Genomic DNA, 55314 nt, shown 5'->3' with positions numbered 1-55314 from the left:
GGCCAGCACCGACTCCCGCGAGCGTGGATAGCGCTCGGCGAAGAACGCGTGGGCCGGATGCTCGGGATCGCTGCCCGCCGCGGCCATCGACACGTAGAGCTCGATCAACCCGGCCGCGCGCGCTCCCGCGCGGACCATCTCCAGATGCGGATCGGGCCCGTCGTAGTCCTCCCACAACCGGCGGTTCTCCTCGTCGCGGGCACGGAGCACCTGCGTCAGCAGGTCCTCCTTCGACGCGAAGTAGTGCATCAGGCCCGGCAGGCTCAGGTTGCACCGCGCCGCGACCTTGCGCAGCGACGTACCCCGATAGCCCTCCTCGGCGAAGACCTCCAGGGCCACCCGCAGGATCTCCCGCCGTTTCGCCTCGCCCTTCTCGTACGGGCCGCGTTTCGCCATGTAACCCACCTTAGTCCGCGCCCACACCCCGGCCGCCGGGCCCGGTGGGAGTGACACAAAGGCAGTCGATCGGATGGTGTGCCGGCACACGCCGTTGCGGCCGGCGGCGGGGACTCGTTGATCCGTCATGACCACATCCACGTCGCTCGACGAGGCATTGGGCACACTCGCCGGCGCGATCGAGGAGATTCTCGACCTCCTCGACCCCACCCCCACCCCCGAGGGCGAGCGGCTACCCGCTCGCCCTCGACCGATCCCCGACGGCCCCGATCAGGCCGTACCGATACTGCACCTGGATCCCACCATCGACCCGGACGCCCTCGTCCACGCCCTGCGGCACGCCCTGCACCACTGACCGCCGGCCGGGCAGGTCGCGAAATCGCCTCGCCGAGGCGAGCCGCGAGAACCGCCGTCGCGCCCGCCCTCCTCGCCGATGGGCGACGAACAACCCACCTCTATGCGCGAGTTCACGAGACCCCGACGGCGGATGCCGGTACCGCGGCCCTCGCCGGTTCCGGACCGAACCGCGCTGTCACGCACAGGAAGGCCACCCCGAAGGCCACGTCACAGGACGAACGCAACAGCTCGAAGCCGTCGGCAGCGGTGGGCGACCACGGCGCAGAGCGTGCCCAGCACACCCACAATGACGATGGTCAACGTCCCGCCGATCCCGGGATCGAACAAGCCGGTCACTCGGGTGGGCAACCCGCGCACCGACTGATTCGCGGCGTTCTCCACCCGGCCGACCCGCTCGGGGGTGACGACCCGGTCGGTCCGGAACCGCCGGGCGGCCCCGGGCAGCACCAGTGCCGACAGCGCCACCGTCGCACCCGCGGTGGTGATCGCGGTGACGCCTACGCGGCGGCGTCCGGTGCGCAGGAGGTAGACGATGAACACGGCCTGAGCGACGTCGCCGGGAGCGGGCCCGGGCCCGGACGGCGGGTGCGCGAACCCGCTCTGACACGCCGCCATGCGGCAAACGAGTGAGGGTCGACGTCCGAGGGGCGGTCGTGTTGTTCCCTGGTAGGGCACCCACCGTGCACGTCGCGCGGAACGTACGCGCGCCGTTCGTCGGTTCGTCCCCCGTTCGTCCGCCCGTTCAGGAGATCCCCGTGGCCATCGCTCCCGGCAAGCTGTCCGACCCGGCCGTAGGCGCCTTCGTCGCCGCCGTCAACGCGCACGACCGGGACGCCTTCGCCGCGCTCCTCACCGCCGACGCGACGATGTCCGACGACGGTTCGGACCGCGACCTGCACGACTGGGTGGATCGGGAGATCTTCTCCTCCAACGGCCACATGGACGTGGTGACCGAGTCCGCCGGCGGCCACGCCCTGATCGTGGGCTACCGCAACGACACCTGGGGCGAGATGCGCACCGCGTGGCGCTTCACCGTGACCCCCGACGGCCGCATCAGCCGCTTCGAAACGGGCCAGGCGTAGCCCCACCGGGTCCGCACCCGTCGCGGACCGTCCCGCGGACCGATCACGCGTCGAGGAACAGGCCACAACCGCCCGCCCGACACCGCTCGATCCACGCCGCCGGATCCCACGACTCGAAGGACTCCAGTGCCGAGCCGACGAACCGCTCGAAGGTCGACGGCCGGGGGAGATGCGCCTTCGCACCGCTGGGAACACGACGGTTCCACTTCCGGGCCGGTGCCACATGCTCCTCGTCGGGCCCACCCGTCGGCGCCGCCCGGAGCGCGCACTGGTACGGACTCGGGCTGCCGGGCGAGCCCGCACCATTGCGCCGCCTGCCGCTGCTCGCGCTGCCGGATCCGCCCGGCCCCCGGTCGTGGGGGCACCGGCACCCCTTCCCTCCTCATCCGCGCGGGGCCTCCGGAATTCAGGACTCGCAATTCGGATTCGGATTCGAGGCCCGGGCGGCCCTCTGCCCGGCCCCGGGCCCGAGCCCCACGGCCGGGGCTCCGCGTCGTCAGGCCCGCGCGGTGGGCAGCACGAGCAACTCGGCGAGGTTGACGTGTGCCGGAGCGGTGACGGCGTACACTGCGCCGCCTGACCCGCCCGACCGCGCACCGCCGGCCCCGCGCTCGGCGGGCCGGCAGCCTGTCCGCCGCACCCCCGGCCCGGCCCTGACGTCGACCACGGTCCGCGCGGGTCAACCCAGTTCGCGGAACCAACGGACGACGGCGGCGGTGCCCAGGCGGTTGGAGTCCGAGTGCGTCACCTCGGGGCCGAAGCGGGTGACCCGAACGTCCGCCCCGGCCGCGCGCAACGCGGCCCGGCAGTGCGCCGTGTTCGCGGGTGCGGCCTCCTGGTCGTCGACCGCCACGTACAGCCGTACCGGCACCCCCGGGCGCCAATTCGTGCACACCGAGTCGGTCTCCCGCAGCGCGGCGGCGAACGCGCCGGTGGGTCGCTCCAACAGGGCCCGCCCGGGTCCGGTGAGCAGGGCGTCGATGTTCTCCGGGGTCCCCCGCAAGACCTCGGTGGGGGTGTGCGAGCCGTCCAACAGGCCCTCGATGGTGTCCGCGTACAGCGGCTGGAAGACGTCGGCCGGTCGGTCGTAGACGTGGTGCAGGCGGTTGTAGGAGACCAGTAGCAGGCTCGCGTAGATCACGCTCGCCTTCTCGTCCAGGTCGCCGCGCAGCAGCGCGGGCAGTTCGGCGCGGCGGAAGTCGTAGGCACCGCTGATCGGCGCGATCGCGCCGACCCGGAAGAACGCGTCCGCGCCGGACCGGAGCGCACGGGCCAGTCCGAGTGCGGCGGAGGCGCCCTGGGAAAACCCGCTGACGTACACCTCCCGTTCCAGACTTCGTCCGCGCGAGTCGGCGAACGACCTTGCCGCGCGCAGCAGATCGAGCGAGGCGGTGGTCTCCGACGGGATGTCCATCCACGGGTGCGGGCCCGGGCCCTCGCCCTGACCGAGGTAGTCGGGCATGGTGGCGGCGAATCCGGCCGAGGCGAAGGTCAGCGCGGGCGCGATGCCCCACGTGTCCTCGGCGGTGGACGGCGCGTCGCGCCGGTACAACTCGGTGCCGTGCGTGAACGACACCACGCGCAGTCGTCGATCCGCGCTCGCCGGAAGCGCGAACAGACCGGTCGCGGTGGTGGGTCGGCCGGTCGCGTCCACGGTGCGGTAGACCAGCCGGTACAACGTGACGTCGTCGCGGACGGTGCCCGGATCCCAGCGGTCGTCGCGCAGTTCCTGCCGGGCCTGCCCGGCGGTCACGGTCCGCAACTCGACGAAGTCCACGAGCGTGCCGCGCCCGAGCCGGTCGACGGCCGCCTGCGACGCGGCAGGCGTGGCGGGCGAGGCAGGCGCCGCGGCCCCCGCGGTCGCGGTGACCGTCGCGCTGAGCAGGCCGGCCAGGACGAGCGCCGCCGTGAGCCGGCGAGTGGCAGAGCGGGCGGTGGAGGTCGGGGCACCGGCGCGCGGTGCCGTACGGGAGTTCCTGCCTGGTGTGTCGAACCCTCGATTTCCCATGCCTCGACGCTAGGCATTCGGCGAGCGGGCGAACATCCGGACAGCAGGGAGGGCGGGATCCGGGCACGCCCGGGCCGAACCCGGGGGCATACCCGATGGACGCGCGGGTCGAAGTGTGCTCGGGCCGGGCCCGGCCGCCCGCGACGACACACGCCGGTGTCGGAAACGTCCCCCCGCGCCCGGTCCGGCGCTGCTGGAATGGAAGCGGACACCGCGCTGCGCGGTGGCGGCGCCCGAGCACCGCCGTCCGGCACACGAGGGAGCGACCCATGACGACCCGACACCCGCCCCGGCGGACCACGTCCACCGCGCGCACCGGCCGGGCGCCCGGGGCCTGGCCCGTACTCGGGCACCTCCCGCACCTGCTGCACGCCCCGCTGCGCTTCCTGGGCTCGCTGCCCGCGCACGGTGAACTGGTCGAGATCCGGCTCGGCCCACGCCCCGCGTTCGTGTTGTGCCATCCCGAACTCGCCCGGCAGGTAATGAGCGACGGCCGCACCTTCGATCGGGTCGGGCCGCTGTACGAGGGTTCGCGCGCGGCCCTGGGCAACGGTCTGGCCACCTGCCCGCACGCCGACCACCGGCGGCAACGCATGCTGATGCAACCCGCGTTCCGGTCCGAACACCTGTCCGGCTACGCCGACGCGATGCGGCGGGAGATCGGCGTGGCGCTGGAGCACTGGCGACCGGGCCGGGTGCTCGACATGGTCGACGAGATGTTCGCGCTCACCACGACCGTGGCGGTCCGCACCCTGTTCGGCGGCGGCATCACCGATCGCGACATCGCCGAACTGCGGGACAGTCTGGACACCTTCCTCAAGGGCGTCTACCTGCGCGCGCTGCTGCCCGCCGTCGACATCCTGCCCACCCCGGGCGCCCGGCGCTACACCCGGGGCCTGGCCACATGGCGGACCCACGTAACGCGGATCGTCGGCGAGCGCCGTGCGGACGACGCCGACGGCGGGGATCTGCTGGGTCGTCTGATCGCCGCCCGGGACGAGGCGGGCGGAGCGCTCACCGAGCGGGAACTGCACGATCAGGTCGCGGTGTTGATCCTGGCCGGCGCCGAGACCACGTCGTCCGCACTGTCCTGGGCGCTGCATCTGGTCGCCGCGCATCCCGAGGCGGAGGCGGCGCTGCACGCCGAGGTCGACGCCGTCCTCGACGGGCGCGTGGCCGGTCCCGACGACCTGCCCCGACTGGAGTGGACCGGCCGGGTGATCCGCGAAGTGCTGCGGCTGTACCCACCGGCCTGGGTGCTCCCGCGCACCAGCACGCGCGAGATCGAGGTGGCCGGCCGCGGGCTGCGCGCCGGCAGCAAGCTCGTGTTCAGCCCGTACATCCTGCATCGTCTCCCGGAGTTCCACCCCGAGCCGGAGCGCTTTTGCCCGGAACGCGACCAGGCCGACGGCTTCGCCTCGGGGGCCTGGTCGCGCGCTTCCTTCGTGCCCTTCGGTACGGGTCCGCACAAGTGCATCGGCGACACGTTCGCGTTGACCGAGGCCACGCTCGCGCTGGCCTCCATCGCGGGCCGCTGGCGCCTGCGCCCGGCCTCGGGTACCCCGGTCCGGGCCACCCCGCGCAGCGTGTTGACCCCCAGCGCCCTCCCGATGCATCTGATCCGCCGCTGAGCCGCACCGCCCGACTCCCGTAGCCGGCAGGGTCGTTCGTTCAACCGTGGGCGGCCACGCACTCCCCCACGGCATCGAACAGCAGCGTCCAGTTGGCCGGCACGCGCCGTACCGCGAAGGTCAACTGGAAGCGGACCACCGCCCACTCGTCGGGGTGCGCGCCGGCGCCGTGGGCACGCACCACCTCGAGGGCGTGGTCGAGGCACTCGACCGGGTCGTCCTCGTCGAACCCCAGTCGCGCGTAGGCCCGACGCACGTGGTCCGGCATGGACAGCGACTCGTCCCACCCGGCCACCGCGTCGAGCAGGTAGAGCAGGTGACTTCCCGGAGCGGGGAGTTCGCCACGCAGTCGAGCCGTGTCGAATTCCCGGTCCGCGTCCTGCGCCACCAGGTCCGAACCCTGTACGGCCCAGGCGACCAGGTCCATCCAGTAGGCCGGTTCGTGCAGGCCGTCGGTCTGCCGGATGTGTTCGCTCGCGAACACCGCCATCGCGTCCGGGTCGTCGATCAACGGCGAGACGACCATGTCGCTCGTGCCGTCGAAGCCGAAGTAGTGGCGCCGCCCGTCGAGGACGAGCGACTCGATGCCGGCCACATGGCCGGTTCGTCCGGGCAGCGGGTCGAAGCGCCTGGCGGGCTCGGGGTTCATGTCGACGACGGTAGCGACGATCACCGACGCCGCCGCCCCCGACCCGCGCCACCGCGGCCCCGCGACCCGGCGTGCGCGGCCGGTCGACGCACGCGGCTCGGCCGCCGGCCGCCTCGCTCACGCCTCGCGTCGGTGCAGGTCCCCCAGTACGGCCAAGTCGGCCTCGGTCAGCCGCAGCGCGCCGGCGGCCACGTTGGCGACCAGGTGGTCCGGGTTGCCGGTGCCGGGTATGGCCAGCATGTGCGGCCCCTGGTGCAGCGTCCAGGCGATCCGGACCTGCGCCGCGCTCACCCCGTGCGCTCGCGCCACCTCCAGCACCTCGGCCGCCTCGGTGTTGACTGCTCCGACCTGGCGCCCGGTACCGGCGATGGCGTAGAACGGTACGAACGCGATGCCCTGTTCACCGCAGGTGCGGACGAACTCGCCCTGGTCGGCCCGCATTCCGATGCCGTACGGGTTCTGTACACACACCACCGGCGCGATCGCGCGTGCCTCGGCCAGTTGCTCGGGGTGGATGTTGGAAACGCCCAGGTGTCGGATCAGACCGGCCGCACGCAGGTCGGCCAGTGCGCCGAAGCGCTCCGCGATCGAGTCGGTGCCCAGGACACGCAGGTTCACCACGTCGAGGTGATCACGGCCGAGTTGGCGCAGGTTCTCCTCGACCTGGCCGCGCAGTTGCGCCGGCGTCCTCGCGTGCGGCGCCCAGTGACCCGCCGCGTCCCGGCCGGGTCCGACCTTGGTGGTGATCACCAGGTCGTCCGGGTAGGGGGCGAGCGCCCGGTTGATCAGTTCGTTGGCGGAGCGCAGCGGCGAGAAGTAGAAGGCGGCGGTGTCGATGTGGTTCACCCCGAGTTCGACGGCGCGGCGGAGCACGCCGATCGCCCGCTCCCGATCGCTGGGCACCGCGTCGGCCGCGAGCGCCTCGCCGTCCTGCGTCAGGCGCATCGCGCCGAATCCGATCCGGTTGATCGTCAGGTCGCCGAGCGTCCAGGTGCCCGATTCCGTCGCGGTGATCGTCTGTGTGGTCATGGCGGCATGATCCTCGGGGGCTAGGCTGATCACCATCGATTAAGGTATATCCGAATCCTCAGGGGTGGAGATGTCGGCGAAGCTGGCGTTCTCGGCGGGTGATCTGGCCCGGATGCGGTTCGCCGTCTCGCCGATGTGGGAGGTCGGCCCCAGCTTCCGGCTGCTGTGCTCCGGCGCCGCCCACGCGATCCACCGGCCCTGGATCGAGCAGGTCCGCCCTCGCGTGGCGGCCGCCGGGCTGGACCGGGGCCGACTCGCCGAGCTGATCCCGCCGTCGGGCTACGTGCCCGACTTCCTCAACCCGGCGCCCACCGGGCCGACCTCCACCCTGGCGGCGGAACTGGCCGAGATCGTGGCCACTCCCGTCGCCTCGGTACGCCGCGACCTGGATCGGCTGCGCCACGAGCGCGGCGGGCTGGGCCCCAGGACCGAGGCCCTGTACGCCGATCCGCGTGCCCGGCTGGCCCGGGTCGCGGAGGAGATCGAGACCTATTGGGAGTTGGCGCTCGCGCCCTACTGGGCGCGGATCCGGGCGGTACTCGACGCCGATGTCTTCCACCGGGCCCGGCAGGTCGCCGAACGCGGGGCCGGTCGGCTCCTCAACGAGCTGCACCCGTCGGTCAGTTGGGACGACGACACGTTGCGGCTGGGTCGGCGGGAGCGGGCGCTGTCCCGGCGCACGGCGGGCGCGGGACTGCTGCTGATCCCGTCGGTGTTCACCGGACCGGACCCGTTCACCCGGGTCACCCCGCCCGAGCCACCGCAACTGGCCTATCCGGCCCGGGGCATCGGCGGGTTGTGGACCCCGCGTCCGGTCACCGGCACCGAGGCCCTGGCCGCCGTCCTGGGCCGCTCGCGCACCCTGTTGCTGAGCGAACTGGACACTCCGGCCTCGACCACCGAACTGGCCCGGCGAACCGGGCTCTCCGCGGCGGCGGTGTCCCAGCAGTTGACCGCGCTGCGCGACGCGGGCCTGGTCACCGCGCACCGGGCCGGCCGCGCGGTCCTGTACGCCCGCACGACGATCGCCGAATCCTTCCTGACCGCCACGTCCCGGTGACCGACCGGGGCGGGCGTCCACTCGGGCGCCCTCGGTCAGCGTTCGGCTTCGTCGTCCGCGTCGCCGCGCGGCCAGACCGCGATCGCGATCAGAACCGCGGCCCACACGCCCAGCGGCACGATCGGCCAGTAGCCGATCAGCTCCCCCTTGAGCACGCAGCGTGTTCCCCACACACCGGTGAGGATCACCGCGCCGCCCAGCCAGTAGCGCCACTCCTGAAGCCACTCGCGCAGGTCCCGGCGATCCCGCTCGGCCCGCGTGGTCGCGACCGTGGCCGCGCGTGGCCGCGCGGCGGGCAGGTCCGCGGTGAGTTCCGCGAGTTCACCGAGCACGGAGGCGGCCGCGGCGCGCGTCGCGCGCTCGTCGTACTCGCTCCGGTCCAGTCGACCCTCGGCGTAGCCGGCGGCGAGCCGGGCCAGTGTGGTGTCGCGATCGTGATCGGACGCGCGCATGGCGTGATCGAGTCGAGCATCCACGACAATCTCCTTCCGGGCGGACACCGAGTCTTTAGAATACAGTCGTATCCAAAACTTGTCAGGGGGGATCGATGCCCAAGATCGTGGACCGCGACGCGCAACGGCGGGCGATCGGGGCCGCGCTGCTGGAGTTGGTGTCCCGCAACGGCCTCGACGAGGTCAGTGTGCGCACGGTGGCCGCCGCCGCCGGGCGCTCCGCCGGCGCGGTCCAGAAGTACTTCCGCACCAAGGACGAAATGCTGGGCTTCGCCGCCGAGTTGGCCGGCGAGGCGGTGGAGCGGCGGTGGGCCGAGGTGGATCCCACCGGGCCGCCGCATGAGGTGTTGCGCCGCCTGGTGCTGACCACCCTCCCGCTGGACGCCGCCCGGCGCGCCGAGGCGACCGTGCGCTTCGCCTTCGTCACCCGCGCCGTCCACCACCCCGGTCTGGCCGCGACCCAGCGCGAGATCGACACCGACATCCGCGCGGCGCTGGCCGACTGGCTCGGTTCCGCCGCGCTGCCCGCGCACGGCCGGGACGCGTGCGAACGCATCGCCGACGCGGTCATCGCGTTGTCCGACGGCCTGGCCATGCGCATGCTCTACACGCCGGACGCGGAGGCCGAATTGCTCCCCGCCCTGGACAACGCCCTGCGCGCCCTGCTCGGCGACCACTGCTCGCCGACCCCGCCCGCAGGGTGACCGGCACCACCGGAATCGTGCGCCCGAAGGGTGGCCGAATCCCGGATTTTGTGCGCCGAGTGCCGCGTGCGAGAGTGGTTCACGGAGCCCGAACCGGCTCCCGGACGAGGCACGCCGTACCCGGTTGAGACAAGACGGTGTCAGGGAGCGTGCCTGTCATGGCTTGGATCGTCCTGATCATCTCCGGTGTCCTGGAAGCCGTCTGGGCGACGGCACTCGGCAAGTCCGCCGGATTCAGCAAACTCTTCCCGACCATGGTGTTCGGCATCGGCCTGACCGCGAGCATGGCGGGCCTGGCGTACGCCCTGCGCGAGCTGCCGGTCGGCACCGGCTACGCGGTGTGGGTGGGCATCGGCGCGGTGTTGACCGTCACCTACGCGATGCTCTTCGACGGCGAGGCGTTCTCCGTCGTCAAGGTCCTGCTGCTGGCCGGCATCGTCGGCTGCGTGATCGGCCTGAAGGTCCTGCACTAGGCCCTGTCCGGCATCGGTGGGTCGGGCCTCGCCCACGCGAGGCCCCACCCACCGGCCCGGTGTCCCGGTCAGTCGATCCGCAACTCACCCATCGCGCTCCACCCGTTCGCGTCCGGGATCACCGTGCTCACGATCTCCGGCGTGTGCCGGATCAGCGGACGGATCTGCTCCAGGGCCGCCTTGAAGTGGTCGGAGTTCACGTGCGCCGCGGCAGCGTCGTCACGGAACGCCTCGACCAACACGTACGTGTTGGGGTCCTCGACGCTGCGCGACCACTCGAACCACAGGTTGCCCGGCTCGCCCCGGGTGGCCCGGGTGAACGCCTCGACGTGCTGCGGCCACTCGTCGGCGTGTTCGGGCTTCACCGGAAACTTCACCACGATGAAAATCATTGGGTAACTCTAGGTCATCGCGCCTGCGCACAGGGGCGTACACCACCACCCCGGCGGCGACCCGCGGAACGCGTCGCGAACGGCCGACCCATTCGGCCGCACCGACCCGCGCGGGCGTACCGGCGCTCACCGGTCGACCGCCGGCACCGACACCGGGACCGCGACGAGCCGGCCGGTGCGCGGACCCTCCGTCGCGTCGGCCATGCCGTGCCATTCGGTGGCGACGACGAACAGCGTCCTCCCGTCGGGACCGCCGAGAGCGCACGAGAAGCAACCCCGGTCCAGTTCGACCGTCCGCAGCACCTCGCCCCCTTCCCGAACCCGCACACACCGCTCGTTGGGCACGTCCGCGTACCAGACCGCGCCCTCGGCATCGACGCAGATCCCGTCCGGAACGCCGTCGCCGAGGTCTGCCCACACCCGGCGATTCGACAACCCGCCGTCGACCGCGATGTCGAACGCGGTGAGGCGGTTGCCGTACGACTCGGCGACGATCAGCGTCGAGCCGTCCGGGGTCACCGCCATGCCGTTGGGAAAGGCGACGTCGTCGGCCACCCGCCGGACCGATCCGTCCGTGGCGATCACCGCGATGAACCCCGGCCGGAACGCCTGCCCCGCCGACAGGTCGAACCCGATCCCGTTGACGTACGCGTTGCCCCGTCCGTCCACCACGATCTCGTTGAAACCGTCCCCGACCGCGCCCAGATCGGCGTACTCCAGCAACGACCCGTCCGCCTCGAGGGTCACCACGCGTGCCTCGCTGGACGAGACGATCAGCAGCCGCCCGTCCGGCAGCCGATCGATGCACATCGGCATCGACGGAAACGGCACCCGCACCACCACCTCGCCCACACCGTCGGGCGCGACCGCGAGCACCTCCTGGGCACCCCAGTCGGAGAACCACAACCGGCCCTCGAACCACCGCGCCGACTCACCGAAAGCAATGTTCTCCCACAGGACGGTCCACTCGGACATGCGTCACGACTCCTAGGTCGACCCGAGGCGGGCCGCCGTCGGTGTCGACGGCGGATACCCGCTCTCCCGGGGTAGACCCCGACACACCCGAGAACTCATCGCCGAGCAAGCGCCCCGCGCGTCGTACCCGAAGCCACCTCCGGGAAGGCCGCCGAGGACCGTCGAAGAGCCTGCCGCCGCGACCGCGCGGGGGCGGATCGGCGAACGCCGCCGCGTACCGACCGCCCGAGGAACCGATTGTCCCGGCATGGAGAGCACGGCGGAAAACCGCCGCTCGCCGACATCGACGAATCCCGGGACCGATGACGCGCGACCGACGTCCCGGCAGTCCCGGCACAATGCCCGGCCGCAGCGCCCTTCCGGGCCGGCCGGGAGGACGAGGTCGTCAGGCCAGGCGCTTGGCGAAGATGTACTCGGTGCTGCCCGGCGGGTAGTCCGGCACCGTGCCGACGAGTTCGTAGCCCTGTTTCCGGTAGAAGTCCGGCGCCTGGAACTCCCAGGTCTCCAACCGCACATGCCGGCAGTCGCGCTCGGTCAGCGCGATCTTCTCGGCCCGGGCCAGCAGTTCCCCGCCGAGCCCGGTGCCGCGCCGGGTGGAATCGACCCACAGGAGGTCCACGTGCAGCCAGTAGGCCCACGTGTATCCGGCCAAACCGCCGATGATCGTGCCGTCGTCGTCGAGGGCGAACAGGTGCAATGCCACCTCGTCCTCGGCATCGGTCCCCTGGAGCCTCGCCAAGTGCGGCGACGCCGCGACATTGGTGTCGCCGAGCTGCTGCCCGAGCCAGGCTCGGCGTTCCGCGTCCACATTCGCTTCGAACTGCACCACGCACTCACCTTAGCCGGACGCGCGGCCCACGACGACAGTGCGCCGTCCGACGGCGTCGCGAGTGCGGGTCCGACGGCGTCGCGTGCGCACGACACAGCAACACGCCCACCCCGCCCGGCACATGGCCGCCGGTCGGGGCCTCGCACGGAACCGCCGACCGAACGCACCCTCAGCGGCCGTCCACCGCGTACCAGACCGCCGTGTCGCCCGGCAGGATCCCGCCCCCGGGCAACGCGCCGCCGGCCGGCAACACCGCGCCGTACTCGGGCAGCCGGACCGGCTCCGCGCCCGAATTCACCGCGCACACCAGCGCGTCGCCGCGCCCGAACACCAACGTGCCCTCGGGCGAATCGAGCCTGCCGAACGGGTGCGGCGGATCCTCGAACAGCTCCCGGTGGTGCGTCCCAGTGGTGTCCGAAAACACCTCGTTGGACCCGGTCAGCGTCTCGCTCGGATTCAGCGACGCGGGACGGCGGCGTCGAGGGTGGCCGCGTCGTGCGCGCCACCTCGGCGTTGCGGTCCTGCGCCATCCAGGCCGAAGTCGCGCGGGTAGCGGGCAACCACCGAATCGGGTCCGTCGTACAACCGCGCGCGCAGTTCGGCGGACGCGTGGTCGAACCTGGGCAGTGTGTCGACACGGCGGAACGACGCGTATCGGCCCCGGTTCTCGGCGTCGAAGTAGTAGAAGCCCGCCTCGGCGGAGTCCGGTTCGGCCCGGCCCCGGCGGAACCACTCGCTCGGCGTGGTCTCGGCCGCGCGCGAGGCCGGCCGGCGGGTCCCGCACGACGTCTCGGTGGTGGGTTACGACGACTCCTACCTCGCGGCGCACAGCGACCCGCCGCTGACCACCGTGCAACAGCCCATCGAGCAGATGTCCACCGCGATCGCGACCGCGATGTGGCAACGGCTCCAGGGCTACCACACCCCGCACGTCGACCACCGCTTCGCGCCCCGTCCGGTCGCGCGCGACTCCACGGCCGCCGCCCCGCCGCACCGGGACTGACCCCCGAGCGCGAGCACCGACGTACTACACGATCCGCCGCGGCCGGGCTTCCAGGCCCGGCCGCGGCGGATCGCGCGTCAGGAGCCCCGCACCCGGCCCAGCGTGTGGAGCATGTATCGATCCCGGTCGTAGGGATCGGGCCCGGTCCGGGCCCGGATCGGGATCGGATGGCCGGTGAAGGCGCGATATCCCTCGAACTCACTGACCAGGACCCCCTCCCCCCGGCTCGACTCGGGCAGCCGCCGGGTGACCCCGTGCAGCTCGGCGGCCGGGATCGTGCCCCGTACCAGGCAGCGGTCGCCCCGCGTGGACTGCTCCTCGGGCACCGCCCGCGCACCCGCCGGCAGCGCCGAGACCGCCCCGACGCTCGTCACGGGTGCCTCCAGCTCGAACCGGTGCGTCGGTTCGAACACCCGCGTGCCCGCGCGTTTGAGCGCGTCGCCGACGACCAGCGGTGTGACGTTCCGGAAGTCGCCCGCCGCGCTGAGCGGGCTCGCGAACCCGGTCCGGGTCAGCGTCACCGCGCAGTCCAACACCTCCCAGCCCCGGATGCCCTGACGCAGCGTGCCGTGCACGGATTCCTCGATCGCCCGATGGAAGGCGAGCGGCAGCCCACCCAGCTGCACCCCCAGCCGAAAGACGATCCCGGCCCCGGGGTCCGCCGGTTCGACCCGCAGACCCACGGTCGCCCAGAAGAAGTTCACCCCGTCACCGGCGATCTCCTGAACCGCCTCGCCGACCCCGACCGGCTTCTCGAAGTACAGCGGGCGCGACTCCTCGAACACGACCCGGAGGTCGTACGTGTCGGCCAGCGTCGCGGCGATCACCTCCTTCTGCACCTCGCCGTACAGGCGCACCGAGATCGCCCCGGTCGCCTCGTCGCCACGCACGTCGATCATCGGATCCTGCTCGGCGATCCGCAGCAACGCGGCGTAGAGCGCGGGCCGTTGCGCCGGTCTCGCGCCGATAGAAGGCGACCGCCGCACGCGGGCGGAGCGTGCCGGTTCGGGTGCGGACGTACGCGATCTTCTCCCCCGCGCGGCCCCGCTCGATCTTGAGCACCACCGCGCGCAAGGGTTGCTCGGCCGCCTCCTCGCCGACCCTGGGCAGGAGTTCGGCGATGCCCCGGACCAGGTGGTCGATTCCCTCGCCGGTGATCGCGGAGCCGAAGAACACCGGATACACCCGGGCGTGCTCGACATGGCGCGCGAGCGCGCGCCGAAAGTCCGCCTCGGTGAGGGTGACCCGGTCGTCCAGGTACGCGTCCACGAACGCGTCGTCGTGGTCGGCGAAGGCCTCCGCGAGCCGGGCGGCGAACCGCGCGTCCGTGCCGCCGAAGGCCGTGAATCGTGCGTCAGGGGTGCCCGCGTCGGCGACCGATCCCATCGCGACGCAGTTCGGGCCCAGTTCGGCGGCGACCTCGTCGAGCAGGTCGGCGTAGCGCGCCCCGCGGCGATCGATCTTGTTGACGAACACCAGTACGGGGATGCGGAGTCGGGCCGGCGAGCGGATCAGTACCCGCGTTCGGGCCTGCACACCCTCGACCGCGGACACCACGAGTACGGCGCCGTCGAGTACCCGCAGCGCGCGTTCGACCTCGGCGACGAAGTCGGAGTGGCCCGGGGTGTCGATCACGTTGACCCGGAGGTCGCCGATCCGAAACGCCACCACGGCGGACTGGATGGTGATGCCGCGCTTGCGTTCGAGGGCCAGCGAGTCGGTCTGTGTGCTTCCCTCGTCGACGCTGCCGATCCGGGTGATCACACCCGCGTCGAACAGCAGGCGTTCGGTCAGACTGGTCTTGCCGGCGTCAACATGCGCGACGATCCCGATGTTCAAGTGGTTCATGACGGCCAGTGGCTCCCGCAGCGGATGAGTTGATCGGACGAACTCCGTTGAGACCGCTGGTCTTTCCGCGCATGAGGGGTGCCCTTTCCAGGAGGTTGATTCGGTGCCTCGGGTTGCGCCCCGACCCTAACATCGCGGGTCGGACCCGCCCGGTCTCCACTTCGAGGTCGAGCGGCACTTCTTGGCGGCATCACCTGCCGCCCCTCCTCCGCTCCACCTAGCGTTCCCGGCCCCGTGCCCGGTCCGGCGTTCCGTCCCGTCCGCTGCTCCGTTGCAGGTCCCGTCGCGGATTCCGTTGCAGATTTCGTTGTGGATTCCGTTGCGACTCGCGTTGCAGCTCGCGTTGCAGGAGTCGTCCACCGCTCACCCGCGAGGCGGCCTCCGGTCCCCGGAAAAGCCCAGGAGGGTCGCCGAACAGGCCGCCGGCGGGAGCTCGCCACGGCGGCCGTCCCCGAGGTCTGCGCACCGGCCGGCACCGACCACGTCCCGCGCACGCTGTGCGCGCTCGCCACCCTCGACCACGTCGGCTCGCGAACCGGCCCGGCCCGAACGGAATTCACCGCCACGGAGAACATCGACCCGGACGGCCGCCCCGGCCTCCGCTTCACCCAAGGCCCGCACCCCGAACCCGCGCGCGGAACCCGCGCCCGGAACCCGCGCCCGAACCACGATCCGGCCCGGAGGCCGGGCGCTCACCCCGTGGCCCGCTCCCCGATCACGATCCGCGCGATCAACTCGCGGCGACTGGTCACCCCGGCCTTGGTGAACACGGCCTTCAGATGGTCCTGGACGGTGTACGGCGTCATCGCCAGGGCACGGGCGATCTCCTTGGTGTCGCAGCCGCGAACGGCCAGCAGCGCCACCTCCTGCTCGCGACCGGTCAACCCGTAGGCGGCCAGATACAGCGGCATCGTCTCGGCCGGCGAAGCCGGCGAGGCCACGACTCCGACGTGGCCGTCGGCGAGGCCGTCCAGGAGCGAGGCGTGCAGCACGAACCAGCGTCCGTCACGGGTGCGCACCCGGACCTTGGCCGACGAGACGGGCACCCCGGACGCGGCCAACCGAGCGTGCTCGGAGACCACCGCGAACGCGGTCGGCACCGAGAGCGCGCCGACCGCGTCGTCGGCGAGCTCGGCGAGCAGGCACTGCGCCCGCTCGTCGGCGGCCACCAGACCGTTCCCGGGCCCGAGCACGACCATCGCGGGCGCCTGATCGCCCGACGCCGCCGGCGCGGCGACCCGGTGGCACGCGCGCAGCGCGTTGCCGATGTGCCGGGCCGCGACGTCCGCCAGATCCCGCTGCCGGCCCAGGTACGGACCACGATCCGCCGCCCGCATGAACGCCGCACAGCCCCACATGCCGCCCCGCGTGTCGAAGACGGTGCGCATCTCGTCCCCGAAGCCGGCCGGTGCGATCTGTTCCCGGAATCGAAGGCTGCGCTCGGGCCGGCCCCGGGTCGCCCGGTCCAACGTCTCGGCCCGAAGCCCGCTGTGCCGGATCTTGGGAAAGGTGCTCACGTCGTCGTGCCAGACCTCCAACCGCACCGCGGCGTGGAAGCCCTCCAGGCTCAGATCGTCACTCAGCACCGAGGTGACCAATCCGGTCGCCGGGTCCGCGGTATGCCAACACACCGCGTCGAACTCCAGTACGTCGCGCAGCAGTTCGTCGGACCGGCGAAAGATCGCGTCGGCCTCCAGGCCCGCCCCGGCCAGTTCACGCAGGCCCTCGATCGCCCGCCGCGCACTCACGCCACGTGATGCCATGGCGCGAACGTAACACGCAGGCAACGACCGCGTCCGCAGAGCGACCGTCGGGGCGGACGCCGGGGGTCGACACGCGGTCTCCCGCAAACCTCCCAGGGATCTGGGATATCGCCGTACCGATGACGATCGCGAGGATGTCCACACGTGTTCCGCGACACCGTGTCCGGTTCGGACCGGACCGCGCGCTCCCCCCGGGACGCCGAGCCGCCCTGTGGATCCCCGCCCCGGACCGGGATCCGCAGGGCCTTCGTCGTACGGCGACACCCGGCCGCGCCCGTGTCCCCGACCGCGGCATCGCCCGATCACACTCGCCGCCACCCGCGACCCCCTGAGGCGATCCTCGAGCGCCACGCGACCCGCGCGGCGGCCTGGCCCACCCATGCCCGGTCGGTCGGTCGACCCCGGCCACCGGAACGAGGAGTCGGAGGTCCCCCATCACTCGCGAGCACACCACCCCCCGCGTCGGGTGCGCATCCGCACGGTCGACACGACCGCGCTGCCGATCTTCCTCACCATGCTCGACCGCGCGGCGGCCTGGCCGGCCGCCTCCGGTCGCGAGGGCCAATGGGGCACCGAACCGTGGTCCACCCGTCCCGAGGCCGTGCGACGCGTGGACAAGGTCCTGCGCCACGGCCACGCCCGACTGGCCGAGATCGACGGTGAACCGGCCGGCGGCTGCGTCGCTCCGACACACCCTCCGAGTACATCCCGGCGGCCGACGAACCCGAGTGGTTCGTCAACCTCCTGGTCACCGACCGGCGCTTCTCCGGAGCGGGCGTCGGCGCCGCGCTGATCGAGGACGTACGCCGTGAGGCGACCCGTCGCGCCGTCGACCTGATCCGGGTCGACTGCTACGCAGGCGGCGACGCTGCGCTCGTCGAGCAGTACAAGGCGCTCGGCTTCACTCCTCTCTCGCAGTTCGAGGTCGACCGCCCCGGATAGCCCCCCTGGTCCGGCCGGTTGCTCGGGCTGTGCCTGAACTCCCGGCAGCCGTAACGCTCCACGATCGCGACTCGCGATCCGCGACCGCGACCGCGAACACACCCTGAGCGCGGGGGACGACCTCCGGCCGGACTCCCCCGCGCCCGACTCGACCGTCCGCCCGACCGCGTGCCCGCCACTCGCGCAACCGGGCGCCCCGCCGCTCGCACGGCCGCCCGTGCGGCCGCTTGCGTAACCACCGATCGACGCTGCGCGACCCGTGGGCAAGTACCGGTAACCACGCGGAAGTTACTCACGAGTATGCCGTGACTTGTCACGCGATCACGCCTAGAACTTGTTCCCACTCCGTCCCAGAGTGAGGAACGTCACATGAGCGATTCCGCCATGCGCAGCAACAGTTCCAAGGGTTTCTCGCGCCGCACTTTCGTTACTGGAACCGGTTCCATCCTCGGCGTCGCGGCCCTCGCCGGCCGCGCCGGCGCGGCCCAGTCGACGGCGGCTGCCTCCGCCGCCTCGATCCCCTCCGGGGCACGCGTCCCGGCCCTGGTGATCGGCACCGGGTACGGCGGCTGTGTCGCCGCACTGCGTCTGGCCCAGGCAGGCGTCGACGTGCACATGATCGAGATGGGAATGTCCTGGGACACCCCCGGCCCGGACGGCAAGATCTTCGCCAACACCACCTCCCCCGACGCCCGTTCCTTCTGGCTCCGCACCAAGACCAAGCAACCGCTGAGCAACTTCCTCGGCTTCCCGATCGACCGGGACATCCCCAGGTACACCGGCATCCTGGACGCCGAGGAGTTCGCCGGCATCACCGTCTACCAGGGCCGAGGCGTCGGCGGCGGTTCGCTGGTCAACGGCGGCATGGCGGTGACCCCCAAGCGGGAGAACTTCGGCGCCATCCTGCCCTCGGTGAACGCCGACGAGATGTACAACACCTACTACCCGCGCGCCAACGCCGGTCTGGGCGTGGCCACCATCGACCCGGCCTGGTTCGACACCACCGCCTGCTACCAGTACGCCCGGGTCGGCCGCAAACACGCCCAGCGCTCCGGCTTCCCGTTCGTGTTCGTGCCCACCGTGTACGACTGGGACTACATGAAGCAGGAGGCCGCCGGCGTCGTCCCCAAGTCCGCGCTGGCCGGTGAGATCCTCTACGGCAACAACTACGGCAAGAAGTCCCTGCAGAAGACCTACCTCGCCCGGATCCGGGACACCGGCCGGGTCACCATCTCCTCACTGCACAAGGTCACTTCGGTCTCCCCGGCGGCCGGCGGCGGCTACACCGTGGTGATCGACCGGATCGACACCGGCGGTGCCACCACGGTCACCAAGACCGTCGTCGCCGACAAGGTCTTCTTCGCCGCGGGCAGCGTCGGCACCAGCAAGCTGCTGGTCCGGCTCAAGGCCACCGGAGCACTGCCCGCCCTGAACGGCGAGATCGGCCAGGGTTGGGGCGACAACGGCAACGTCATGTGCGGCCGGGCCAACCACCTGTGGGATCCCACCGGTTCCCTCCAGTCCTCCATCCCCACCGGCGGCATCGACAACTGGAACGCCGGCGGCGCGTTCGCCGAGGTGGCCCCGCTGCCCACCGGCATCGAGACCTACGCCTCGTTCTACCTGTCGATCACCAAGAACCCGAACCGCGCCCGGTTCTCCTGGAACGCGGCGACGGGCAAGGTCGACCTGAACTGGCAGTCCTCCTGGAAACAGCCGTCCATCGACATGGCCAAGACCATCTTCGACAAGATCAACGCGAAGGAGGGGACGATCTACCGGACCGACCTCTTCGGCACGTACAAGATCTGGGGCGACCACCTCACCTACCACCCACTCGGCGGCGCGGTGTTGACCAAGGCCACCGACAACTACGGTCGCCTGCACGGCTATTCCGGGCTGTACGTGATCGACGGCGCGCTGATCCCCGGCAACACCAGCGTCAACCCGTTCGTCACCATCACCGCCCTCGCCGAACGCAACATCGAGAAGATCATCGCCACCGACCTGTGACGCCGGCCTGACCGCGCGCCCCGGTGAGCCCTCACCCCCCGGTGCGAGCACACTCCCGGGGCCGTCCGGAGCACTCCGGCCGGCCCCGGACCACACACCGCGCGGCCGACGTCGCGGCGCCCCGCGGCACGCGGCATCATGTGCGCGTGATCACCATTCATCTGAAGTACGAGATCGACGCCGACAAACTGGCGGACTTCGAGGAGTACGGCCGGCGCTGGGTCGGCCTGGTCAACCGCTTCGGCGGCACCCACCACGGCTACTTCCTGCCGAGCGAAGGCGACAGCGACATCGCCTACGCGCTCTTCTCCTTCCCCGGCTTCGCCGCCTACGAGCGGTACCGCGTCGACAGCGCGACCGACCCCGAGTGCCAGGACGCGATCCGACTCGCCCGCGAGACCGGTTGCATCAAGCGCTACGAACGCCGCTTCCTGCGCCCGCTCGACGCCGGCTCCTGACCCGGCGATCGCGGCGTCGACCGACCACCGTCGGGAAGCTCCCGTGCCACACCGGGCCGGCCCCGCGACGAGATGCGGCGTCACGCCGGGGACCGACGGCGCCCGATCTCAGCACCGGTGGGACATCGCCTCTCAGTGCCGGTGGGACATCGTCGACTCGGAGACCAGCAACCGCAGCAACTCGTCCCGTCCCCCGCGCCGGAAGGCCTCCCGCTGCCGATCGGCCGCGGTCCCCTCCCGCATCAGCCGGTGCACCAGCGCGTCGACCTGACGGGCGTCCCCGGTATCCGCCAAAGCCGGGGTGACGTACTCGATCAACCGACCGACCAGCTCACCGGCCTTGAGGCGGTGCGGCGTGTACGGGTCGACCAGCACGTCGGTCAGACCGTGCCGCGCGGCGTACCACTGCGCCGCCGCGACGAGCTCGGGGGCGGGTCGAGGCGACGGCTGCCCGGCCGTCGCCTCCCGCAGCACGGTGGTCACCAGAGCCCGGACGATGCCGGCGAGCATCACCGCGTCGTCCACCCTGAGCTGCACGTCCATCGCCCGGACCTCGACCGTGGGATAGCGGTCGGAGAGCCGGATCTGCCAGTAGACCCGGGCCCGGTCGCGCAGCACGCCCGCGTTCAGCAGGTCGTCGATCCTGGCGTCGTAGTCGTTCGCGTCGACGAAGGCGGGCGGGACCCCACTGACCGACCAGCGGCCGAAGACGATCGTGCGCCAACTCGCGAAGCCGGTGTCGCCCCCCTCCCACAGCGGAGAGTTCGCGGACATCGCCACCAGCAGCGGCAGCCACGGGCGCAGCCGATTGAGCACGGTCACGCCGGCGTCCCGATCGGGGACCGCGACATGGACGTGCATCCCGTTGATGAACATCTCGTCGACCAGGCGCGGGGCGTCCGAATGCAGCGACCGGTAGCGGATCCGGTCGGTGACCTCGGCCGGGGGGCCGGGGCCGAAGGGCGAGGACCCGGACGCGACCAGGACGCATCCCGCCTGTTCGGCCGCGGCGGCCACCGAGTGACGCAGCCGCAGCAGGTGGCCGCCGACCTCGTCGAGCGTCTCGCACACCGGTGTGGCGACCTCGACCTGCATCTGCAACAACTCGGGCTGGATCTCGCCGCCGGCCACCGCCGGTTGCAGGTCCGCCGCCGCCCGAACCGTCTCGGCCATCGGCACCGGCAGGCCGTCGACGGGATCCACGAGCAGGTACTCCTCCTCGACGCCGAGCGTGATCACGGCCGCCCCCCGACCACGACGGGCACGGCTCCGCGAGCGAGCGCGCGGCGTACGGGGGCCACCCGTTGCCCCGAGGTCGAGCACACCATCGTGGACTCCTTCCAACCGTGACCACCGACGACGCCCCGCCGCCCCCGTCGGCCGAGCGGCGTCCACCCGACGCCCATCCGCCGCGTCCCCGCCTCGACGCGTGGATCCGCGACTCGCACGCCAAGGGCGCCGCAGGCGCGGCGCCCTTGGTCGGACTCGTGACTCAGACCGGCGTCCCCTCGTCGGCACAGTCGTCGGAGAGTTTCGCGACGGGGTTTATGGTCCGCTCGACCTCGCTCATGCACGGGCCGCAGAACGTCTCCCGTCGCCGGGCGCCGTCCACATCCCGGCTGGGGGGCAACGTCACCCCGCACATCGCGACGTCCTCGCTCTCCATCGCGTGCCACACCACGCTTTGTGCGTCCTGGACCGCTCTCATCACGTGCATGTCCGCTCCCGTGTCGTGAGATCCATCGACCTCACCATGTAATCCGCTGTGGGCTCGGCCCGCACGCCCAGCGCTTCCCGGACGGCGGGTGATCCGGGGCTCCGGGCACCCGATCAGGCACAATCCCGGTCGACGGCTTGGGCCGCGCGGGTGAACGCCACCCCCGGTCTCACGCCCGGCTCACCCTCGGTGACGCGCGACACGTATCGACGCGGCACGGCGTGGCCGAGAGCGAGGACCTGCGGCTGATCTCGGTGGGTGACCCGGCGGCGTACCGGGAGGCGATCGAGGTGGGGTCGACTCTCGGGCCAGACACACCCCGGCCGGGCGCGGCGCCTCCGCGTCCCGGCCGGAGCTCCCACTCCCCGCCGGGTCCCGGTTCGCGCGCTCGAAGCGGACCGGTCGGGCTGCGTCCGGGGCGTCGGTGTCGGGGCCCACGCGATCGTTGAGCGTGGGTCAACGAAGGCGCGGCGGATCGACGTTGATCGGGAGGGTGCGCCGGTGGAGAGTTGAGGACGTCGGCGGCGCGGCCCGGTCGGGATCGGTGACTGGCCCGCCCCCACCCCATTCGAGCATCGGAGCAGCATGCCCTCCCCCACCCACCGTCGCGACGGCCTCGAAGTACGCCTGGCGAGTCGTCCCGTGGGCGAACCCCGGGCGGAGGACTTCGAGTTCGCCCGGATCGAGGTTCGCGAGCGGGAAGCCGGCGAGGTCCTCGTGCGCAACACCTGGATGTCGGTGGATCCGTTCACCCGCGAATGGATGCACGCCGACGCGTACGTGCCGCCGTTCGTCATCGGCGAGCCGCTCGCCGACGGCGCCGTCGGCGAAGTGGTCGCCTCGCGCGCGGAGGGCCTCCCGGTCGGCACGACCGTGTCGCACTTCGCCGGATGGCGCGAGTACGCCGTGCTGGGCGCCGACGCGGTCGCCGCGCTGGACACCGCGCTCGCCCCAGTCGAGACGCACCTGGGTGCGCTGGGCAGTACCGGCCTGACCGCCTACGCGACGCTGACCCGGGTACTGCCCGTGCAACCCGGCGACGTGGTCTACGTTTCGGCCGCCGCCGGCGCCACCGGCAGCGTCGCGGGACAACCGGCCCGCCGACTGGGCGCGGCCACGGTGATCGGCTCGACCGAGGGGGCGGAGAAGACCCGACTCCTCACCGAGGAGTTCGGCTTCGACGTCGGCATCGACCACACCCGGGGCCGACTGCGCGAGGACCTCGCCCGGGCCGCCCCCGACGGCGTCGACCTGACCGTGGAACTCGTCGGCGGCGCGCACCTGGAGGCCGCCATCGACGCCGCCCGGGTCGGCGGCCGGATCGCCGTGGTCGGAGCGATCTCCGGGTACAACGCCACCGGACCACTGCCCGGACCCACCAACATCTTCGCCACCGCCACCAAGGAGCTCACCCTGCGCGGCATGGCCGTCACCTCGTACTTCGGGCTCGCCGAGGAATGGACGAAGTTGGCCGCGCCCCTCCTGGCCGACGGTACCCTGCGCACCCGGCACACCGTGCTCCCCGGCCTGCGGCAGGCCCCGGAGGCGCTGATCGCACTGCTGCGCGGCGAGAACATCGGCAAGATGCTGGTACGGCTGGAGCACTGACGCCGGCACGGTCGCGCGCCGACCCGCGACGGCCCGGAGCGTGCCCGCGATCCCCGCCGGGCGATCGCGGACACGCCCTGACGACCGCCCGCCGAGCCCACCTGAGATCATGCTCGGGCCCTGCACGACGATCTGGACGAGGATCCGTGGAACGCTACGAAATCGAGGCCTTTCTCACCCTCGTCGAGGAATTGCACTTCGGCCGTGCCGCCGAGCGGCTGCGCATCTCCACCGGCCGGATGAGTCAGACCATCGCGAAGCTGGAACGCGGAATCGGCGCCCGGCTGTTCGAGCGCACCAGCCGCCGGGTCGCGCTCACCCCGATCGGCTGCCGGTTCCACGACGACCTGCGGCCCGGCCACGAGCAGATCGAGCGGGCCGTGGGGAAGGCGATCATGGCCGCCCGAGGCTTCGACGGCCCGCTGCACGTCGGCTTCCTGGGCGCCGCCGGGGGCCAATTCCTGTTGGAGGTGATCCGTGCCTTCCGCGCCGAGCACCCGACCTCCGAGGTGGACCTCCAGGAGTTCCAGATGAACACCTCGATCGCCGGGCTGCGCGCGCACAACTCCGATCTGGTGCTGGTCACCCGCCCGTTCGCCGATCCCGATCTGGTGATCGGACCCACCCTGTGGGCCGAGACCCGCTACCTGGCGCTCCCGTGCGAGCATCCGTTGGCCTCCCGCGCCGAGATCGGGCAGGAGGATCTGGCCGATGTCACGCTGCTGCGCATGCCGGCCAACTGCCCGTCCTCGGTCGCCGAGGACCGGGTCCCCTCCCGCACCCCCGCCGGCCGGCCGATCGCCCACGGCCGGCCCGCCACCACCTTCCTGGAGGCACTCGCCCTGGTGGGTGCCGGCGAGGGCGCGTTCACCGTGGGCGACCAGGTGAACCGCTTCTACGTCCGTCCCGACGTCAGCTACGTCCGGATCGCCGACGCCCCGCCGATCGAATGGGGGCTGATCTGGCGCAAGGCCCACGAGACGGAACGGGTGCGCGCGTTCAACGACCGGGCCGTCGCGCTGAGCCGCACCCGTACCGCGTCATGACCCGGCGTCCCGCACTCCCCGCTGCTGCGCCGCCCACTGCCCGGTGATCGGGACGTCCAGCACCGCTTTGCCCCGGACTTGGCGGGACAACAGCGCGTCGGCGGCGAGTTCGGCCTGCTGCCACGGGCCCCGCCAGCCGATCTGCGGCCTCAGTCGACCCGATTCCAGCAACCCGAGCAGCACCGCGAGGTCGTCCGCGAAGGGGGTCGCGACGTTGAAGTTCTCCAGTCGGCCGCGCGCGGAGTTGGTACCGGCCACCTCGAAGTCGATGGTGGTCGGCTGCCGGGCCGCCCGGCCGATCGCCTGCACCACCCCGTCCGCCTCCAGCCGGTAGAACGCCTCGGCCAGTTGCGGCCCGCCGACGTTGTCGAGCACGCCGTACACGGGAGTCGACAACGCGCCGGGTCCGGGCACGATCTCGGCGGCGCCCAACTCCCGCAGTCCTTCGGCCCGTTCGGGCGAACCGACCGAGGCGATCACGTGCGCGCCGGCGAGCGCGGCCAATTGTACGGCGAACCGGCCGACGCCGCCGGAGGCGCCGGTGACCAGGACTCGGCGGCCGAGCACGGAGCCCAGTCGGCGGACGGCCTGGAGAGCGGTGACGCCGGCGACCGGAAGGGCGGCGGCGACGCCCAGGTCGACCGCCTCGGGGACGACGGCCAGGTTCGTGGTGTCGGCGGCGCGCAGTTCGGCCCACGCGCCGTCCCAGCCGAAGGTGACCACGCGGGTGCCCACCTCGGGTCCCGAGCCGTCGGCCGCGGCGCGCACGACGATCCCGGCGGCGTCCCAGCCGGGGACGTGTCCGGTCGGTTCGCCGCTCGGCCGATAGGCGATCTCACCGAAGTTGAGCGAGAAGGCGGCGACCGCGACCAGTACCTGGTGCTCTCGCGGGCGCGGGTCCGGCGCGTCGGCCGCGTGCAGGCCCTGCGGGCCGTGGATGAGTGCTCGCATGTGTGCTTCCCGTGTGCTTCCCGGTCGGTCCCCGGCGCGCGGGGAGCGCGCGCCGGGGACGGGGTGGACGCCGATCACCGGTGGGTGTCGGCGAGGTGCGGTCGGTTGCCCGCGGCGACGGCCGGGGAGATCACCCCCGCGTCATTCGCGCGGTTGCGCGTCATCGGTGCCATCACCAGTCGATGGGGCAGTTCCAGTTTGCCGACGGTGAGGGGTTCGAAGAATCCGGGCATGAGGACGCTCCTGTGCGGAAAGACACCCCCGTCGCGGTCGTGACGGAGGCACCCCTCAACCCTCGTCGGCCGACGCGAACCGAACAACGCCGGATCCGACAAGGAACGGCGCGTCGCGCTAAACGATCCGCGCCCGGTCAGCGGCGCGCACGCGCTCCGGGCATCGGGCCCTCGCGTTTGAGCGTCTCGACGATCGGCGTGGTCTCCACGCTCGTGATGCCCTCGACCGAGCCCAGCGATTCCGCGATGAAGTCGTACAGGTCCGCCGTGTCGCGACACAGCACGCTCGCCAGGAAGTTCGCGCGTCCGGTCGCGGCGGCCCCGAACACCACCCGGGGGTCGGCCGCGACGACCTCGGCGACGGCGTCGAGGGCGGACGGGCGCACATTCATCCACAGGAACGCGCACAGGCCGTAGCCCAGGTTCGCCGCGTCCGTCTCCACCTCGAAGAACAGCACGCCCGTGCCGCGCAGCAGTTCCACCCGCCGGCGCACCGCCGACTCCGAGGTTCCGCAGGCTCGGGCGAGTTCCGCGTACGAGGTGCGGCCGTCCCGGGCCAGTGCCGCGAACAGTTCGCGGTCGCCGTCCACCCACGCGGGCACCGGCGTGTCCCACGACGGCTGCGGAGCGGCCCGGGTCAACGCGTCGACCTGGGCCGGGGTGAGGCCGATGTTCTGCCCCTGCCACGTCGTCGGCCCACCGACGACCACGCGCAGCAGGCAGTACATCTCCAACCCGATCACCCCGGCCGCGCGGCCCAGTTGCCGGGACAGTTCGCCCCCCGGGGCCTCGGGCCCCTTCGCTCGGGTCACGCACATCACCTCGGTGCCGGCCGCCAGCACTTGCAACCAGGACACGTCCGGTCGCCGGCCCAGACCCTGGGCCACCGCGTCCACCGCGTCCGGCACGCACCGCACCCGCAGGACCCACGACGTCTGACCGGTGCGTCGGGTATCGGTGATCGGTACCACCCGGATCGCGCCGCTCGCGCGCATGCGGCGATAGTGCCGCAGCACGGTCGCGTCGGAGACGCCCAGCACTTCGGCGATCCGCGCGAAGGGTGCACGACCGTCGATGTCGAGCGCGTGCAGGATGGCCAGGTCGACGGCGTCGAATTCGATGGATCCCATCACCCGAAGCCTAGCAATGATGGGAATCCGCCGTATCGAAGCTTCACACTCGACCGGGTCACGCGAATACGCGACTGTTTCCGTCAGCGGCGCCGAGCGGACGACGGCCCGCGCCGCCCGCGTCTCGCCCGACCCCGTCCGGTCGGGATCCGACGCGACCCTCAGCAAAGCCATGCAGCCCATCCGACCCATCGGGTCGCCTCGGCTCGTTCCGCCAAGGAGTCATCGTGCGCAAATGGGGACCGCTCGTCGCGGTCTGTCTCGGATCGTTCATGCTGCTCGTCGACGTCACCATCGTCATCGTCGCCCTGCCGGACATGGGCGCCGACCTGGGTTCCTCGTACACCGACCTGCAGTGGGTGTTGGACGCCTACTCCCTCGCCCTGGCCGCGCTCATGCTCGGCGCCGGGTCGCTCGCCGACCGGGTCGGCCGACGGCGGGTCTTCGTCCTCGGCACGATGTTGTTCACCGCCGCGTCGCTGCTGTGCGCGCTGTCCTTGGACACGGCGACGCTGATCGCGGCGCGGGCACTGCAGGGCGTCGGCGGCGCGGCGATGTTCGCCACCACGATCGCCCTGCTCGGGCACGCCTACCAGGGCCGCGACCGAGGCGTCGCGTTCGGCGTGTGGGGATCGATCAGCGGGGCCGCCGCCGCGATGGGGCCCATTCTGGGCGGCCTGCTGACGCAACATCTCGGCTGGGAGGCGATCTTCCTGATCAACGTGCCCATCGGGGTGGCGACCGCGCTGATGGCCTGGCGGGTGCTCGGCGAGTCGCACGGGAACCGCTCGGCGCGACTGGACCCGATCGGCATGCTCACCTTCACCCTCGGCGCGGCACTGCTCACCTACGGGTTCGTCCGCGCGGGCGGAGCCGGCTGGACCGAGGGCGGGACCCTCGCCGTGTTCGCCGGCGCCGCGCTCGCGTTCGTGGTCTTCGTGGTGACCGAGGTCCGGGTCGCCGAGCCGATGATCGACCTGGCGCTGTTCCGCCGCGCGTCGTTCGGCGCGATCATGGCCGCCGGCCTGCTGATCCAGTTCGCCGCGTTCTCCGGTTTCCCGCAGATGTCGGTGTGGCTCCAGTCGGTGCTCGGGTACGGCCCGGTGGGGGCCGGACTGGCACTGTTGCCGCTGGCCGCGACCTCGTTCGTGGTGTCCGCGCTGGCGGGCCGGTTCCTGCTCGGGGTGGCGCCCACATGGTCGATCGGGATCGGCGCGGTGTTCATCGGCGTCGGCAGCCTCGCGCTGACCCTGGTCGACGCCGGATCGGGCTGGGCGGCTCTGACTCCCGGCCTGGTGCTGGGCGGGGTCGGAGTGGGCCTGGTCATGCCGCAGTTGGCCGGCGCGGCGCTGGCCGCCGTCCCGCCCGCGCGCGCCGGGATGGCCGGCGGCGCGCTGAACACCTTCCGACAGTTGGGCTTCGCGCTCGGCATCGCCGTGGTGGGTGTGCTCTTCCGCGACGGCGCGGCCCACACGCTGCGCGAGGCCGGGTCGGTCGGCGGCGACCCGCACGCCACCGCCGAGGCGCTCGGCGGCGGCCGGGCCCAGGAGATCGCGGCGGCGGCGCCCGCGGACTCCCGGGATGTCGTACTGGGCACCCTGCGCGAGGCGTTCGCGGCGGGAATGGACCGCACGTTCGTGCTCTGCGGGGTACTCGGGATCGCGGCGGGCGCACTGGTCCTGCTGACCGGTCGGGCCGCACCCGCCACCGCGGCCGCGCCCCCGGACCGGCGGCCGGCACCCGACTCCGAGACCGCACCCGCATCCGCGTCGCGGTGACGTCACACCGGCACGCGCCGTCCGGGAAGTGCCCCGGGCGGCGCGTGTTCGCGGCCGTCCGCGGGCGTCAGGCGTGGGCCATTTCAACCACCTTGGCGGTGGGCGCGTTGCGCTTGACCGAGTCGATCCCGTTCATGCACGCCGCGCGGGTCTCGTAGGCCTCACCGACGGCGATGATCTGCCCGTTCCCGGCCTTCAGCCTGAACCGGAACTTGCCTGCCTTGTCGGTGTACATCTCGAACTTGGCGGCCATCACACACACCTCCGTGATCGCGTCGCCCCTACCATGGTCTCGCTACGCGCGCCCGCCGGCATCCGCACCGGCCCGTCGAGGCCCCGGTCGTGGCAGCCGCCTCGGGCGGTCGCGGGTCCTCGATCGGGAGTGTCATCTCGGGGTCACGGTGCGTTGCCCAGCGCCTGGCGCAGCGGCAGCGCGCCGGTGGCGATGTGGATTCCGCGCGAGACGATCCGCGCGTTGGTCGAGTCGAGCATGGACAGTCGGGACAGCGGCGCTGGACCGTCGTCGTGCAGCGAACAGCACAGGAGCAGCATCGTGCGCAACGCCCCCGGCGGGAACTGCGCGTCGGAGGCGGTGACCACCTCGCGCAGCGTCCGCCAGCGCACCGCCGCGTAGCGGCCGTCGTCGGACCAGTCCAGGCATACCGCGTACAACTCGGGGCGGCGCACGAACGAGCCTTCCTCGGTGAGGATGTACGTGGTCGCCTGGTCCGCGTGGCTGCCCTCGGCCGCGCGGTAGAGCGCGGCCTCGATCACTTCCGAGGACATCGCCGGGACGGAGGCCCCGTCGGTGTGGCGGGCGGGGCGCGCCGTGACCCGGTCGCCGCGGTGCTTGGCGTCGTTCCGGTTGCGCCGGCTGCTCGGGCGACGATCGGTGCTCATGAGACAACCCTTCGGGCCGGGTCCGGTGCCCACGTGTGGGCGGGGGCGAGCAGGTGCGCGGGTTCCACCTTGAACAGTTGGGCCAAACGCTCCACATCGTTGAGGTCGAAGGGGAGTTCACCGGTGAAGCGACGCCACGCCCAGGACCGGCCGTGTCCCAGTGCCTCGCCGATCGCACCGTCCGTGTAGCCGTCGCGCCGTGCGAGCATCCGCACGTTGCGCACCACGATCATCCGGATCGGTTCGTTCGAATCCGAGTCCCGGGTGGATATCGGCTCCGCCGTTCTCGTCCCACGCACCCCAGGCGCAACATCTCTCATCTCCGCAGAGTAGATCGCCACTTGCGGGAGCGGTAGAGCACAAGGAGGACAATCATCCCTCTGTGCGGGAAAGTTGCCGCGTCACACGAACGCGTCGAACCTCGGAACCGGGTCCGGTACGGGCTTGCGGATCTTCAGGGGTGGGTCCGGTACGGGCTTGCGGATCTTCAGGGGTGGGTCCGGAACGGGCTTGCGGGTCTTCGGGAGCCGGTGGGGAGCCCGCCTGCGGATCTTCGGAACCGGGTGCGGACCCGGTCGAAGGGTCGTCGGGGCCCGGCGCGGAACCGGCCTGCGGGTCTATGGCCGCACCTCCGTGTCCGCCAGCGGGTCGGACCAGATGTCCAGGGGCACGAAACCGGTGGCGTGCCCGTTCGGGCCGACCACGCGGCCCATCTGCTTGATCACCTGGATGGTGACCGCGCTGTCCACCACCTCCACCCGGGGGAAACGCCCGGACCACTCGGCCTCCAGGGTCGGTACGTCCGCCGCCCGGCGCAACCACACCACGACGACCAGGTTGGCGGTGCCGGTGACCACGGCGCACATGCGCACGTCGGCCGACGCGGTCAACCGGGCGGCGTTCTCGTCCAGTTCGGCTGCCGGCACCCGCAGCCACCAGGTCGCGCAGACCGGCCAGCCGGTGAGCGAGCGGGCCACCTCACCACGGAATCCGGCCTGCCCGCCGGCGGTCAGCCGGGCCAGCCGGCGGGCCACCGTGACGCCGCTTGTGCCCAGTCGGCGGGCCAGTTCCGCGGTACCCAGTCGCCCGTCGGGGCCCAGTTCGAGCAGCAACGCCCGGTCCGCGTCGTCCAGTGCCCGGGTGGGCCGGCTCGACATGCGCGGCGGGCCGCTCAGCAGGTCGCGCTGCTCGCGGTCCAGAGCGCGCAGCCGCCACGCGCCCGAGTCCTTGTACAGGCGCAGCGGGAGCTGGACCCGGATGCCGGTGATGCCCGGGACGGACGGCAGCCGGATCCGCAGGTATTGCGCCAGCGCGTCGGCGTCGGCCGCGGCGGCGGTGATCAGCAGGTCGCGGTTGCCGGTGAGGTACTCGACGTTGAGGGCGTGTCGATGCCGGGCCAGGCGCGCGGAGACCTCCGGGATCCGGCCCGGAGCCACCCGGATCTCGACCAGCGCGACGCTCGTGCCGCCGAGTGCCCCGGGACCGCCGCCCGGGTGGCAGGTGATCCACGCGGCGCCGCTGCGCTCCAGGCGGCGCCAACGGCGGGCCAGGGTGACCGGGTCGACGCCGAGCACCGGTCCCAGCTCGGTCCAGGTCGCGCGCGGCGACAGTTGCAGCGCGTGGACGAGCGCGAGGTCGAGTTCGTCCAGCGCTTCCGGGCCGAGCGCCGCTTTCGATTCCTGCATCAGCCGGGCCTCTCGGGATCACTTTCGGCATCCACGATGCCGGCACGCGTACGGCGGCAACCCTGGTGGGGGTCCGTGGCGGTGCCATGGACGGCCCACGACTGCAGTGAGGACGTACGGTGAAACCGCTCCGACGGCACGACGGCACCCTGTTCCGGGACCTGAACCACAACGGCACGATGGAGCCGTACGAGAACCCGGGCCTGCCGATCGAGGAGCGGGTCGCCGACCTGCTGGCCCGGATGACGTTGGCCGAGAAGGCCGCGCTGATGTGCCACGGGCGGATCGCCGGCAGGCGGGCGGACGCCTTCCCGACCGACTGCGAGGCACTCACCGGGCTCGGCGTCAGCCACTTCCTGGTGATGTCCGCCCCGACCGCCCCGGTGATGGCGCGGTGGAACAACCACCTCCAGGATCTGGCCGCCGGCACCCGGTTGGGCATCCCGGTCACGTTGTCCTCGGACCCCCGGCACGGGTTCGGCGACAACCCGGCGGCGGCGCACACCGGTGGCGGGTTCTCGCGCGGGCCGGAGCCGATCGGTCTGGCCGCCACGAACGATCCCGGGCTGGTTCGCGAGTTCGCCGCCGCCGCGGCGCGCGAGCTGCGCGCGGTGGGCATCCGGGTCGCGGTGCATCCGATGGCCGACCTGGCCACCGAGCCGCGCTGGGCGCGGATCGCGGGCACCTTCGGCGAGGACGCGGAGAGGGTGTCACGGATGCTGGCCGCGTACATCGGCGGCATGCAGGGCGCGGCCCTGGGCGCCGAGAGCGTGGCGTGCATGGTCAAGCACTTTCCCGGCGGCGGCCCGGTGGCCGGCGGCGAGGACCCGCACTTCGCGTACGGCCGGCTCCAGGTCTATCCGGGTGGCCGATTCGAGCACCACCTGCGGCCGTTCGAGGCCGCGCTCGCGGCGGGCGTCGCCCAGGTGATGCCGGCGTACGGGATCCCGGTCGGCGTCGGGCTCGCCGAGGTCGGCTCGGGCTTCAACCGGGACGTGATCGCCGGGCTGCTGCGCGGCCGGTACGGCTTCGACGGCGTGGTGTGCACCGACTTCAATCTGTTGCGGGGTATGCCGGTTCCCGGTGTCGGCGACTTGCCCGCGCGCAACTGGGGGGTGGAGCACCTGCCGCTCGCCGAGCAGGTGCGGCTGCTCCTGGACGCGGACGTGGACCAGTTCGGCGGCGAGACCCGGCCCGGGTTGATCGTCGACGCGGTGCGCTCCGGTGCGGTCGCCGAGGCCCGGATCGACGCGTCGGCCCGGCGGATCCTGCGCGACAAGTTCCGCCTGGGCCTGTTCGAGGACCCCTACGTCGACCCGGACGCGGCGGAGGAACTGGTCGGCCGGCCGCGGACCCGTGCGCTGGGTCGTCGCGCGCAGCGGCGCTCCCTGGTCCGGTTGCACGGCGAGGTGCCGGCGCACGGCCCGGACCGCAAGGTGTACGTGGAGAACATCGATCCGGAGTCGGCATCGCGCTACGGCACGGTCGTGGACCGGCCGGCGGACGCGGACCTCGCGGTGCTGCGCCTGAACGCCCCGTACGAGCCGCGCGAGGGACTGCTGGAGCGGTACTTCCACGCCGGTTCGCTGGAGTTCCCGGCGCCGGAGTCGGCCCGCCTGCGCGAGTTGGCCGCGCTCGTCCCGCTCGCCGTCTGCGTGTTCCTGGACCGGCCCGCCGTGCTCACCGAACTCGCGGACGTGGCATCCGTGTTGCTCGCCGATTTCGGCGCGGACGACGACCTGGTGTTGGATGCGGTGTTCGGCCGCGCCCCGGTCGACGGGCGGTTGCCGTTCGACCTGCCGTCGTCGATGCGCGCGGTCGAGGAGTCCCGCGAGGACGTGCCCTTCGACACCCGCGACCCCCTGTTCCGCTGCGGCCACCCGGGGCCGCCGCCGGCCGGGACGAGCGAGCCGAGCACGGGCCCGGTGCGCTGACCCTGCCGCATGCCGCTCCGGCTGTCGCTTCGGTGTTCACGACCCGGCCGATTCCGCCCACGCCGAGGTCAGTCGGTCCACGATGCGGTGCAGCACGTCGTCCGCGAAGCCGAACGGGACGCGCAGGCACCGTGCTGCGCCGTTCGACGGCGGTGCCCGAGGAGGGTCGCGGGCCCGCGCGGTCGTTGCGGCGGGTCTTCCTGGACGGCGTGCTCGTGAACGTGCCGAATCCCAAGGTCGTGCTCTTCTTCCTCGCGTTCCTTCCGCAGTTCGTGCCCTCGGGGGCGTCGCCGACCCGGGCCAGGGTGTGGATGGTGGGCCTGGGTGCGAGCGTGTCCGCGATCGGCCTGCTCCTCGGGCTCGGCTACACGTTCGCCGCGGACGCCGCCCGGCACCTGGTGGGCGGCGGGCGTCCCGGGCGGGACCTGGCCGGGTACCTGGTGGGCGGCGTCTACCTCGCGCTGGGACTGTTGGTCGCGCGGTGACCGGGGCGCCGTTCAGCGCGGGCGCCGACCCTCGCCGGTCGCGGGTGGCGGTGCGTTGCTCGGTGGTTGGTTGTCCACGGGCGAACCCCGGCGCCCGCCCGGCGCGATGCCGGGCGGGGTATCGGGCGAGGTATCGGGCGGCGCGGTGCGGGGCGGGACACTGGGCGGCGCGGTGCCGCCGTGCGGGACACTGGGCGGCACGGTCGAGACGGCACTCGGGTTCGGCGCGGGCACGCCCGCCGGGGACTCCGGCGTCGAGGCGGGCGCGGTCGTGGTCGGCCCGCCGGTCTCCGGCGCGGGCCCGGCCGGCGGTACGGTCACCGGGCGCGGGACGTCCGGGGCGGAGATCGCGCCGGTCACCGCCCACCCGGCCGCGGCCAGCGCGAACGCCGCCACCGGCACCGCCAGTCGGAGCGGGACGCGCCGCGTCCGCGCCGGTGCGATCGGCAACGGCACCTCGCGCGGGCGCACCGTCGCGGGGGTCACCGCGTCGGCCCGTCGGCCCAGCCAGTCGCGCAGTTCGGCCTCCAGGGCCGTGTGCTCGGGCGTCCCCGACCGCAGGGGTTCACCGCCGTGTCGAGTCACGCCTCGTCCTCCATCAGCAGCCGGTGCAGTGCGGTCAGCCCGCGACTCGCGGTGGATTTCACGGTGCCGGACGGTATGCCCAGCGTGCCGGCGATCTCGCTTTCGCTGAGGTTCTCCCAGTAGCGCAGCACCAGCACCTCGCGTTGCCGTCGGGTCAGCCGTCCCAGCGCGTGGCGCAGTCGCCGGTCGCGTTCGGCGCGCAGCGCGTCGTCCTCGGGCGAGGCCACCGGCGGCGGCACCGGCGGTATCCAGGCCCGCGCGGTCCGCCGTCGACGCAGCACCGACCGGGCGCCGTTGACCACGCAGCGCCGCAGGTAGGCGGGTGGGTCGTCGAGTTCGCCCAGGCGCGCGCCGTGCCGACGGAAGGCCGCCGTGAAGGCCTCCTGTACGACGTCCTCCGCGGTCTCCTGGTCGTCCACCAGCAGCGTGGCCAGGCGCACCAGGCGCATCCGGTGCGCGTGGTAGAGCTGCGTCATGGTCGGCGGCGGCTCGCCGGCCTCCCGAGTCCGCCGGCGGAACAGGCCGAAGGCACGCCGGCGGGGCGCCGCGTCCGGGGTGGGCGGCGTCCGGGGGGCCGGGATCGGGTCGCGGTGGACCCGGACGTGGGATTCCTGGATGGCCGTGAACTCCTCGGATGCGTACCGATGGACTGCCGATGCCGTGGGTCGGCGCCGCGGCCGGCCGGTGGCCCGGGGGCGTCGACGTCCCAGGGCCACCGGCCGGTTCCACGCACCGATCAGCTCGCGGTACCGCCGCGACGCCGGCCGAGCACGACGGCACCGCCGCCGAGCAGGAGTAGTCCCGCGGCGCCGCCGATGTACAGCGCGGTCTTGTCGTCACCGCCGGTCTCGGCGAGGCGGCGTTCCGCCGGCGCCGGGGTGGCCGCCGGGTTGCCGGCCCGCCCGGGCGCCTCGGCGGGCGGCGGCGTGGTGGCGACACCGGGGCGCGCGGCCGGGGGCACGGTGCCGACGCCGGGACGCGCGGTCGGGGGCACGCTGGGGGTGCGGGCCTCGGGCGCCGCGTCCCGAGGCGGCTGCGTGGCCGGGACCGCCCGGGAGTCCGAAACGCGCGCCGGGCTCGCCGGCGAGGTGTCGTCGGCCATCGCCGGGCTCTGCGTCAGCAGCACGGCCGAGGCCGCCAGAACGAAACCGGCGCCGAGCACGCGACCGGCGCGAACCCGGGCCCGGCCGGCGGGCGGCGACGCGGTCGTGCGGGGAGGGACACGCGGGGAGGGAATGAACACCGTTCTCCTTGTCGAGCATCGAACGGACCGCCGTGCGCACACGCCGGCCGCCACCACTCGGTGACGGACATCCAGACGCGCGGACCCTCGCCGGGTTCCCGATTGCGCCGAACTTTTTTCACCCGCCGCCGAGCCGCCCGTCGCGGTTCGCCCTCCTCGGCACGTATCCGTTCGGTGGATCGAGGCGTGGACCATCGACGACTGCGCGAACAGACGGGCGCCACATACCCGAACGGATATGGCTGACCTCGGATTCGGCATTTGTATGTCATGTCCGCCGGGGTCAGGATCCATGTGACGCACTGTGAACACCGGCCGCCGCAGCGGCTTTGCGGAGTGAACGCCCGCCCCCGAGTGGATAGGTCACCCATGAGTAATTCGGCTCCGAAAGAGGGCATCGACGGCGGTGGAAAGACGGCGGGAAGAACCGCCGTCGCGACTTTGGCCGGAACCACCCTGGAGTGGTACGACTTCTTTCTCTACGGCACCGCCGCCGCACTCATCTTCGACAAGCAGTTCTTCCCGTCGCTGAGCCCCGCGGCGGGTACTCTCGCCTCGTTCGCCACCCTGGCCGTCGGATTCGTCGCCCGACCGCTGGGCGGACTGGTCTTCGGTCATTTCGGCGACCGTATCGGCCGCAAGGCGACCCTGGTGGTGTCGCTGGTGATGATGGGAATCGGCTCGACCCTCATCGGCGCCATTCCCAACTACGACGCGATCGGCTACTGGGCGCCCGTGCTGCTCGTCGTGCTGCGCGTGGTGCAAGGCATCGGTCTGGGCGGCGAGGGCGCGGGCGCGACACTGATGTCGATGGAGCACGCCCCGGCCGGCAAGCGGAACCTGTACGCGGGATTCCCCCAGATGGGAACACCCGCCGGCCTGGTCCTGGCGAACATGATCTTCCTCGCCACCAGCACGGTGATGAGCGATCACGCATTCACCTCGTGGGGCTGGCGCGTCCCGTTCCTGATGAGTTTCGTCCTGGTCGCGGTGGGCCTGGTGATCCGGCTACGGGTCACCGAATCCCCATCCTTCGATCATGCTCTGGAACAGGGCGAGGTGGTCCGCTTTCCGCTCGCCGAGGCATTCAAGGTCGGCTTCCCACGCCTGGGCCTCACGCTGCTCGCCGTGGTCGCCAATTCCGCCGTCGCGTACGTATTCATGGTTTTCACGCTGTCGTACGGAACCAAGCATCTCGGCTATGAGAAGAGATTCCTGATCCTGAGCATCTCGGCCGCCGCCGTGTTGTGGTTCGCGAGTATTCCGCTGTGGACACGAATCGCCGACCGATACGGCAGACGCACCATGTTCATCGGCGGTTCGGCCGCGATCCTGGCGTGGTGTCTCGCCTTCTTCCCTTTGCTGAACACCGGGAATTCGGCGCTCGCCGTGTTGGCCCTCGCCGGAATGGGCCTCATCATTCCGATCACGCACTGTGTCCAGGGCGGGATCATCGCCGACACCTTCCCCGTCCACGTCCGGTACTCGGGGTCCTCGTTGATCCTGCAACTCGGCGCCGTCCTCGGCGGCGGACTGGCTCCGACGATCTCCACCGCGCTGTTGAACTCCGGCGCCTCCTCGACCGGCGTGACCTGGTATCTGGCGGCGATGTGTCTGGTCAGCCTGGTCGGCGCGATCGCGCTGTTCCGCGTGGTCCCGGAGAGCTCGCAGGAACCGGTCGTACGTCCCGGCGCGGTCGCCGCGGAGGCGTGAGGCACGCTACGAGGCGTGAGGCACGCTACGAAGCCCACGCGCTCGGGACCGATCGCGCGGCGGACCGCGGCGGCCGGTCGGGAGGTCAGGAGCGGCGGCGGGGCTTGCCGCGCTTGGCGCCCTTGCCGGCGCCGGGGCCGCCGCGGGCACCCTTGCCGGTCGACCCACCGGCGGCGCCGGGCTTGCGCTTGGCGCCGCTCGCGTCGGGGCGCTGGGACGTCGCCTTCGGTTGGGCCGGCGTCTGGGCCCGGCCGCGCGAGCTGTTGACGGTGCGTCCGCGGACGATCCCGATGAACTCCTCCACCAGGTCGGTGGTGTGCGCCTCGGGCCAGGACAGCGCCACCCGCGACTCGGGAGCGTCGGACACCGGCCGGTAGGTCAGGTCCTTGCGGTGGTGCAGACGAGCCAGGGACTGCGGGACGACCAGCAGGCCCACCCCGGCCGCCACCAGTTCGACCGCGTCCGCCGTGGTCGCCGGCCGCTCCTTGGCGGGCACCCCCGGCCGGCGCTCCCACTCCAGGGTGTCGTCGAGCGGATGCAGCACGAGCGCGTCGGCCAGATCCTCCGCGAGCACCTCGTCGACCCCCGCGACGTCGTGGTCCTTGGGCACCACGACCACCGTGGTCTCGGTGTAGAGCGGAATCGCGCTCAACTCGGTCCGGTCGATCGGCAGCCGCACCAGCCCGGCGTCGGCGTCGCCGGCGCGCAGCACGTCGGCCGCGTCGGCCGCGGACACCGGGATCAACGTCAGCGGCACCTCCGGCAGCCGCTCGTTCCAGACCCGCACCCATTTCGTGGGGGTCACCCCCGGAACGTACGCGAGCCGGAACGGGGTGGGTACTTGCGAGCCTGTCACCACGTCAGGTTAGCGGCCATGATCGGAGGCACCGCACACGGTCGCTACTCTTGACACCATGACGTCGCACAAGACCACCCAGACGATGAAGCCCGCGACCGCGGCGAAGAAGCTGGGCGTGTACCTCCAGGCCACCCCCGCAGAGTTCCAAGAGGGTGTCGTCTCCCGCGACGAGTTGAACGCGCTGCTGAGCGACCCGCCCGAGTGGCTCCAGGAGCTGCGCCGCAACGGCCCGCACCCCCGGCCCGTCGTGGCGAACAAGCTCGGCGTCTCGATCGCCGGCCTCGCCCGCGGCGGCATCACCGAGGCGCTCACCACCGCGGAGATCGACGCGCTGAAGGAGGACGGCCCGGAGTGGCTGCGGCAGGAGCGCGCCACCCAGGCCGAGGTCCGGAAGGAAACGATCCGGATCAAGGAGAAGAACAAGGAGAAGAGCGCGGAGCGGCCCGTGGAGCGCCCCGCGAAGCCGCGCCGAGCGCGTTCCTGACCCACCGGCACCGCGGCCGGGAGCCGAACACCGGTTCCCGGCCGTCGCGGTGGCCCGCCCGGCCCTATCGCGTGTCGTGGTCCAGGCCCGCGGTCGCGAGCAGGTAGGCGGTCATCGGCTCGTAGTCGCGGGCGTCCACGACGTGGTCGTCGAGCGGGACGGTGACCGTGACGGTGCCCTCGACCTCGCCGAGGAACAGCGCCGGGTCGTTGCAGTCGGCGAACGCGACCGTGGGGATGCCGTATTGCCCGGCACGGCCGGCCCAGCCGTGGTCGGCGACGACCAGGTCCGGCCAGGGTCGCCCGGCCGCCGCGAGCGCGTCCAGGATCGCGCTCATCGGCTGCGGCGCGTGGGTGTGCCACAGCGTGGCCCCGCGCTCCAGCACCGCCACACCGCCGAACTGCCGCACGCTGCCGCTGGTGTCGTCGTCGCCCTCGGTGGTGTGCAGTCCGCGGGGGATGTCGAGGATCTCGGCGCCGGCCGCCCGCAACGCGCGACCGATGGCCCGATGTACGTCCAACAGTCCGCCGGGGTGTCCGGTGGCGATCAGTACGCGCAGCCGGCGCGCGGCGGCGTCGCGCAGGACGGCGGCCATACGATCGAGCCCGTCCAGGGTCAGTCGCGCGTCGATGGTGTCCTGACCGGTGCGGTGCTCGGGGTCCGCCCGCACGCCCACCCGCTCGACCATCACGTCGAGCACGTCGTCCTCGGTCTTCCAGCGGTCGCCCAGGTCCAGGCCCAGCCAGAACCGCCGGTTGCCCTTCACCAGTTCCGCGTAGTGCCGGAGATTGACCTCTCGCGGTGTGGCCACCCGGCCCGCGATGCGGGTCGTCTCCAGGTGCCGAATCAGCTCGTCGCGGGACGGAGGGGTGTTCGGCGTCGTCATGCCGCCATTGTGCCCACCCGACAACCGCCCGGTGGTGGGCGGGGTCCCCCTCACCACCGGTGCCCCGCGCGCCCAGCGATTCAGCACCTCGAGGTTCGGAAGCGGGACAACTCGCCGCGGGAGCCGATGCCGAGCTTGGGATAGGCCTTGTAGAGGTGGTATTCGACCGTGCGCGGGCTCAGGAACAGGCGACTTGCGATGTCCCGGTTGCTCACACCCTCGGCGGCGAGTCGAACGATGTGCAGTTCCTGCGGTGTCAGCCGGGCGAGTACGTCCGCGTCGCCGGTGTCGGCCGGTGCCGCGTCGCCGGTGGCGCGCAGCTCGCTCCGGGCCCGATCGGCCCACGGGTTCGCCGCCGACCGCTCGAAGCCGGCCAGCGCGGAGCGCAGCGGGGCGCGCGCGTCCACGCGCCGCCGGGCCCGGCGCAGCCATTCACCGTGCAGCAGTTCCGTGCGCGCCCGCTCGAACGGCCGCCCGCCCCGCTCGTGTTCACCGATCGCCGCGACGTAGAGCGCGTCGGCGGCGTCCGGTTCGGCAAGCAGCGCACCACAGCGCAGCGCGACCGCCATCGCCCACGGGGTCCCGCTCGCCCGGGCCCAGCGCTCGAACCGCGCCGCCGCTTCCCGGGCCCGCTCCGGGGTGCCGGCCCGGACGGCCGCCTCGACCAGATCGGCGTTCGCGGCCACGACGGCGGCGGTGTGTCGGGCCGGCCCGCGCGTGCACTCGGTCAGCCGACGCACCGCCGATTCGTAGCGCCCCAGGGTGAGATCGAGCAGTGCGTGTACGCAGTCCGCGGCGGCCGTCGTCTCGGCGACCCCGGCGAACGCGGGCGCTCCGGCGAGGTCGGCGTCGGCCGCGAGCGCCGCGCGGCACCCGTCCTCGTCGCCGCGTTCGGCGGCGATCCGGGCGGTGATCACACGAAGTCGCGCCATCCGGTAGACCTGACCGGTGTCGCGCGCGAAGGTGAGCGCCTCGGCGATGGTGGCCGCCGCGTCGTGCGGCAGGCCGGCCATCGCCTGGGCGTGCGCCTGGACCTGGAGCGCGCCGGGCAGCGCGCCGACCTGTCCGCGCGCCCGGGTGCGTGCCGCGTCGGTGGTGGACAGGTCCAGGGCCGCGTCGTCGTCGCCGAGCAGTACCGCGAGGTTGCCGGCGAGGATCCGGGTGAGCAGCAGGCCGGGCGGGTTCACCCGCACACCGGTGACGAAGGACCGCAGGATCGGCAGGGCACGCTCGGGATCGTCGTCGACCAGGTACGCGAGCGCGGTGATCGCGGCGGCCGGCGACGCGTGCTTCGCCGAGGCGTGCTTCGCCGAGGCGCCGGCGGTCGGCCGCAATGCGGCCGCGGCCGACTCCGACTCGGCCGCGAGGGCGGCCAGTTCGCGCAGTTCGACGTCCTCCGCCGCGGACCACGCGCTGCCGGCGGCCATGATCAGCAGTCTCAGCGTGAGTTCCGGGTGGGTGGGCGCGATCGGCCGGGCGTGCTCGATGAGCAGTCGGGCCGCCCCGCGCGGGGTGCCGCGTTCGCTCGCCGCGGTCGCCCGCACCATGGCCAATCCGGCTCGCGGCAACGGGTCCTCGATCCCGGCCAGGGCCCGCTCGGCCAACTCCGCCGCGTGCTCGGTACGCCCCGCGACCACGGCCATCTGGGCCGCCAGGACGCTGCGCCGGGCCCGGTCGGCGGGCTCCGGGCTGAGCCGGGCGGCCCGTTCGTGGATCGGCGCGGCGGCCCCGGTCGCGCCGCGCTCGTGCGCGTCCACGCCCGCCCGCTCCAACGCGGCCGCGACGCTCTCGTCGGGCCCGGCCGCGGCCTCGGCCAGGTGCCACAGTCGGCGCTCGCCGTCGGTGGCCGCGGCCAACGCCCGGTGTACCGCCAGGCGGCCGGCCACCCCGGCCCGCTGGTAGGCGGTCGAGCGCACCAACGGGTGTCGGAAGGCGATCGTCGCGCCGGTGCCGCGCAGCAGGCCGGCCGCCACGCACGCGTCGAGGTCCTCGGCGCCGGCGCCCAGCGCCCGCGCGGCCCGGAGCACTGTGCCCAGGTCACCGGTGCCCTCGGCGGCGGCGACGGTCAACACCACGCGGGCGGGTTCGGGCAGCCGGGCGATCCGGTCCCCGAAGGCGGCCGACACCCGGTCGGTGACGGGCAGGGCGGTGGGCGGGTCGACCCGGCCGGTGCGCACGTCGGCGTCGAGTCCGGCGGCGAACTCGAGCAGGGCCAACGGGTTTCCGGCGGACTCGGCGATGATCCGCTCGCGCACCGCCGGGGTCAGATCCGGGACCCGCTCGGCCAACAGCGCCCCGGCCGGGTCGTGGTCCAACGCGAACAGCGTCAGTTCGGGCAGCGCGCGGGCCGGGAAGCCCTCCGCGGCGTCCCGTGCGGTGAAGAGCATCCCGACGCCCTCGGCGTCCAGCCGCCGGGCGGTGAACAGCAGCACCTCGGCGGAGGCGACGTCCAACCAGTGCGCGTCGTCGATCAGGCACAACAGCGGCCGCTCGCGGGACAGGTCGGAGAGCAGGCCGAGCACGGCCGAGCCGACCAGGTACCGGTCCGGACCCGCCTGGGCCAGACCCAACGCGCCGCGCAGCGCCGCCGCCTGGACATCGGGCAGCGTGTCCAGTCGGTGCAGCACCGGCCGCAGCAGGCCATGCAGCGCGGCGAACGGCAGGCCGGCCTCGGCCGCGACTCCGGCGGTGCGCAGCACCCGCAGACCGTCGGCGTCGCGCGCGGCCCCGTCCAGCAGCGTCGACTTGCCGATGCCGGCCGGCCCGCGCAACACCAGCACCGCGCTGCGGCCCAGGCGGGCACGTGCGATCACCGCCGCGATCTCGGCCCGCTCGACCTCTCGCCCCCACAATCGCACCCGCGACGCGTCGGTGATCCGGGAGCGGGGTGTGCTGGTCATCGGCGGAACTCTCCGGGGGCAGGTGCGGGTCGCCCACGCACCGGCTCTCGCCGCGGGTGGGGCGGCCGGGACCGGCCCGGGCACGGGTTCACCGTAGACGGTCGGCGCCCACCCCCTCGCGCGCCACCACCGGGCCGCCATCGAGCGCCCTCGCGGTCCCGCCACCCGGCCCCGACCGAGCGCCGCTCCGCGTCCTGTGCCGATCCCGTTCACGCGTGCGAAATCCCGCCACAAGCCGGCCGATTCGGCACGTTCTCCTTTCGTTGTCCAACGAGGAGACTATTGGCGCGGTACGACGGCCCACCCGCCCCATCCGCACCGGGGGGCACAGGTGGGCGCGGCGGCCCCGAACAACAGAAAGTCGCTCGGTTCGTGTAATGATCTGCCCGCCTTTTTGCAGGAAGGATCGATATGAGCCCCGTGAAGGTAGAGATCCGCGACGCCGGACCGCTCGACGTCGAGGTGGAAGAGGAAGCGGTCGAGTTCGAGGACGAGTCGAACCCGGACCGGCGGATCGAGGCGTGTCTGCCCGAGCCCTGGCCCACCGCGACGACGCGCGTCGGATGTGACTGGAAGGTCTGACCCGGACCCGACCGACCCGGTGCGCACGGCCCGATCGGCACCCATCGGCCCGATCGGGCTCGCGCCGGGGCACCCACGCGCGGCACCCCCTGCCCGCGGCGGATCCAAGCACGGCGAGAACCACAGAACGGCAGGAATCGCGGGAACGGCAGGAGCCGGCGGGAGGGGTGGCATTGGTGCGGTCGATCCCCCACGGATCCGCGCAGGATCTGCGCACGCGACTCGAGGCGCTCGTGGCCGGCCACGCCCGGCGGTGCAGCGCGGACGACGTCTGGCTGCACCTGTTCGACCCGAACATGCCCGTGCCCGACCACGGATGGAAACTGCACGTCTCGGCCCGGCCCGAGGACTTCCCCGAGACCCTGGACCTGGTGGTCCCGGTGCTGCTGCGCTATCGCTGCCTGGCCAAGTTCGCGGTGAGCGCCACCGTGTTGGAGGAACTGAACTCCGGGGTGCGCGATCCGGCCGTGGTCGGCAAGGCGGCCACCGTGTATCCGCGCGAACAGGACGTACCGGTCCTGGGCCGGGAACTGGCCGACGTGTTGGTCGGTCGCGCCGGCCCGCGCGTGCTCGGCGACCGCCGGGTTCGGCCGGACGCGCCGGTGTACTACCGCTACGGCCCCTTCCGGGCCACCGGATCCGGCGCCGCCGACTTGGTGATGACCGGCCCCGACGGGCAGCGCTTCCCCGGCCGGGCGAGCATTCGATACCGCCAACCCCCGTGGGCCGCAGACCCGTTCGGTGCCGCCGTGCCCGCATCCGGGCGGGCCGCACGGCTGGTCGGCGGCCGATACCGACTCACCTCCGGCATCGCCCGCTCCCCGCACGGAAACGTCTACCGCGCCCTCGACACCACCACCGGCGAACGCGTGGTGGTCAAGCAGGCCAGGGCCTACGCGGGCGAGGACGGCGACGGCGTGGACGCCCGGGGCCGGCTGCGCCACGAGCGCGCCGTGCTGGCCGCGCTGGCCGATCTCGACGGGGTGCCCCGGGTCGTCGACCACGTGCGCCACGGCGAGGACGAATACCTGGTCACCACCGACTGCGGCCCCGCGGACCTGCGCCGCGACGTCCTGACACACGGCCCCTATCCGGGCGACGCGCGGCCCGGACGCCGGGTGTCCGCGCTGGCCCGCCGGTTGTTGACCGTACTGGACGCGATGCACGCCCGGGGCGTGGTGATGTGCGATCTGAAACCGGGCAACGTGGTCCTCGACACGGACGGCACCTGCCGACTGGTCGACTTCGGCATCAGCGCACTGCGCGCGCACCGCCCGGCCGGCGGCACGCCGGGCTACACCCTCGCGGTGGACCCCGCCGACGGCCCGGCCGATCCGGCGGACGACCTGTACGCGCTGGGCGCGACACTGCACTACGCGCTGACCGGGATGGATCCGGTGATCGTCGACCCCGACCGCGCGGTGGACCGCGATCGTACGCTGGCCTGCCTGGCCGCCGCGCTTCCCGGCGCCGCCCACCGACCGGTCCGGGCCCTGGTCGCCGGGCTGCTCAGCCTCGATCGCGAGGAGCGGCTGGCCTGCGCCCGGCGCCTGCGGGCCGGTCTGCCGGAGCCGGCGCACGGCCGCCGTTCGCCGACGCCGCCTCGCGTCGACGCCGACCTGCTGGACGACGTGATCGCGCACACGGTGGCCGGCTGCGTACCCGCCGCCGCCGCGCTGCCCGCCGCGTCGGGCGCGCGTCCGGGATCGACGCTGACGGTCTACGCGGGCGCGGCCGGAGTGGGCCTGGAACTGCTGCACCACCTCGACCACCCGGGCGTCGCGGAGGCGGTCACCGAACTCGCCCGCCGCACCGCGACACACCCCGAACTCGACGCGCTCTCCGGCGCGTTGTACACCGGCCGCACCGGGGTCGAGCTGTTCCTGCGCGCCGCCGCCGCGCAGCCGGGCGGCGTTGTTCCCCTGCCGGTCTTCCCGCCCGATCCCCTGCCGTACGACGACACCGGCGACCAGATAGGTGGTGCGGCGGGCACCGGTACGGGCCACCTGCTGCTGGCGCGCCAGGCACACGCGGCGGGACGGATCGAGCAGGCCGCCCGGCACCTGGCCGCGGCGGATTCCTGCGCCAAGGCCCTCCTGGAGCGACCACGCGACGCGTGGCCCGGGACCGACGACCTGCCCCCGGCCTCGTCACGGGCGGCCTACGCGCACGGCTACGCCCACGGCGGGGCCGGCATCGTGCACTTCCTCCACGCCTGCCACGACACTCGTACCCGCGCGGGCGCAAACCCGGTCCCGGACCCGGAGGTCGGGCTCGCCGCACGCGAGGGTCTGGATCGACTCGCCGCGCACACACCCGAGTTGCTCGCGGAGGCGGCTCGCCCGGGCGCCGCCCGGCACTTCGCGTCCTGGTGTCGGGGAATGGCCGGGATCGGCACCGTCCTGCTCGCGGCGGGCGCGCGCGAACAGGAGCCCGAGCTGGTCGAACTCGGGCTGCGCTGCGCCCGGTTGTGCCATTCGCTCGCACCCCGGATGAGCCTGGTATCGCAATGTTGCGGTCTTTCCGGGGTCGGCGAACTGCTCGTGGACGCCGCGCTCGTCACCGGCGACGACGAGCACTGGCGGGCCGCCGAGGATGTGGTGTCGCTGATCCTGGCACGCAGCGGCGGCACCACGCGGCGCCCGTTGTTCCCCGACAACACGCTCGCCGGTACCGACCCCGGCTGGGCCGGCGGCGGCACGGGCGTGCTGTCGCTGCTGCGCCGGCTGCGCGACCGGGGCGGCGAGCGCCTGTGCGCACCGCCGCCGAGAGCCGCCTCCGGGTCCTGACCACCGGGACGGGTCTCGGTTCCAGAGCGTGTCTTCAATCCCCCGTCGGGCTCCGCGGCGTGAGCGCGGCGAGGAGCCCGAAGGGGGGATGCGGTGCCGGGCGTCGTGGAGGTCGGCGGGGGATTGAAGACACGCCCTAGGCGCCCGGGACCCAGTAGCCGTGAACCTCGGTGACCTGCGGCGGAGCCGGGCTCGGCGGGAAGCCCAACTCCTCGGCCACCGGCATCAGCCGAGTGTTGAACGCGTCCATCGCCGCCCGCGACTCCCACAGGTCGATGATCCGTACGCCGTCGTCCGTCGGGATCGCCACATGGGCCAGACATCCCTCCGCCGGGATCTCGCCGGACCGCACGCGCGCGGAGAGTTGCTCGTACTGTTCCTTCTCGACCCCAGGCAGATCGATCTGCATGAGAATGGCCATCACGGTCCTCCAGTCGTGCCGACGCCTTCGGTGGGAGGGCATCACCTCCCATCCTTGCCGTTCACGCACGACCCGCAACCGGGACGGCCGCCGGTACCGGCGGCGTTCCGGCCGCGCTCGGCACGACCGGTGACGCGCGCGGCGTCAACCTCGCGCCGAGTTACCCGGTACCGGGCCGGAACTCCGCGCGACCCCTTACCACCGCCCCGACGTCTTCCAAGACGACCAAGTCGCCCGAGTGCTGAGCCTGTTCGACGGCCGGCACACCGAACCGCAGATCCCGGCCGAGTTGCCCGACCGGCTCGAGGCGCTGTTCCGCCCGGAGTTCGCGGCCGGCCGCGGCGCGCAGGCCGGCCGCTTCCTCGCCGCCATGCGGGAGAACGGCACGACCTGCGGATGGGCTCCGCGAGTACCCGTCGCGCTGTTCGGCGCCCGAGACGACCGGGAGGTGCCCTTCGCCGACTCCCTCGCCTGCGCCGCCGAACTCACCGAACGCGGCGCCGACCCGACCCTGATCGACCTCGGCGACCTCCCCCACCACCCCCTCCGGAATCCAGGCGGCTCCGCGCATCCCGCGCCGGTTCGCCGACCGGCCCCGACCGCCGGGCCGGTGCCGCACGGCGGTGCGTCCACCCGCCCGCCGGATCGGCATCGGCCGCGCGGATTGCCTCCACCACCCCGACGGCACGTGGTGTACGGCTGCGGAACAGGGCATACAAGGGGAATCCGCCCGAGCGCGGGACCGAGGAGGAAGGAGCCGAATGCCGTCGGAAGTCGATCTCGCCGCGGCGCTGTCCAGGGTCAAGGAGAGCGAGACCTCGCTGGTCGCGCAGGTGCTGCGGACCACCGTGGCGGCGGTGACGTCCTACGTCGCCGCCCTGTTCCTGGCCGGCGCCCATCCGCAGCCGATCCTGGCCCCGCTCACCGCGCTCCTGGTCGTCCAGGTCACCTCGTACGCGACGTTCACCACCGGCGTGCAGCGGGTAGCCAGCGTGGTCTCGGGTGTGCTCATCGCGGTGCTCTTCAGCGAGGCGGTGGGGCTGAACTGGTGGAGTCTGACCCTGCTGCTGCTGGCCTCGCTCGGTCTGGGGCACCTGATCCGGCTGGGCGACTCGATCAACGAGGTGGCGATCAGCGCGATGATCGTGCTCGGCGTCAGCCAGGTCGGGGACACCGCGTGGGACCGGGTCGCGGAGACCTTGATCGGGGCCGCCGTCGGCATGGTGTTCTCGCTCGTCCTGGCCCCGCCCGTGCACGTGCGGCCCGCGAACGAGGCGGTGATGTCCGCCTTCGACGCGCTGACCCGGCTCCTGGACACCATGGCCCGGGAGATCGGCGACGACGTCACCCACGACCGGGCGCACGGCTGGCTGGAGGAGGCGCGCCGGATCGACCGGGACATCGTGCGGGTGGACGCGACGTTGTCCACGGCCGAGGAGGGCACCCGATTCAACCCGCGTGGCCGACGCGCCACGGTGCGCGTGCTCGCGCTGCGCAGCGGCCTGGACACCGCCGAGATCAGCGCGGTGGCGCTGCGCATGGTGTGCCGGTCGCTGAGCGGGCTGTACGCGCCGGGCGAGCACGGCGAACCGGCGTACACCGAGATCCCGTTGGCCACCGCACAGTCGCTGCGCAGCCTGTTCCACTCGCTGGCGGCGCTGTTCGCGGCGTACGGCCACCTGCTGGTGCTGCACGGCCAGGACCGTCCGGAGGACTCCGCGCAGGCCGAGGTCACCCTGCGCGAACGGCTGGCCGAGGCGGAGGAGGACCGATTGCGTACCGAGGCGATCCTGCTCGCCGACTCGATCACCAACCCGGACCGCTGGGAGCTGTACGGGACGCTGCTGACCGCGGTGGACAAGCTGGTCGACGAGACCCGGCCGGCGGGCACTCCGGGCGACCTGGCGCAGCGGATCGAGGAGCGTCGCCGGCGTCTGGCCCAGGAGCGCCGGCTCCGGGCCGCGGTGGCCAGACCCGGTCCGGTGTTGCGGGAGGGCATCCGGTGGGTGGTGACGCCGACCGATCGCCTGCTGCGGGTCCCGCGCCGGCTGCACCGACACACACTGCGACGGCGCGGGTGACCGGTCGCCGCCCGGGCCCGCCCGCGACCCGTGCTCGCCGCGCCCCCCGATCCGCCCCGAGCCCGGCCCGGGTGGCCGGTGCGCAAGCCGCGCCCCGGCCACCCCTGGATCCGAAATGAGCCCACCCCCGTGCACGAGCTCATGTCGAAACGGCCGCTTGCCGGGTGTTCGGGGCAACCCCCGACAAGCGGCCATGGGTGAAGCCAAGCAGCCGAGGTCCGCCACGACATCCCGTCCCGGGTGGAAGAGTCGGTCGAACCGACGTGGTAGTTCGCCGCGGTGGGGTCAACCCTCGGAGTAGCCCAGCCGACGCCGTGACCGCGCCGGTCGGCACGTACCCTGATGAGCCCCGACGCCAAGGACCGGACATCGTGCGACACAACCCCGAAGCACCACCGACGATCGATATCGTCGCGGCGGCCGGCGAGCCCTTCGGGGTCGCCCTGGCCGGCGCTCGCGGTCTTCGTCTGCGCGGTCTGTCGGACCGGGAGAGCGACGGCGTCGACTTCGCCCTGGCCGCGCGCGACGCCGGGAGGCTCTCCGCCGCCCGCGGCGCGATCGTCGCGGCGCTGACCGACGCGGGCTGCCGGGTCGGCGTCGACGGCAGGGCCGGCACCAAGACCTTCGTCCGAATGACCGTGCGGCCGGCCGGGGGCGGGAAGGGCACACCGCTGACCCTGCACGTCGCGTCCCGTACGCACGAGCCCACCGTCGTGGACGGTGTCCCGGTGCTGCACCCCGACGATCTGGTCGCGGCCAAGGTGGTCACCCTGGGTCTGCGCTCGGAGGTGCGGGACGCCTTCGACGTCTTCGCGCTCGCCGACCGCTACGACACCGGCCGGCTGCTCGAGCTGGCCCTGGCGCACGATCCCGAGCTGCACGCGGAGGACTTCCTGACCGCGTTCAAGCACGTCACCGAGCGCGAGGACGCCGAATTCGGCCCGCCCGCCGCGCGGGCCGCCGCCGTCCGCGCCTGGTTCCAGGACTGGTTCACCGAACTCTCCGCCCGACACAGCCGCCCGATCGCCGCCGCGCTCGACCCCGAGGTACTGGCCAAACTGGCCGCGCTGGCCGAGCCGGACGAGCACGCTCCCGGCGGCGGACCGGTGTGAATCGCGCCGCCCGCCCCGCCGCACGGTCGCTCAGCCGCGTCGGCCGCCGGGTGTGACCAGCCCGGTCTCGTACGCCAGCACCACCGCCTGCGCCCGGCTGGACAGGTTCAACTTGGCCAGCGCGCGGTTGAAGTGGGTCTTGACCGTCGACTCGGTGACCACCAGGGTGCCGGCGATCTCGTTGTTGGCCATCCCGGTCCCGACCAGGCGCAGCACCTCCAACTCCCGCCCGGTGAGCGTCTCCAGGTCCGGCGGCACGTCGCCGGTCGGCGCGCTCGCGAACGCGACGTAGGTCTCGATCAGCCGCCGGGTGACGCTGGGCGCGAACAGCATGTCGCCCGCCATCACCGCGTCGATCGCCGCCAACAGCCGCTGAGGGCCGATCTCCTTGAGCAGGAAACCGGACGCCCCGGCGCGCAGCGCGGCGTAGACGTACTCGTCCAGGTCGAACGTGGTCAGCACCACGATCCGGGGCGGTGTGCCCTCGGCGGCGGCCAGAATGCGCTCGGTGGCCTCCACGCCGCTCACTTCGGGCATCCGGATGTCCATCAGGATCAGCTCCGGGCGCAGCTTCGCGGCCAGGTCGATCGCCTCGGCCCCGTCGGACGCCTCGCCGACCACGTCGATCCCCGGGGCCGCGCGTAATAACGCGGCCAGGCCCGCCCTGATCAGGATCTGATCGTCGACCACCAACACCTTGGTCACCCCGTCGGTCCCTTCGTCACGTCGGTACGAGGCGGCCTAGGCATCCCCGCTCTCGGCCGACGCGGTGGGCTCGGCCGGGATCGGCAGGACGAGACCGACCTCGAATCCCCCGGTGGGCCGCCGTCCCGCAACAAGCGTCCCGCCGTAGAGCTTGGCGCGCTCGGACATGCCGATCAACCCGTGCGCCGCCACCCCACCGATTGTGCCCGGATCGAGCCCCTGCGGGGCGGTACTCGCGGTCCCGTCTCCCCCGTCGTCGGTCACGGTTATCCGCAAGTGGTGTGGACCGAAGTCCACCACCAGGTCGACCCGGGCGGTACGGGCGTGTTTGAGGACATTGGTCAGGGCCTCTTGGACGATCCGGTACGCGCACAGCTCGATGCCCGGGGACAGCGGGCGCGCGACGCCCAGCGTCGTGGAGCGCACGTCCACTCCCGCGGCCCTGATCCGGCGCGCCACCTCGCCGAGTCGGGCCAGCCCCGGCGCCGGATCCAGCCGGTCGTCGGCGGTCCGCCCGCGCGCGGCGTCCGGCGGTTCCTCGTCGACGTCGGACATGTCCTCCTCGTCCGCGCGCAGCAGCATCAACATCCGGCGCATCTCGTCCAGGGTCTCGCGCGTGGTTTCGCCTATGGTGCGCAACGCCGCCTCGGCGGTGGGCGGATCCGAGGTCAGCACGTACTCGGCGAGGCCGGCCTGCACGGAGATCACCGACACGTGGTGGGCGACCACGTCGTGCAGTTCGCGCGCGATCCGCACCCGCTCGTCGGTCACCGCCCGGCGGGCCCGGGCCTCCTGCTCACGGGCCAGTCGGGCGGTCAAGATCGCGTACTGCGCGTTGCGTTCGCTCAATCGCCGGGCCGCGACGCCGAACCAGCAGATGCCCGGCGGGATGACCAGGATCTGGGCGACGACGGTGGTCATCGAACCGCCGTCCGCGGCCAGTCCGGCGTACAGCCAGGTGGCGCCCACCGCCACCACGCAGCCGACCATGGTCCGGATCGATCGGTGCGCGGCGACCGTGTAGATCCCCATCAGCGTGCCGAGCGAGTTCACCACCGGCCAGTAGCCCAGCGCGATGTAGACCACTTGGAGGGCGAGCATGACCAGCAGGACCGGGACCGGGGCGCGGCGGCGCAGGATCAGCGGCAGGTTGATCACCACGATCAGCGCGAAACCGAGCGTGTCGGTCTCGCGCCAGTCCCCGGTGGGATCCTCGTGGGCCAACAGCAGACTGACCACGATGTAGGACAGCGCGAGGATCGCGTCCACCACCGTCGTGGGGAGGTTGACGGACAGCCTGCTCCGCACCGTTCGGGCCCGCATCGGCGCAGCGTAGCCCGTGATCGAAGGGCCGTCGTCAAACCGACGGTCCACACCCGTCTACCACGCTGGTTGTAGACCGCTACGGCGAGCGCCACGCGGGTGGACGGCCGACCGCGGGCGGAGGCGGTGGTGCGAGACTGGTTCGTGTGCCCGCCGATACCGACCCCGCGATCGTCCCCGACGGGACCGGCGACGACCGACTCGTGCGCTGGAGGCACGACGGGCGGGTGGTCGAGGTGGCCTTGGATCGGCCGCCGCGCTCGGTGGTGGTGTGGGCGGACCGGGTCCTGGTGGTCGAGGCCCTGGATCCGGAACCGGGCACACCCACGGACAACGCCGTCGTGTTCGCCGCGCACGGCGCCGCGTCGGTGCGGTTGCGCCCACCGCGGGACCTGGTCGCGGAGCCGTCGTGGGTGATCGGCTTCCATCTCGCCCACCTCGACGCCGAGGGGCAGCCGATCCTGGTGGTCGCGACCCGCTCCGGCGACTTTTGGGGCAGACCGGACCTGGCGACGGGCGGTCTCGCCGACGTCCGCACCTGGCGCTGATCGCCGCGACCCGCGCGCCGCGCGCCGGGCGGTCACGGATACGCAGCGATCGGCCGGCGGTTTGGCAAATGTTGCCGTCGAGGGCTCGGCCGGTACAGCGTGTACTGAACACGATCACCGGTGCCGCGGCGGGTGCATGTCGCCGGTCACGGCCCCGGGTCGAGGCGAGCCGGGCAGTACGGGTGTCGAGGGGTGTGTGCCGTGTCGCAGGCGTGGTGGGACGACGAGGGCGTCGACGCGGGCGGCCTGGGTGGGCCCGAGGATGTGGTCGCCCGGCTCGACGGCGTGGACTACCTGGCCGGCGCCGGCATCGGCACCGCCGCCTACCTCGCGCTGCGGATGGGTCGGCCGCTGCTGCTGGAGGGCGAGCCCGGGGTGGGCAAGACCGCGCTCGCCCAGGCGTTGTCGGCCGCGTTTCGCGTGCCGCTGTTCCGGCTCCAGTGCTACGAGGGTTTGGACGCCTCGCAGGCGCTCTACGACTGGGACTTCCCGCGCCAGATGTTGCACCTGCGGGCGGCCGGCGCGGCGGGCGAGACCGATGCCGCGGCCCTGGAGGCGGGGCTGTACGACCGGCGCTACCTGATCGCCCGGCCGGTGTTGCAGGCGATCGAGGCGGCGCCGGCGGTGCTGCTCGTGGACGAGGTGGATCGGGCCGACGACGAGTTCGACGCGTTCCTGCTCGAGGTGCTCTCCGACTTCGCGGTGACCGTGCCCGAGCTGGGCCGGATCGCCGCGAAGGTGCCGCCGCTGGTGGTGCTGACCTCCAACCGCACCCGCGAGCTGCACGACGCGCTCAAGCGACGCTGCCTCTACCACTGGCTCGACCACCCCGACCACGCGCAGGAGGTGGCGATCGTGCGCCGCCGACTGCCGGAGGTGAGCTCCCGGCTGGCCGAGGACGTGGTCCGTGCCGTCGGGAGGCTGCGCGCGGCCGACCTGGTCAAACCGCCCGGCGTGTCCGAGACCCTGGACTGGGCCGGCGCGCTGCTCGTGCTCGGCGTGCGCGAGCTCGACCCCGACAGTGCCGCACGCACGCTCGGCGCGGTGCTCAAGCACCGGGAGGACCTGGACGGCGTACGGGCGGCCGGGCTGGTTCGGCTGCTCGCGGCGGGCGGCTGAGATGGCCGGGCGCGGTCCGCTGGACGCGGATACGGTGCGCGCCGCGGCCGCGGCGCCGACCCGGCGTGACGGGGTGGAGACGCTGGTCGCCTTCGCGCGCACCGTCCGGGCCGCCGGTGTGCCCGCCGACCCGGGGCGCGTGCAGGCGTTCCTGACCGCCGCGGCCGAGCTGGGCGCCGACGCGCGGCCGGCCACCTACTGGGCGGGCCGGCTCACGCTGTGCTCCACGCCCGGGGAACTGGCCCGCTACGACGCCGCGTTCACCGCGTACTTCGACCGCGAACAACCGCCGCCCGGGCGCCGCCGACCCGACGTCGACGTCGAACGCGCCGTGGGCCTGCCGGGCCCCGACGAAGTGCCGCCCCGCCGGGAGGAGTCGGACGACGAACCCCGGATCGCCGCCGCCGACCGCACCGAGATCCTGCGCCGGCGCGACATCGCCGCGCTGGATCCGGCCGCGCGTGCCGAGTTGCGCCGACTGCTCGCGCTGCTGCACCCGGCCGCGCCGACCCGGCGCACCCGGCGCCGGCGGCCGGCCCGACACGGGCGGATCGACCGCACCCGCACGGTGCGCGCCGCGCTGCGGACCGGAGAGTTCGACCGGCTGCGCTACACCGACCGGGTCGTCCGGCCGCGCCGGCTGGTGCTGCTGCTCGACGTCAGCGGCTCGATGGCGCCGTACGCGGACGCGCTGCTGCGCTTCGGCCACGCCGCGGTTCGGCGCCGCCGCGGCGCCGAGGTGTTCACCATCGGTACCCGGCTGACCCGGATCAGCCGGGAGCTGGCCCACACCGACCCGAACCGGGCGCTGGCCGCGGCGTCCGCCGCCGTACCCGACTTCAGCGGCGGCACCCGGCTCGGCGATCAGCTCCACGCCTTCCTGGAGGGCTGGGGCCGGCGCGGCGTGGCCCGGGGCGCCGTGGTGGTGATCGCCTCGGACGGCTGGGAGCGCGGCGACCCGGACCGGCTCGCGGTGGGCATGGCCCGGCTGCACCGGCTCGCGCATCGGGTGATCTGGGTCAATCCGCACCGTGCCCGAGAGGGGTATCAACCCCTGGCGGCGGGTATGGCCGCGGCTCTTCCATACGTTGACGACTTTGTCGCCGGGCACAGCCTGGCGGCCCTGGAGGAACTGTGTGCACTGCTGGTGGACGAGCGAGGGACCGGGTGAACGGCCATGCGTGAACTGCTCGACCACCTGGAGGCGTGGTACGGGGACGGGCGCACCTTCGCGCTCGCGACCGTGGTGTCCACACTGCGCAGTGCCCCGCGCGACGCGGGTGCGGTGATGGCGGTGTCCGCCGACGGCGTGGCGCTGGGCAGCGTCTCGGGCGGGTGCGTCGAGGGCGACGTGTACGAACTCGCGCGGGAGGTGATCGCCGAGGGCCGGCCGCGTACCGCCGCGTACGGGATCAGCGACGACGACGCGCTGATGGTGGGCCTGACCTGCGGCGGCACCCTGGAGGTGTACGTCGAGCCGATCGACCCGGCGCGCTATCCGGAATTTCCCGAGCTGATCGCCGCGCTGCGCGAGGGCCGGCCGATCGCGGTCGCCACCGTGGTCGCGGCCCCGGATCCGGATCGGCTCGGCACCCGGATGGTGGTCGGCGCGGACGAGGACGGCGCGGGCGAGGCCGGGAGCGGTCCGTTCGTGCCCGCGCTGCGCGCGTTGCTCGCGGACGATCGCACCACGCTGGCCCGGCCGGACGGCGACGCGCTGGTTCCGGTCGAGGCGCTCGGCGTACGACAGGACGAGATCGTCTTCGTGCGCTCGTACCTGCCGCGCCCGCGGTTGCTGGTGTTCGGCTCGAACGACTACGCGGTGGCGGTGGCCCGCGCGGGCGCGTTCGCCGGGTTCCGGGTGACGGTGTGCGACGCGCGCCCGGTGTTCGCGACCGCGGAGCGTTTTCCCGACGTCGACGAGTTGGTGGTGGACTGGCCCGACCGCTACCTCGCGGACACCCGGGTGGACGGGCGCACGGCGGTGTGCGTGCTCACCCACGATCCCAAGTTCGACGTTCCGGTCCTGGTCCGGGCGTTGCGCATGCCGGTCGCCTACGTCGGCGCGATGGGCAGTCGCCGGGCGCACGAGGACCGGTTGTCGCGGCTGCGCGAGGCGGGCGTGACCGAGGCCGAGTTGGCGCTGCTGCACTCCCCGATCGGCCTGGACCTGGGTGCGCGCACTCCGCAGGAGACCGCGATCGCGGTACTCGCCGAGATCGTCCGGGCCCGCCACGGCGGCTCCGCCCGCCCGCTGTCGCTGACCGACGGCCGCATCCACCGCTGAGCACCACGCGGCCGCCGCGACCGAGCCGCACACGTGCCGCACGTGCGGCACCACCCGGCACCGGGGGGGGGGGGGGGAGGGGGGGGGGGGGGGGGGGGGGTGGTGGGTGGGGGGGGGGGGGGGGGGGGGGGGAGGGGGGGTAGGTT

General features: G+C 72.9%; 57 protein-coding genes and 1 riboswitch (1 of these 58 only partly in view). Of the genes, 25 read left to right on the top strand and 32 right to left on the bottom strand.

Annotated features, from left to right (window positions below; translation table 11 throughout):
- On the bottom strand, nt 1–396 hold the 5' portion of the coding sequence (locus ACZ4FV_RS20620; protein ID WP_395870081.1) for a TetR/AcrR family transcriptional regulator. Its footprint begins 201 nt before the window's first position; 396 of the gene's 597 nt are visible here — the first part of the coding sequence; the start codon lies at nt 394–396; its stop codon lies off the left edge, out of view.
- Between the two features lie 127 nt (nt 397–523).
- On the opposite strand from ACZ4FV_RS20620, the gene ACZ4FV_RS20615 reads away from it, so the two are divergent.
- On the top strand, nt 524–751 hold the full coding sequence (locus ACZ4FV_RS20615; RefSeq protein ID WP_395870083.1) for a hypothetical protein: 228 nt from the start codon (nt 524–526) through the stop codon (nt 749–751).
- A gap of 209 nt (nt 752–960) precedes the next feature.
- Here ACZ4FV_RS20615 and ACZ4FV_RS20610 read toward each other — a convergent pair whose 3' ends face one another.
- Nucleotides 961–1368 (bottom strand): glycosyltransferase 87 family protein, encoded by a 408-nt coding sequence (locus ACZ4FV_RS20610; protein WP_402237307.1) that lies wholly within the window; start codon nt 1366–1368, stop codon nt 961–963.
- Between the two features lie 140 nt (nt 1369–1508).
- Between ACZ4FV_RS20610 and ACZ4FV_RS20605 the strand changes: the two genes are divergently transcribed.
- Nucleotides 1509–1835: a sigma-70 family RNA polymerase sigma factor family protein gene (locus ACZ4FV_RS20605; RefSeq protein ID WP_331770504.1), complete on the top strand. Its 327-nt coding sequence runs from the start codon at nt 1509–1511 to the stop codon at nt 1833–1835.
- Nucleotides 1836–2514: 679 nt separating this feature from the next.
- Here ACZ4FV_RS20605 and ACZ4FV_RS20600 read toward each other — a convergent pair.
- Complete coding sequence (locus ACZ4FV_RS20600) at nt 2515–3843, bottom strand: alpha/beta hydrolase (protein ID WP_465323037.1); 1329 nt, start codon at nt 3841–3843, stop codon at nt 2515–2517.
- 269 nt (nt 3844–4112) lie between these two features.
- On the opposite strand from ACZ4FV_RS20600, the gene ACZ4FV_RS20595 reads away from it, so the two are divergent.
- On the top strand, nt 4113–5474 hold the full coding sequence (locus ACZ4FV_RS20595) for a cytochrome P450 (protein ID WP_465323036.1): 1362 nt from the start codon (nt 4113–4115) through the stop codon (nt 5472–5474).
- Between the two features lie 40 nt (nt 5475–5514).
- Here the strand turns inward: ACZ4FV_RS20595 and ACZ4FV_RS20590 are convergent, their stop codons facing one another.
- Together ACZ4FV_RS20590 and ACZ4FV_RS20585 are read right to left on the bottom strand one after the other, a co-directional pair.
- Entirely contained in the window at nt 5515–6123 is a 609-nt protein-coding gene (locus ACZ4FV_RS20590; protein WP_465323035.1) for a hypothetical protein, read from the bottom strand.
- 117 nt (nt 6124–6240) lie between these two features.
- Nucleotides 6241–7152: an aldo/keto reductase gene (locus ACZ4FV_RS20585; RefSeq protein WP_395870092.1), complete on the bottom strand. Its 912-nt coding sequence runs from the start codon at nt 7150–7152 to the stop codon at nt 6241–6243.
- A 70-nt stretch (nt 7153–7222) separates the two neighbouring features.
- On the opposite strand from ACZ4FV_RS20585, the gene ACZ4FV_RS20580 reads away from it, so the two are divergent.
- On the top strand, nt 7223–8212 hold the full coding sequence (locus ACZ4FV_RS20580) for an ArsR/SmtB family transcription factor (protein WP_395870093.1): 990 nt from the start codon (nt 7223–7225) through the stop codon (nt 8210–8212).
- A gap of 35 nt (nt 8213–8247) precedes the next feature.
- Here ACZ4FV_RS20580 and ACZ4FV_RS20575 read toward each other — a convergent pair whose 3' ends face one another.
- Nucleotides 8248–8688 (bottom strand): DUF1707 SHOCT-like domain-containing protein, encoded by a 441-nt coding sequence (locus ACZ4FV_RS20575; RefSeq protein WP_395870095.1) that lies wholly within the window; start codon nt 8686–8688, stop codon nt 8248–8250.
- Between the two features lie 71 nt (nt 8689–8759).
- On the opposite strand from ACZ4FV_RS20575, the gene ACZ4FV_RS20570 reads away from it, so the two are divergent.
- Nucleotides 8760–9368, top strand: coding sequence for a TetR/AcrR family transcriptional regulator (locus ACZ4FV_RS20570; protein WP_465323034.1), 609 nt, complete (start codon nt 8760–8762; stop codon nt 9366–9368).
- Between the two features lie 81 nt (nt 9369–9449).
- Nucleotides 9450–9512, top strand: a riboswitch (guanidine-III (ykkC-III) riboswitch).
- Between the two features lie 14 nt (nt 9513–9526).
- Nucleotides 9527–9841 carry a DMT family transporter gene (locus tag ACZ4FV_RS20565; RefSeq protein ID WP_402237316.1) on the top strand — a complete coding sequence of 105 codons (315 nt, stop codon included), beginning with the start codon at nt 9527–9529 and terminating at the stop codon, nt 9839–9841.
- A gap of 68 nt (nt 9842–9909) precedes the next feature.
- Here ACZ4FV_RS20565 and ACZ4FV_RS20560 read toward each other — a convergent pair whose 3' ends face one another.
- The 4 genes from ACZ4FV_RS20560 to ACZ4FV_RS20545 all read right to left on the bottom strand — a co-directional run bounded on the left by ACZ4FV_RS20560 (nt 9910) and on the right by ACZ4FV_RS20545 (nt 12461).
- Nucleotides 9910–10233: a putative quinol monooxygenase gene (locus ACZ4FV_RS20560; protein ID WP_395870102.1), complete on the bottom strand. Its 324-nt coding sequence runs from the start codon at nt 10231–10233 to the stop codon at nt 9910–9912.
- 126 nt (nt 10234–10359) lie between these two features.
- Entirely contained in the window at nt 10360–11208 is an 849-nt protein-coding gene (locus tag ACZ4FV_RS20555; RefSeq protein ID WP_402237319.1) for an SMP-30/gluconolactonase/LRE family protein, read from the bottom strand.
- 385 nt (nt 11209–11593) lie between these two features.
- On the bottom strand, nt 11594–12034 hold the full coding sequence (locus tag ACZ4FV_RS20550; protein WP_465323049.1) for a GNAT family N-acetyltransferase: 441 nt from the start codon (nt 12032–12034) through the stop codon (nt 11594–11596).
- A 172-nt stretch (nt 12035–12206) separates the two neighbouring features.
- Nucleotides 12207–12461: a DUF3459 domain-containing protein gene (locus ACZ4FV_RS20545; protein ID WP_465323033.1), complete on the bottom strand. Its 255-nt coding sequence runs from the start codon at nt 12459–12461 to the stop codon at nt 12207–12209.
- A gap of 318 nt (nt 12462–12779) precedes the next feature.
- On the opposite strand from ACZ4FV_RS20545, the gene ACZ4FV_RS20540 reads away from it, so the two are divergent.
- Entirely contained in the window at nt 12780–13040 is a 261-nt protein-coding gene (locus ACZ4FV_RS20540) for a substrate-binding domain-containing protein (protein ID WP_402237324.1), read from the top strand.
- A gap of 77 nt (nt 13041–13117) precedes the next feature.
- On the opposite strand, the gene ACZ4FV_RS20535 is transcribed toward ACZ4FV_RS20540, so the two are convergent.
- The 3 genes from ACZ4FV_RS20535 to ACZ4FV_RS20525 all read right to left on the bottom strand — a co-directional run bounded on the left by ACZ4FV_RS20535 (nt 13118) and on the right by ACZ4FV_RS20525 (nt 16651).
- Entirely contained in the window at nt 13118–13825 is a 708-nt protein-coding gene (locus ACZ4FV_RS20535) for a hypothetical protein (RefSeq protein ID WP_465323032.1), read from the bottom strand.
- The gene (locus ACZ4FV_RS20530; RefSeq protein ID WP_465323031.1) at nt 13749–14888 is read right to left on the bottom strand and encodes a GTP-binding protein; all 1140 of its coding nucleotides are present in this window, start codon (nt 14886–14888) and stop codon (nt 13749–13751) included. The genes ACZ4FV_RS20535 and ACZ4FV_RS20530 overlap by 77 nt, the downstream gene beginning before the upstream one ends.
- Before the next feature lie 692 nt (nt 14889–15580).
- Nucleotides 15581–16651, bottom strand: a complete 1071-nt coding sequence (locus tag ACZ4FV_RS20525) for a helix-turn-helix transcriptional regulator (RefSeq protein ID WP_395870114.1) — start codon at nt 16649–16651, stop codon at nt 15581–15583.
- A gap of 466 nt (nt 16652–17117) precedes the next feature.
- Here ACZ4FV_RS20525 and ACZ4FV_RS20520 point away from each other — a divergent pair, with 466 nt between their 5' ends.
- From ACZ4FV_RS20520 to ACZ4FV_RS20510, 3 genes are all read left to right on the top strand, one after another.
- Nucleotides 17118–17444, top strand: coding sequence for a hypothetical protein (locus ACZ4FV_RS20520; protein WP_465323030.1), 327 nt, complete (start codon nt 17118–17120; stop codon nt 17442–17444).
- Between the two features lie 518 nt (nt 17445–17962).
- Nucleotides 17963–19606 (top strand): GMC oxidoreductase, encoded by a 1644-nt coding sequence (locus ACZ4FV_RS20515; RefSeq protein ID WP_402237332.1) that lies wholly within the window; start codon nt 17963–17965, stop codon nt 19604–19606.
- A gap of 146 nt (nt 19607–19752) precedes the next feature.
- Nucleotides 19753–20064, top strand: coding sequence for an NIPSNAP family protein (locus ACZ4FV_RS20510; RefSeq protein WP_402237334.1), 312 nt, complete (start codon nt 19753–19755; stop codon nt 20062–20064).
- A 132-nt stretch (nt 20065–20196) separates the two neighbouring features.
- Here ACZ4FV_RS20510 and ACZ4FV_RS20505 read toward each other — a convergent pair whose 3' ends face one another.
- Nucleotides 20197–21303: a carboxylate-amine ligase gene (locus ACZ4FV_RS20505; RefSeq protein ID WP_395870122.1), complete on the bottom strand. Its 1107-nt coding sequence runs from the start codon at nt 21301–21303 to the stop codon at nt 20197–20199.
- A gap of 253 nt (nt 21304–21556) precedes the next feature.
- Nucleotides 21557–21781, bottom strand: a complete 225-nt coding sequence (locus ACZ4FV_RS20500) for a hypothetical protein (RefSeq protein ID WP_331770523.1) — start codon at nt 21779–21781, stop codon at nt 21557–21559.
- 585 nt (nt 21782–22366) lie between these two features.
- On the opposite strand from ACZ4FV_RS20500, the gene ACZ4FV_RS20495 reads away from it, so the two are divergent.
- Together ACZ4FV_RS20495 and ACZ4FV_RS20490 are read left to right on the top strand one after the other, a co-directional pair.
- Nucleotides 22367–23389, top strand: a complete 1023-nt coding sequence (locus tag ACZ4FV_RS20495) for an NADP-dependent oxidoreductase (RefSeq protein ID WP_465323029.1) — start codon at nt 22367–22369, stop codon at nt 23387–23389.
- 146 nt (nt 23390–23535) lie between these two features.
- Nucleotides 23536–24435: a LysR family transcriptional regulator gene (locus tag ACZ4FV_RS20490; RefSeq protein ID WP_395870126.1), complete on the top strand. Its 900-nt coding sequence runs from the start codon at nt 23536–23538 to the stop codon at nt 24433–24435.
- Here the strand turns inward: ACZ4FV_RS20490 and ACZ4FV_RS20485 are convergent.
- The 3 genes from ACZ4FV_RS20485 to ACZ4FV_RS20475 form a co-directional block, all read right to left on the bottom strand.
- Nucleotides 24430–25386, bottom strand: coding sequence for a zinc-binding dehydrogenase (locus ACZ4FV_RS20485; RefSeq protein WP_465323028.1), 957 nt, complete (start codon nt 25384–25386; stop codon nt 24430–24432). The genes ACZ4FV_RS20490 and ACZ4FV_RS20485 overlap by 6 nt on opposite strands.
- Nucleotides 25387–25460: 74 nt before the next feature.
- Nucleotides 25461–25619 (bottom strand): oxidoreductase, encoded by a 159-nt coding sequence (locus tag ACZ4FV_RS20480; RefSeq protein WP_402237341.1) that lies wholly within the window; start codon nt 25617–25619, stop codon nt 25461–25463.
- A 137-nt stretch (nt 25620–25756) separates the two neighbouring features.
- A complete protein-coding gene (locus tag ACZ4FV_RS20475) occupies nt 25757–26749 on the bottom strand; it encodes an Lrp/AsnC family transcriptional regulator (protein ID WP_465323027.1) in 993 nt (330 codons plus the stop codon).
- 227 nt (nt 26750–26976) lie between these two features.
- Between ACZ4FV_RS20475 and ACZ4FV_RS20470 the strand changes: the two genes are divergently transcribed.
- Nucleotides 26977–28527, top strand: coding sequence for an MFS transporter (locus ACZ4FV_RS20470; RefSeq protein ID WP_465323026.1), 1551 nt, complete (start codon nt 26977–26979; stop codon nt 28525–28527).
- Nucleotides 28528–28594: 67 nt separating this feature from the next.
- On the opposite strand, the gene ACZ4FV_RS20465 is transcribed toward ACZ4FV_RS20470, so the two are convergent.
- From ACZ4FV_RS20465 to ACZ4FV_RS20450, 4 genes are all read right to left on the bottom strand, one after another.
- Nucleotides 28595–28780: a YegP family protein gene (locus ACZ4FV_RS20465; RefSeq protein ID WP_395870136.1), complete on the bottom strand. Its 186-nt coding sequence runs from the start codon at nt 28778–28780 to the stop codon at nt 28595–28597.
- A gap of 143 nt (nt 28781–28923) precedes the next feature.
- On the bottom strand, nt 28924–29427 hold the full coding sequence (locus ACZ4FV_RS20460) for a hypothetical protein (protein ID WP_465323025.1): 504 nt from the start codon (nt 29425–29427) through the stop codon (nt 28924–28926).
- Nucleotides 29424–29660, bottom strand: coding sequence for a helix-turn-helix domain-containing protein (locus ACZ4FV_RS20455; protein WP_402237348.1), 237 nt, complete (start codon nt 29658–29660; stop codon nt 29424–29426). Before ACZ4FV_RS20455 ends, ACZ4FV_RS20460 begins: the two co-directional genes overlap by 4 nt.
- Nucleotides 29661–30044: 384 nt before the next feature.
- On the bottom strand, nt 30045–31112 hold the full coding sequence (locus ACZ4FV_RS20450) for an Lrp/AsnC family transcriptional regulator (RefSeq protein ID WP_465323024.1): 1068 nt from the start codon (nt 31110–31112) through the stop codon (nt 30045–30047).
- A gap of 179 nt (nt 31113–31291) precedes the next feature.
- Between ACZ4FV_RS20450 and ACZ4FV_RS20445 the strand changes: the two genes are divergently transcribed.
- Together ACZ4FV_RS20445 and ACZ4FV_RS20440 are read left to right on the top strand one after the other, a co-directional pair.
- Nucleotides 31292–33046: a glycoside hydrolase family 3 protein gene (locus tag ACZ4FV_RS20445; protein ID WP_465323048.1), complete on the top strand. Its 1755-nt coding sequence runs from the start codon at nt 31292–31294 to the stop codon at nt 33044–33046.
- A 131-nt stretch (nt 33047–33177) separates the two neighbouring features.
- Nucleotides 33178–33531 carry a LysE family translocator gene (locus ACZ4FV_RS20440; RefSeq protein WP_465323023.1) on the top strand — a complete coding sequence of 118 codons (354 nt, stop codon included), beginning with the start codon at nt 33178–33180 and terminating at the stop codon, nt 33529–33531.
- A 12-nt stretch (nt 33532–33543) separates the two neighbouring features.
- Here the strand turns inward: ACZ4FV_RS20440 and ACZ4FV_RS20435 are convergent, their stop codons facing one another.
- From ACZ4FV_RS20435 to ACZ4FV_RS20425, 3 genes are all read right to left on the bottom strand, one after another.
- Nucleotides 33544–34116, bottom strand: a complete 573-nt coding sequence (locus ACZ4FV_RS20435) for a hypothetical protein (RefSeq protein ID WP_465323022.1) — start codon at nt 34114–34116, stop codon at nt 33544–33546.
- The gene (locus ACZ4FV_RS20430) at nt 34113–34637 is read right to left on the bottom strand and encodes an RNA polymerase sigma factor (protein WP_465323047.1); all 525 of its coding nucleotides are present in this window, start codon (nt 34635–34637) and stop codon (nt 34113–34115) included. The genes ACZ4FV_RS20435 and ACZ4FV_RS20430 overlap by 4 nt, the downstream gene beginning before the upstream one ends.
- A 215-nt stretch (nt 34638–34852) precedes the next feature.
- Nucleotides 34853–35359: an LAETG motif-containing sortase-dependent surface protein gene (locus ACZ4FV_RS20425; RefSeq protein WP_402237359.1), complete on the bottom strand. Its 507-nt coding sequence runs from the start codon at nt 35357–35359 to the stop codon at nt 34853–34855.
- A gap of 456 nt (nt 35360–35815) precedes the next feature.
- Here ACZ4FV_RS20425 and ACZ4FV_RS20420 point away from each other — a divergent pair, with 456 nt between their 5' ends.
- On the top strand, nt 35816–37072 hold the full coding sequence (locus ACZ4FV_RS20420) for an MFS transporter (RefSeq protein WP_395870334.1): 1257 nt from the start codon (nt 35816–35818) through the stop codon (nt 37070–37072).
- Nucleotides 37073–37157: 85 nt separating this feature from the next.
- On the opposite strand, the gene ACZ4FV_RS20415 is transcribed toward ACZ4FV_RS20420, so the two are convergent.
- Entirely contained in the window at nt 37158–37928 is a 771-nt protein-coding gene (locus tag ACZ4FV_RS20415; protein WP_465323021.1) for a LysR family substrate-binding domain-containing protein, read from the bottom strand.
- 58 nt (nt 37929–37986) lie between these two features.
- On the opposite strand from ACZ4FV_RS20415, the gene ACZ4FV_RS20410 reads away from it, so the two are divergent.
- Nucleotides 37987–38415, top strand: coding sequence for a DUF5997 family protein (locus ACZ4FV_RS20410; RefSeq protein WP_395870150.1), 429 nt, complete (start codon nt 37987–37989; stop codon nt 38413–38415).
- Nucleotides 38416–38479: 64 nt separating this feature from the next.
- On the opposite strand, the gene ACZ4FV_RS20405 is transcribed toward ACZ4FV_RS20410, so the two are convergent.
- Both ACZ4FV_RS20405 and ACZ4FV_RS20400 read right to left on the bottom strand, forming a co-directional pair.
- Entirely contained in the window at nt 38480–39301 is an 822-nt protein-coding gene (locus ACZ4FV_RS20405) for a phosphatase (protein ID WP_402237362.1), read from the bottom strand.
- An 80-nt stretch (nt 39302–39381) separates the two neighbouring features.
- A complete protein-coding gene (locus tag ACZ4FV_RS20400; RefSeq protein WP_465323020.1) occupies nt 39382–42201 on the bottom strand; it encodes a helix-turn-helix transcriptional regulator in 2820 nt (939 codons plus the stop codon).
- Between the two features lie 411 nt (nt 42202–42612).
- On the opposite strand from ACZ4FV_RS20400, the gene ACZ4FV_RS20395 reads away from it, so the two are divergent.
- On the top strand, nt 42613–42783 hold the full coding sequence (locus tag ACZ4FV_RS20395; RefSeq protein ID WP_331770546.1) for an SflA family class IV lanthipeptide: 171 nt from the start codon (nt 42613–42615) through the stop codon (nt 42781–42783).
- A gap of 176 nt (nt 42784–42959) precedes the next feature.
- Nucleotides 42960–45572: a class IV lanthionine synthetase LanL gene (gene lanL / locus ACZ4FV_RS20390; protein WP_465323019.1), complete on the top strand. Its 2613-nt coding sequence runs from the start codon at nt 42960–42962 to the stop codon at nt 45570–45572.
- Nucleotides 45573–45708: 136 nt separating this feature from the next.
- On the opposite strand, the gene ACZ4FV_RS20385 is transcribed toward lanL, so the two are convergent.
- Nucleotides 45709–45993 (bottom strand): antibiotic biosynthesis monooxygenase family protein, encoded by a 285-nt coding sequence (locus ACZ4FV_RS20385; RefSeq protein ID WP_395870158.1) that lies wholly within the window; start codon nt 45991–45993, stop codon nt 45709–45711.
- Between the two features lie 160 nt (nt 45994–46153).
- The gene (locus ACZ4FV_RS20380; protein ID WP_465323018.1) at nt 46154–46564 is read right to left on the bottom strand and encodes a hypothetical protein; all 411 of its coding nucleotides are present in this window, start codon (nt 46562–46564) and stop codon (nt 46154–46156) included.
- A 190-nt stretch (nt 46565–46754) separates the two neighbouring features.
- Between ACZ4FV_RS20380 and ACZ4FV_RS20375 the strand changes: the two genes are divergently transcribed.
- Nucleotides 46755–48074, top strand: coding sequence for an FUSC family protein (locus ACZ4FV_RS20375; RefSeq protein ID WP_395870160.1), 1320 nt, complete (start codon nt 46755–46757; stop codon nt 48072–48074).
- 371 nt (nt 48075–48445) lie between these two features.
- The gene (locus ACZ4FV_RS20370) at nt 48446–49186 is read left to right on the top strand and encodes a nucleotidyl transferase AbiEii/AbiGii toxin family protein (protein ID WP_465323017.1); all 741 of its coding nucleotides are present in this window, start codon (nt 48446–48448) and stop codon (nt 49184–49186) included.
- 30 nt (nt 49187–49216) lie between these two features.
- On the opposite strand, the gene ACZ4FV_RS20365 is transcribed toward ACZ4FV_RS20370, so the two are convergent.
- Entirely contained in the window at nt 49217–49891 is a 675-nt protein-coding gene (locus ACZ4FV_RS20365) for a response regulator transcription factor (RefSeq protein WP_331770552.1), read from the bottom strand.
- A gap of 36 nt (nt 49892–49927) precedes the next feature.
- Nucleotides 49928–51214 carry a sensor histidine kinase gene (locus ACZ4FV_RS20360; RefSeq protein WP_465323016.1) on the bottom strand — a complete coding sequence of 429 codons (1287 nt, stop codon included), beginning with the start codon at nt 51212–51214 and terminating at the stop codon, nt 49928–49930.
- A 146-nt stretch (nt 51215–51360) separates the two neighbouring features.
- Here ACZ4FV_RS20360 and ACZ4FV_RS20355 point away from each other — a divergent pair, with 146 nt between their 5' ends.
- From ACZ4FV_RS20355 to ACZ4FV_RS20340, 4 genes are all read left to right on the top strand, one after another.
- Complete coding sequence (locus tag ACZ4FV_RS20355) at nt 51361–51762, top strand: hypothetical protein (RefSeq protein WP_465323015.1); 402 nt, start codon at nt 51361–51363, stop codon at nt 51760–51762.
- Nucleotides 51763–51963: 201 nt separating this feature from the next.
- Complete coding sequence (locus ACZ4FV_RS20350) at nt 51964–52881, top strand: AAA family ATPase (protein WP_402237379.1); 918 nt, start codon at nt 51964–51966, stop codon at nt 52879–52881.
- A gap of 1 nt (nt 52882) precedes the next feature.
- Nucleotides 52883–54052: a vWA domain-containing protein gene (locus ACZ4FV_RS20345; protein ID WP_465323014.1), complete on the top strand. Its 1170-nt coding sequence runs from the start codon at nt 52883–52885 to the stop codon at nt 54050–54052.
- Between the two features lie 6 nt (nt 54053–54058).
- Nucleotides 54059–55168, top strand: a complete 1110-nt coding sequence (locus ACZ4FV_RS20340) for an XdhC family protein (protein ID WP_465323013.1) — start codon at nt 54059–54061, stop codon at nt 55166–55168.
- The last annotated feature ends 146 nt before the right edge of the window (nt 55169–55314 follow it).

It is taken from the genome of Embleya sp. NPDC025285 (assembly GCF_055558835.1).
The sequence above is the reverse complement of the archived record's forward strand: the minus strand, read 5'-3'. Positions and strand labels throughout refer to the sequence as shown.

Excerpts from the sequence above, each read along its gene's own strand:
- ACZ4FV_RS20615 (WP_395870083.1), top strand. The coding sequence starts at position 524 with ATGACCACATCCACGTCGCTCGACGAGGCATTGGGCACACTCGCCGGC.
- ACZ4FV_RS20610 (WP_402237307.1), bottom strand. The coding sequence starts at position 1,368 with ATGGCGGCGTGTCAGAGCGGGTTCGCGCACCCGCCGTCCGGGCCCGGG.
- ACZ4FV_RS20600 (WP_465323037.1), bottom strand. The coding sequence starts at position 3,843 with ATGGGAAATCGAGGGTTCGACACACCAGGCAGGAACTCCCGTACGGCA.
- ACZ4FV_RS20595 (WP_465323036.1), top strand. The coding sequence starts at position 4,113 with ATGACGACCCGACACCCGCCCCGGCGGACCACGTCCACCGCGCGCACC.
- ACZ4FV_RS20590 (WP_465323035.1), bottom strand. The coding sequence starts at position 6,123 with ATGAACCCCGAGCCCGCCAGGCGCTTCGACCCGCTGCCCGGACGAACC.
- ACZ4FV_RS20585 (WP_395870092.1), bottom strand. The coding sequence starts at position 7,152 with ATGACCACACAGACGATCACCGCGACGGAATCGGGCACCTGGACGCTC.
- ACZ4FV_RS20580 (WP_395870093.1), top strand. The coding sequence starts at position 7,223 with ATGTCGGCGAAGCTGGCGTTCTCGGCGGGTGATCTGGCCCGGATGCGG.
- ACZ4FV_RS20570 (WP_465323034.1), top strand. The coding sequence starts at position 8,760 with ATGCCCAAGATCGTGGACCGCGACGCGCAACGGCGGGCGATCGGGGCC.
- ACZ4FV_RS20565 (WP_402237316.1), top strand. The coding sequence starts at position 9,527 with ATGGCTTGGATCGTCCTGATCATCTCCGGTGTCCTGGAAGCCGTCTGG.
- ACZ4FV_RS20560 (WP_395870102.1), bottom strand. The coding sequence starts at position 10,233 with ATGATTTTCATCGTGGTGAAGTTTCCGGTGAAGCCCGAACACGCCGAC.
- ACZ4FV_RS20555 (WP_402237319.1), bottom strand. The coding sequence starts at position 11,208 with ATGTCCGAGTGGACCGTCCTGTGGGAGAACATTGCTTTCGGTGAGTCG.
- ACZ4FV_RS20530 (WP_465323031.1), bottom strand. The coding sequence starts at position 14,888 with ATGAACCACTTGAACATCGGGATCGTCGCGCATGTTGACGCCGGCAAG.
- ACZ4FV_RS20525 (WP_395870114.1), bottom strand. The coding sequence starts at position 16,651 with ATGGCATCACGTGGCGTGAGTGCGCGGCGGGCGATCGAGGGCCTGCGT.
- ACZ4FV_RS20515 (WP_402237332.1), top strand. The coding sequence starts at position 17,963 with ATGAGCGATTCCGCCATGCGCAGCAACAGTTCCAAGGGTTTCTCGCGC.
- ACZ4FV_RS20500 (WP_331770523.1), bottom strand. The coding sequence starts at position 21,781 with ATGCACGTGATGAGAGCGGTCCAGGACGCACAAAGCGTGGTGTGGCAC.
- ACZ4FV_RS20495 (WP_465323029.1), top strand. The coding sequence starts at position 22,367 with ATGCCCTCCCCCACCCACCGTCGCGACGGCCTCGAAGTACGCCTGGCG.
- ACZ4FV_RS20485 (WP_465323028.1), bottom strand. The coding sequence starts at position 25,386 with ATGCGAGCACTCATCCACGGCCCGCAGGGCCTGCACGCGGCCGACGCG.
- ACZ4FV_RS20480 (WP_402237341.1), bottom strand. The coding sequence starts at position 25,619 with ATGCCCGGATTCTTCGAACCCCTCACCGTCGGCAAACTGGAACTGCCC.
- ACZ4FV_RS20475 (WP_465323027.1), bottom strand. The coding sequence starts at position 26,749 with ATGGGATCCATCGAATTCGACGCCGTCGACCTGGCCATCCTGCACGCG.
- ACZ4FV_RS20465 (WP_395870136.1), bottom strand. The coding sequence starts at position 28,780 with ATGGCCGCCAAGTTCGAGATGTACACCGACAAGGCAGGCAAGTTCCGG.
- ACZ4FV_RS20460 (WP_465323025.1), bottom strand. The coding sequence starts at position 29,427 with ATGAGCACCGATCGTCGCCCGAGCAGCCGGCGCAACCGGAACGACGCC.
- ACZ4FV_RS20455 (WP_402237348.1), bottom strand. The coding sequence starts at position 29,660 with ATGATCGTGGTGCGCAACGTGCGGATGCTCGCACGGCGCGACGGCTAC.
- ACZ4FV_RS20450 (WP_465323024.1), bottom strand. The coding sequence starts at position 31,112 with ATGCAGGAATCGAAAGCGGCGCTCGGCCCGGAAGCGCTGGACGAACTC.
- ACZ4FV_RS20445 (WP_465323048.1), top strand. The coding sequence starts at position 31,292 with ATGGAGCCGTACGAGAACCCGGGCCTGCCGATCGAGGAGCGGGTCGCC.
- ACZ4FV_RS20410 (WP_395870150.1), top strand. The coding sequence starts at position 37,987 with ATGACGTCGCACAAGACCACCCAGACGATGAAGCCCGCGACCGCGGCG.
- ACZ4FV_RS20405 (WP_402237362.1), bottom strand. The coding sequence starts at position 39,301 with ATGACGACGCCGAACACCCCTCCGTCCCGCGACGAGCTGATTCGGCAC.
- ACZ4FV_RS20400 (WP_465323020.1), bottom strand. The coding sequence starts at position 42,201 with ATGACCAGCACACCCCGCTCCCGGATCACCGACGCGTCGCGGGTGCGA.
- ACZ4FV_RS20395 (WP_331770546.1), top strand. The coding sequence starts at position 42,613 with ATGAGCCCCGTGAAGGTAGAGATCCGCGACGCCGGACCGCTCGACGTC.
- ACZ4FV_RS20385 (WP_395870158.1), bottom strand. The coding sequence starts at position 45,993 with ATGGCCATTCTCATGCAGATCGATCTGCCTGGGGTCGAGAAGGAACAG.
- ACZ4FV_RS20380 (WP_465323018.1), bottom strand. The coding sequence starts at position 46,564 with ATGCGCGGAGCCGCCTGGATTCCGGAGGGGGTGGTGGGGGAGGTCGCC.
- ACZ4FV_RS20375 (WP_395870160.1), top strand. The coding sequence starts at position 46,755 with ATGCCGTCGGAAGTCGATCTCGCCGCGGCGCTGTCCAGGGTCAAGGAG.
- ACZ4FV_RS20360 (WP_465323016.1), bottom strand. The coding sequence starts at position 51,214 with ATGCGGGCCCGAACGGTGCGGAGCAGGCTGTCCGTCAACCTCCCCACG.
- ACZ4FV_RS20345 (WP_465323014.1), top strand. The coding sequence starts at position 52,883 with ATGGCCGGGCGCGGTCCGCTGGACGCGGATACGGTGCGCGCCGCGGCC.
- ACZ4FV_RS20340 (WP_465323013.1), top strand. The coding sequence starts at position 54,059 with ATGCGTGAACTGCTCGACCACCTGGAGGCGTGGTACGGGGACGGGCGC.